Source organism: Methylobacterium platani (assembly GCF_001653715.1).
GTDB classification, from domain to species: domain Bacteria; phylum Pseudomonadota; class Alphaproteobacteria; order Rhizobiales; family Beijerinckiaceae; genus Methylobacterium; species Methylobacterium platani.
In genome coordinates, this window is record NZ_LWHQ01000052.1 from 1 (window position 1) to 43,905 (window position 43,905).

At 73.1% G+C, this 43,905-nt stretch carries 45 protein-coding genes and 1 pseudogene; 27 read left to right on the forward strand and 19 right to left on the reverse strand.

The genetic code is table 11. The features are described 5' to 3' along the window. Positions 1-43: 43 nt before the first annotated feature. From A5481_RS24945 to A5481_RS24960, 4 genes are all read right to left on the reverse strand, one after another. Positions 44-775 carry a phosphodiesterase gene (locus tag A5481_RS24945; protein ID WP_064504398.1) on the reverse strand — a complete coding sequence of 244 codons (732 nt, stop codon included), beginning with the start codon at positions 773-775 and terminating at the stop codon, positions 44-46. Between the two features lie 225 nt (positions 776-1,000). After that, positions 1,001-2,329, reverse strand: coding sequence for an ABC transporter substrate-binding protein (locus tag A5481_RS24950; RefSeq protein ID WP_048437271.1), 1,329 nt, complete (start codon positions 2,327-2,329; stop codon positions 1,001-1,003). Between the two features lie 14 nt (positions 2,330-2,343). Continuing rightward, positions 2,344-3,192, reverse strand: coding sequence for a carbohydrate ABC transporter permease (locus A5481_RS24955; RefSeq protein ID WP_048437272.1), 849 nt, complete (start codon positions 3,190-3,192; stop codon positions 2,344-2,346). Beyond that, the gene (locus A5481_RS24960) at positions 3,189-4,088 is read right to left on the reverse strand and encodes a carbohydrate ABC transporter permease (RefSeq protein ID WP_048437278.1); all 900 of its coding nucleotides are present in this window, start codon (positions 4,086-4,088) and stop codon (positions 3,189-3,191) included. The genes A5481_RS24955 and A5481_RS24960 overlap by 4 nt, the downstream gene beginning before the upstream one ends. A 455-nt stretch (positions 4,089-4,543) precedes the next feature. Here A5481_RS24960 and A5481_RS24965 point away from each other — a divergent pair, with 455 nt between their 5' ends. Together A5481_RS24965 and A5481_RS24970 are read left to right on the forward strand one after the other, a co-directional pair. Next, positions 4,544-4,972 carry a MerR family transcriptional regulator gene (locus A5481_RS24965; protein WP_048437273.1) on the forward strand — a complete coding sequence of 143 codons (429 nt, stop codon included), beginning with the start codon at positions 4,544-4,546 and terminating at the stop codon, positions 4,970-4,972. Then, positions 4,908-5,369, forward strand: a complete 462-nt coding sequence (locus A5481_RS24970; protein ID WP_048437274.1) for a carboxymuconolactone decarboxylase family protein — start codon at positions 4,908-4,910, stop codon at positions 5,367-5,369. Before A5481_RS24965 ends, A5481_RS24970 begins: the two co-directional genes overlap by 65 nt. Here A5481_RS24970 and A5481_RS24975 read toward each other — a convergent pair. Next, on the reverse strand, positions 5,320-6,717 hold the full coding sequence (locus tag A5481_RS24975) for a cytochrome P450 (protein ID WP_048437275.1): 1,398 nt from the start codon (positions 6,715-6,717) through the stop codon (positions 5,320-5,322). The genes A5481_RS24970 and A5481_RS24975 overlap by 50 nt on opposite strands. 132 nt (positions 6,718-6,849) lie before the next feature. Between A5481_RS24975 and A5481_RS24980 the strand changes: the two genes are divergently transcribed. Both A5481_RS24980 and A5481_RS24985 read left to right on the forward strand, forming a co-directional pair. Further along, entirely contained in the window at positions 6,850-7,278 is a 429-nt protein-coding gene (locus A5481_RS24980) for an RNA polymerase sigma factor region1.1 domain-containing protein (protein ID WP_048437276.1), read from the forward strand. 60 nt (positions 7,279-7,338) lie between these two features. Continuing rightward, positions 7,339-8,484: a carboxylate-amine ligase gene (locus A5481_RS24985; protein ID WP_064504399.1), complete on the forward strand. Its 1,146-nt coding sequence runs from the start codon at positions 7,339-7,341 to the stop codon at positions 8,482-8,484. A 46-nt stretch (positions 8,485-8,530) separates the two neighbouring features. Here the strand turns inward: A5481_RS24985 and A5481_RS24990 are convergent, their stop codons facing one another. Further along, positions 8,531-9,448 (reverse strand): LysR family transcriptional regulator, encoded by a 918-nt coding sequence (locus tag A5481_RS24990; RefSeq protein WP_064504400.1) that lies wholly within the window; start codon positions 9,446-9,448, stop codon positions 8,531-8,533. Positions 9,449-9,545: 97 nt separating this feature from the next. Here A5481_RS24990 and A5481_RS24995 point away from each other — a divergent pair, with 97 nt between their 5' ends. Continuing rightward, positions 9,546-10,436: an aldo/keto reductase family oxidoreductase gene (locus tag A5481_RS24995; protein ID WP_048437476.1), complete on the forward strand. Its 891-nt coding sequence runs from the start codon at positions 9,546-9,548 to the stop codon at positions 10,434-10,436. A 493-nt stretch (positions 10,437-10,929) separates the two neighbouring features. After that, positions 10,930-11,268 (forward strand): cupin domain-containing protein, encoded by a 339-nt coding sequence (locus tag A5481_RS25000; protein WP_156312196.1) that lies wholly within the window; start codon positions 10,930-10,932, stop codon positions 11,266-11,268. On the opposite strand, the gene A5481_RS25005 is transcribed toward A5481_RS25000, so the two are convergent. From A5481_RS25005 to A5481_RS25025, 5 genes and pseudogenes are all read right to left on the reverse strand, one after another. Beyond that, complete coding sequence (locus tag A5481_RS25005) at positions 11,235-12,044, reverse strand: MBL fold metallo-hydrolase (protein ID WP_048437475.1); 810 nt, start codon at positions 12,042-12,044, stop codon at positions 11,235-11,237. The two genes, A5481_RS25000 and A5481_RS25005, sit on opposite strands and share 34 nt — an antisense overlap. 12 nt (positions 12,045-12,056) lie before the next feature. Continuing rightward, on the reverse strand, positions 12,057-12,869 hold the full coding sequence (locus A5481_RS25010; RefSeq protein WP_245239244.1) for a TatD family hydrolase: 813 nt from the start codon (positions 12,867-12,869) through the stop codon (positions 12,057-12,059). Continuing rightward, complete coding sequence (gene metG / locus A5481_RS25015) at positions 12,866-14,425, reverse strand: methionine--tRNA ligase (protein WP_048437474.1); 1,560 nt, start codon at positions 14,423-14,425, stop codon at positions 12,866-12,868. The genes A5481_RS25010 and metG overlap by 4 nt, the downstream gene beginning before the upstream one ends. Before the next feature lie 127 nt (positions 14,426-14,552). Beyond that, positions 14,553-16,454 (reverse strand): annotated as a pseudogene (locus tag A5481_RS25020) (glycoside hydrolase family 15 protein); the annotation flags it as partial. A gap of 109 nt (positions 16,455-16,563) precedes the next feature. Beyond that, entirely contained in the window at positions 16,564-16,800 is a 237-nt protein-coding gene (locus tag A5481_RS25025; protein WP_048437472.1) for a DUF6894 family protein, read from the reverse strand. Positions 16,801-17,120: 320 nt separating this feature from the next. On the opposite strand from A5481_RS25025, the gene A5481_RS25030 reads away from it, so the two are divergent. After that, positions 17,121-17,654 carry an RrF2 family transcriptional regulator gene (locus tag A5481_RS25030; RefSeq protein WP_082173616.1) on the forward strand — a complete coding sequence of 178 codons (534 nt, stop codon included), beginning with the start codon at positions 17,121-17,123 and terminating at the stop codon, positions 17,652-17,654. 7 nt (positions 17,655-17,661) lie between these two features. Here A5481_RS25030 and A5481_RS25035 read toward each other — a convergent pair whose 3' ends face one another. Both A5481_RS25035 and A5481_RS25040 read right to left on the reverse strand, forming a co-directional pair. Then, positions 17,662-18,282, reverse strand: coding sequence for a cation efflux transmembrane domain-containing protein (locus A5481_RS25035; protein ID WP_048437471.1), 621 nt, complete (start codon positions 18,280-18,282; stop codon positions 17,662-17,664). 34 nt (positions 18,283-18,316) lie between these two features. Next, positions 18,317-18,655, reverse strand: coding sequence for a hypothetical protein (locus tag A5481_RS25040; RefSeq protein ID WP_064504401.1), 339 nt, complete (start codon positions 18,653-18,655; stop codon positions 18,317-18,319). A gap of 217 nt (positions 18,656-18,872) precedes the next feature. On the opposite strand from A5481_RS25040, the gene A5481_RS25045 reads away from it, so the two are divergent. Beyond that, entirely contained in the window at positions 18,873-19,172 is a 300-nt protein-coding gene (locus tag A5481_RS25045; RefSeq protein ID WP_245238716.1) for an alpha/beta hydrolase, read from the forward strand. 241 nt (positions 19,173-19,413) lie between these two features. On the opposite strand, the gene A5481_RS25050 is transcribed toward A5481_RS25045, so the two are convergent. Continuing rightward, positions 19,414-21,084: a methyl-accepting chemotaxis protein gene (locus tag A5481_RS25050; RefSeq protein WP_064504402.1), complete on the reverse strand. Its 1,671-nt coding sequence runs from the start codon at positions 21,082-21,084 to the stop codon at positions 19,414-19,416. 448 nt (positions 21,085-21,532) lie between these two features. Here A5481_RS25050 and croR point away from each other — a divergent pair, with 448 nt between their 5' ends. From croR to A5481_RS25080, 6 genes are all read left to right on the forward strand, one after another. Further along, positions 21,533-21,994, forward strand: a complete 462-nt coding sequence (croR, locus tag A5481_RS25055) for a 3-hydroxybutyryl-CoA dehydratase (RefSeq protein WP_064504403.1) — start codon at positions 21,533-21,535, stop codon at positions 21,992-21,994. Between the two features lies 1 nt (position 21,995). Beyond that, positions 21,996-22,796 (forward strand): TrmH family RNA methyltransferase, encoded by an 801-nt coding sequence (locus A5481_RS25060; RefSeq protein WP_064504404.1) that lies wholly within the window; start codon positions 21,996-21,998, stop codon positions 22,794-22,796. 178 nt (positions 22,797-22,974) lie between these two features. Further along, positions 22,975-24,543 (forward strand): phytoene desaturase family protein, encoded by a 1,569-nt coding sequence (locus tag A5481_RS25065; protein ID WP_048434501.1) that lies wholly within the window; start codon positions 22,975-22,977, stop codon positions 24,541-24,543. Next, the gene (locus A5481_RS25070; RefSeq protein ID WP_048434500.1) at positions 24,540-24,968 is read left to right on the forward strand and encodes a DUF2141 domain-containing protein; all 429 of its coding nucleotides are present in this window, start codon (positions 24,540-24,542) and stop codon (positions 24,966-24,968) included. The genes A5481_RS25065 and A5481_RS25070 overlap by 4 nt, the downstream gene beginning before the upstream one ends. A 57-nt stretch (positions 24,969-25,025) precedes the next feature. Beyond that, positions 25,026-25,997 carry an ABC transporter ATP-binding protein gene (locus tag A5481_RS25075; protein ID WP_048434499.1) on the forward strand — a complete coding sequence of 324 codons (972 nt, stop codon included), beginning with the start codon at positions 25,026-25,028 and terminating at the stop codon, positions 25,995-25,997. Beyond that, positions 25,994-27,205, forward strand: coding sequence for an ABC transporter permease (locus A5481_RS25080; RefSeq protein ID WP_048434498.1), 1,212 nt, complete (start codon positions 25,994-25,996; stop codon positions 27,203-27,205). The genes A5481_RS25075 and A5481_RS25080 overlap by 4 nt, the downstream gene beginning before the upstream one ends. Before the next feature lie 16 nt (positions 27,206-27,221). Here A5481_RS25080 and A5481_RS25085 read toward each other — a convergent pair whose 3' ends face one another. Next, on the reverse strand, positions 27,222-27,611 hold the full coding sequence (locus tag A5481_RS25085) for a hypothetical protein (RefSeq protein ID WP_048434497.1): 390 nt from the start codon (positions 27,609-27,611) through the stop codon (positions 27,222-27,224). Between the two features lie 269 nt (positions 27,612-27,880). Between A5481_RS25085 and A5481_RS25090 the strand changes: the two genes are divergently transcribed. Beyond that, entirely contained in the window at positions 27,881-29,149 is a 1,269-nt protein-coding gene (locus A5481_RS25090; protein ID WP_053082398.1) for an O-antigen ligase family protein, read from the forward strand. A 115-nt stretch (positions 29,150-29,264) separates the two neighbouring features. On the opposite strand, the gene A5481_RS25095 is transcribed toward A5481_RS25090, so the two are convergent. Beyond that, on the reverse strand, positions 29,265-29,441 hold the full coding sequence (locus A5481_RS25095) for a hypothetical protein (RefSeq protein WP_156311882.1): 177 nt from the start codon (positions 29,439-29,441) through the stop codon (positions 29,265-29,267). Positions 29,442-29,723: 282 nt separating this feature from the next. Between A5481_RS25095 and A5481_RS25100 the strand changes: the two genes are divergently transcribed. The 9 genes from A5481_RS25100 to A5481_RS25140 all read left to right on the forward strand — a co-directional run bounded on the left by A5481_RS25100 (position 29,724) and on the right by A5481_RS25140 (position 38,979). Then, on the forward strand, positions 29,724-30,035 hold the full coding sequence (locus tag A5481_RS25100; protein WP_048434495.1) for a polyhydroxyalkanoic acid system family protein: 312 nt from the start codon (positions 29,724-29,726) through the stop codon (positions 30,033-30,035). Positions 30,036-30,211: 176 nt separating this feature from the next. Next, positions 30,212-30,460, forward strand: a complete 249-nt coding sequence (locus A5481_RS25105) for a hypothetical protein (protein WP_156311881.1) — start codon at positions 30,212-30,214, stop codon at positions 30,458-30,460. Positions 30,461-30,710: 250 nt separating this feature from the next. Further along, positions 30,711-30,800 carry a K(+)-transporting ATPase subunit F gene (locus tag A5481_RS34740; protein ID WP_099905332.1) on the forward strand — a complete coding sequence of 30 codons (90 nt, stop codon included), beginning with the start codon at positions 30,711-30,713 and terminating at the stop codon, positions 30,798-30,800. Between the two features lie 12 nt (positions 30,801-30,812). After that, a complete protein-coding gene (kdpA, locus tag A5481_RS25115; protein ID WP_048434493.1) occupies positions 30,813-32,531 on the forward strand; it encodes a potassium-transporting ATPase subunit KdpA in 1,719 nt (572 codons plus the stop codon). 2 nt (positions 32,532-32,533) lie between these two features. Beyond that, positions 32,534-32,719, forward strand: coding sequence for a hypothetical protein (locus tag A5481_RS25120; RefSeq protein WP_048434492.1), 186 nt, complete (start codon positions 32,534-32,536; stop codon positions 32,717-32,719). 84 nt (positions 32,720-32,803) lie between these two features. Beyond that, positions 32,804-34,933 carry a potassium-transporting ATPase subunit KdpB gene (kdpB, locus tag A5481_RS25125; protein WP_048434491.1) on the forward strand — a complete coding sequence of 710 codons (2,130 nt, stop codon included), beginning with the start codon at positions 32,804-32,806 and terminating at the stop codon, positions 34,931-34,933. A gap of 11 nt (positions 34,934-34,944) precedes the next feature. Next, positions 34,945-35,553: a K(+)-transporting ATPase subunit C gene (locus A5481_RS25130; RefSeq protein ID WP_048434490.1), complete on the forward strand. Its 609-nt coding sequence runs from the start codon at positions 34,945-34,947 to the stop codon at positions 35,551-35,553. Between the two features lie 13 nt (positions 35,554-35,566). Continuing rightward, entirely contained in the window at positions 35,567-38,293 is a 2,727-nt protein-coding gene (locus tag A5481_RS25135) for a sensor histidine kinase (RefSeq protein ID WP_048434489.1), read from the forward strand. After that, entirely contained in the window at positions 38,290-38,979 is a 690-nt protein-coding gene (locus A5481_RS25140; RefSeq protein ID WP_048434488.1) for a response regulator transcription factor, read from the forward strand. The genes A5481_RS25135 and A5481_RS25140 overlap by 4 nt, the downstream gene beginning before the upstream one ends. Here A5481_RS25140 and A5481_RS25145 read toward each other — a convergent pair. Continuing rightward, positions 38,955-39,152, reverse strand: coding sequence for a hypothetical protein (locus A5481_RS25145; protein ID WP_048434487.1), 198 nt, complete (start codon positions 39,150-39,152; stop codon positions 38,955-38,957). The two genes, A5481_RS25140 and A5481_RS25145, sit on opposite strands and share 25 nt — an antisense overlap. A 222-nt stretch (positions 39,153-39,374) precedes the next feature. Continuing rightward, positions 39,375-39,740, reverse strand: a complete 366-nt coding sequence (locus A5481_RS25150; RefSeq protein ID WP_210179221.1) for a hypothetical protein — start codon at positions 39,738-39,740, stop codon at positions 39,375-39,377. Positions 39,741-40,016: 276 nt separating this feature from the next. Here A5481_RS25150 and A5481_RS25155 point away from each other — a divergent pair, with 276 nt between their 5' ends. Both A5481_RS25155 and A5481_RS25160 read left to right on the forward strand, forming a co-directional pair. Then, a complete protein-coding gene (locus tag A5481_RS25155) occupies positions 40,017-40,313 on the forward strand; it encodes a hypothetical protein (RefSeq protein WP_048434485.1) in 297 nt (98 codons plus the stop codon). Between the two features lie 241 nt (positions 40,314-40,554). Further along, positions 40,555-41,517 carry a hypothetical protein gene (locus A5481_RS25160; protein ID WP_048434484.1) on the forward strand — a complete coding sequence of 321 codons (963 nt, stop codon included), beginning with the start codon at positions 40,555-40,557 and terminating at the stop codon, positions 41,515-41,517. Between the two features lie 79 nt (positions 41,518-41,596). Here A5481_RS25160 and A5481_RS25165 read toward each other — a convergent pair whose 3' ends face one another. Next, positions 41,597-43,147: a Do family serine endopeptidase gene (locus A5481_RS25165; protein WP_048434483.1), complete on the reverse strand. Its 1,551-nt coding sequence runs from the start codon at positions 43,145-43,147 to the stop codon at positions 41,597-41,599. Between the two features lie 220 nt (positions 43,148-43,367). Between A5481_RS25165 and A5481_RS25170 the strand changes: the two genes are divergently transcribed. After that, entirely contained in the window at positions 43,368-43,655 is a 288-nt protein-coding gene (locus A5481_RS25170) for a hypothetical protein (RefSeq protein WP_245238882.1), read from the forward strand. Positions 43,656-43,905: the final 250 nt, after the last annotated feature.

Genomic DNA, 43,905 nt, shown 5'->3' on the forward strand with positions numbered 1-43,905 from the left:
AGAGGGGATCCCGCGCCATATTCTTGAATATGATTTTAGCGGCTCAGTGCTGCCCCGGATACGCCGCGTCCAGCACGAACGGATACGGCCCGTCGAACGCCTCGACGTAGACCATGTGGCTCACGAGTCCCGTCTCCGGCGTGTAGCGGTGGAGCAGGTAGGCCGGGGGCTCGAACACCAGCGCCCCCTCGTGCTCCGGCGTCAGATCGAAGGCGACCTGATGGCTCACGCTCGGGGCGATCTGGGCGATCGTGCCGGCGTAGCGGGTCACGATCGGCCGGTGGTGATGGCCGCACAGGATCCGCTCGATGCAGGTCTGAGCCCCGATCAGCCGCCGGAACGGCGCCTCGCCGTCGAGGAGCCGGATCTCGTCCATGTGAACGAGGCCGCATTCGAAGGGCGGGTGGTGCATGAACACCAGGGTCGGGCGGCCGTCGCCGCCGGCGAGCGCCCGCTCGAGGAAGCCGAGGCGCTCGGTGCAGAGCGCGCCGTGGCTCGCGCCCGCCACCAGCGTGTCGAGGGCGATCAGGCGGACCGGGTGATCCTCGACCGTGTACTGGACGAAGCCCTTGGTCGCGCCCGGCATCCAGGCCACCGGCAGGACGTCGCGCATGGTCTTGCGCCGGTCGTGGTTGCCGGGCACGAGGTCGGGCCGGGGATCGAGGGCGACGAGGTGGGCGACCGCGCGGGCGACCATCCGGTTGGTCTCGGAGACCCGGTAGGCCGGCAGCCCGCGGGGGCGCACGTGCAGGTCGGTGATCTGGGCGATGAGCATGGGGCGACGTCCGATTGATTGTAGACGCGACGCCCTTTCCCGGACGACTGGAGCGTCAGCGGAAGGAGATCCGGGATCCAGCGTTAAGACTTGCCGCGAAGCGGCTCCGGCTGCTGCACCGTCGCAAACGCACGGACGCTTCGCGGAGTCTTGCGCTGGATCCCGGGTCCCATTCCGCTGTCGCTGCATGGGCCCGGGAAAGGGGAGGGTGTCAGTGCGGGGCGATCACTCCGCGCCGGGCAGGCGGAGCGCAGTGTCCTCGACGTAGGGACGCATCAGGGCATCCGCGGCCTTCTGGGCGGCGGCGAGCGCCTCCTTCGGCTGGCGCTTGCCCGAGAGCACGGCCTGCAGCTCGTCCTCGATCGCCTTGCGCACCGGCACGGTGCGGTAGGTGGCGAACCACGGCTTGGCGTTGGCGAGCTGATCCACCGCGATCTTGGCGTCCGGGTTCTTCTCCAGGAAGGCCTTCATCTCGGGTAAGTCGTAGGCCGCCTTGTTGGGGGCGAAGTAGCCCGTGGCGCGGCTCCACCAGCCCGACTTCTCGGGCGAGGTCAGCCACTGGATCAGGGTCCAGCCGGCGGCGCGCTTCTCGGGCGAGAGGCCGGTCGGCTGCACCAGGGAGGCGCCGCCGATCGGCACCGCCTGGCGCACGTTCATCGGCACGAAGGCGACCTTGAACGGGAACTTGGCGGTGTCGCGGATGAAGGTGAGCGAGCCCGTCGAGATGATCATCATCGAGGCCTGGCCGGCCAGGAACGCGCCGGTCACCGCCGGGCCCTTCTGCTCGCCGGCCGGGTGCACCTTGGCCTTGTGCACGAGGTCCGACCAGAAGGTGAGGGCGCCGAGCATCGTCGGGGTGTCGTAATAGACCTCGCCGCCGTAATCCTCGTTGTAGTAGCGCCCGCCGTTCGACATCGTCAGGGCTTCGAGGATCCAGCCGCCGTAATCGTAGTTCGAGGGCATCATCAGGCCCCAGCGGGTGGTGCGGTCGCCCTCGCGCTTCGTCAGCGTGCGGGCGGCGTCGTACAGCTCGGCCCAGGTGCGCGGCGGCTTGTCGGGGTCGAGCCCCGCTTCCTTGAAGTGGTCGGCGTTGATGTAGAGCAGCGGCGTCGAGTTGTGGAACGGCACGCCGTAGACCTGGCGGTCGATCACGGCGTTGGGAAGCAGCGCCGGAAAGAACTGGCCCATGAAGGCGTCGGGCGTCTTGCCGTCCTTGGCGATCAGGTCGTCCATCGGGGCGATCTCGCGCTCGATCGACAGGTCGGTGAGGAAGTTCGCCGACATGATGACCGCGGCCGGCGGCTTGCCGGCCTTGATCGCCGCGCGGGTCTTCAGGAGCGTGTCGTCGTAGGAGCCGGTGAAGACCGGGGTCGCCTTGATGTCGGGGTGGGAGTCGTTGAACTCCTTGATCAGCCCCGACATGTTGCGGGCGAGCGCCCCGTCCACCGGGACGGGGAAGAACAGCTCGATGTCGGTCGCATGCGCGGCGCGCGGCGCCGCGAGGCCCGCCGCCGCCACGAGGGCAAAAGCGGCGCCCTTCCACCAGGAAATCATCTGTAGTCGTCCTCTTACTTGATGCCGGAGGCGAGGAAGCTGTTCACGAACCGGCGCTGGAAGATCAGGAAGGCGGCAAGCAGCGGCAGGCTGACCAGGAAGGTGCCGGCCGCGATCAGCCCCCAGGCCTGCATGCCCTCGGCGCTGAGCGTGAAGCTCGCGAGCCCGAGGGTGAGGGGCCGCCGGTCGGGGGAGTTGATGACCATCAGCGGCCACAGAAACTCGTTCCAGTGGCTGGTGACCGAGACGATCGAGAACGCGATCAGCGCCGGCTTCGTCAGCGGCAGGTAGATGAGGCGGATGCGCGCCCACCAGCCGGCGCCGTCGATCATCGCGGCGTCTTCCAGCTCGCGCGGCACTTCGCGAAAACTCTGGCGCATCAGGAAGGTGCCGAAGGCGGTGGCGCAGTAGGGCGCCATCACGCCCGGCAGGGTATCGTAGAGGCCGAGAGCCGCGATCGTCTTCAGGTTCGGCACCAGCAGCACCACCGGCACCAGCATCAGCTGGACCAGGAACAGGGCGAACAGCAGGCCGCGGCCGGGGAATTCGAGCCGCGCGAAGACGTAGCCGGCGAGCGAGGCGGTCACGAGCTGCACCAGGAGGATGCCGGCGCAGATGGCGAGCGAATTGAGGAAGTAGAGCGGGAAATCGGCCGAGGCCCAGGCCTCGGCGAAGTTGGCGAGCGTCGGGGTCAGCGAGGGCAGGAGCGAGGCATCGGCTCCCGATCCTGCCGGCCGGAACGCCGCCACCAGCATCCACCAGAACGGCACCGCCCAGACCAGCGCCAGGCCGGCGACGACGAGGCGGGCGATGCGCGGGGCGATCTCCCGGGTCACCGGGCCGGATTGAACCTGGGCGCTCATCGGGCCGCCTCCGGGCCCTGGCCGCGGGCGAGCGACACGGCGGTCAGCGCGGCGAGCAGGCCCAGCGTCACCACGGTCGCGGCGGCGGCGCGGCCGGCATCGTAGCGCTCGGCGGCCTGCTCGTAGATGTAGAACAGCAGGAGCTTCGTCGCGTCCGAAGGCCCGCCCTTGGTCAGCACGAAGACGTGGTCGACCTGCGTCACCGCGTTGAGGAGCGCGATCACCCCGACGAAGGCGAAGGTCGGGCGGAGCGCCGGCAGCGTGACGAAGCGCAGGCGCTGCCAGGGGCCGGCGCCGTCGAGGAGCGCGGCCTCCCGGGCCTCGTCGGGGATCGCCTGCAGGCCGGCGAGGATGAACAGCATGTAGTAGCCGGCATTCTTCCACACCGTCAGCACCGTGATGGCCGACAGCGCGAGATCGGGGTCGCCGAGCCAGTTGGCGCCGGGAAGCCCGAGCCGGGCGAGGTGATGGTCGATGAGGCCGATCCCGGGCAGGAACAGGAACAGGAACAGCGCCGCTGCCGCGACCAGCGGGATCATCACCGGCAGGAAGAACACCGCCCGCATCAGCGCCCGCACCCGGCCGGCGCCGTTCAACGCCAGCGCGAAGGCGAGCGCCAGGATCAGGCTCGGCACCACCGTGCCCAGCGCGTAGAGCGCGTTGTTGAGGAGCGCGCGCTGGAAGGTCGGGTCGGCGAAGAGGGCAGCGAAGTTGGCCAGCCCCACGAAGCGGGTGCCCCGGCGCGTGACCGCGTGGGTGGCGTCCCACAGCACCTCGACCACCGGCCAGTAGGTGAACAGCGCGAGGAAGACGAGGGAGGGGCTCAGCAGCGCGAGCGGCAGGAGGAGGCCGGCGCGGGGCCGGCGCGCCGCCCGCGCGACGGAAGGCTCGGCCACGGAGGCCGCCGGAATCGAATCGAGGACGTGGGTCAAAGGGGTCCGCCGGGATGTCGTGACCGGCGCGTCATCGGGCGGTTTCGTGACAGGCGGATGAAATCGGAATCGCCCGATGCTGTATTCCGGCCGATACCCGCACCCGGCCTCCGGCCCGGGCTTCGTTTCGGCCCCGTGACGGCAAGTTGCCCGGGGTGGAATTTTATCAGCGCGACGACAACCCTCGCTGGCAGGGACCGGAGCCGGCCTGCAAGATCTTGCAGGATCGGCGCCGCGCGGCGGCGATGACGTCGCGGAACTGGGGCGCCCGGTGCGAGCGCCGCGGCGGACTTCGCACGACGGCCCTGCCGGCGGGACGACGCAGGGCAGGGGACCCGACCGCCTGATTCCGGGCCTTGACTTCGAGTGCGCTCGAACCCGTAGCGTCTCCCCATCCTGGACGAAAGGACGGTCGCCTCATGAAGATCGGCGAGCTCGCGAAGCGTTCCGGGCTCACGGCCCACACCATCCGCTACTACGAGACGATCGGGCTCCTGCCCCAAGCGAGCCGGGACCGGTCGCGCCAGCGCGACTACGACGCCTCGATCCTGACCTGGATCGCCTTCCTGCGGCGCCTCAAGACGACCGGGATGCCGATCCGCGGCATGCTGCGCTACGCGCGGCTGCGCGAGGCCGGCCACGGGACGGAGCCCGAGCGGCGCGCGCTGCTGGAGGCCCACCGCGACCGCGTCCGGGCGCAGGTCGCGGAGCTGCAGGCCTGCCTCCTCGCCCTCGACGACAAGATCGCCGGCTACGCGGCGCCACACGAGAGGACCGACGACGATGACGTCCCAATCCATGAGCGACGGCGAGAGCCGGCTCGCGCGCGGCCGGCGCGCGCTCGCTGAGATCGACGGCGAGGCCGGGCACGCGGTGGTCGCGGCGCTGGCGGATATCGCGCCGGACTTCGCCACCTACCTGTTCGAGTTTCCCTTCGGCGACATCTATTCCCGGCCGGGCCTGACCCTGCGCGACCGCGAGATCGCCACCATCGCGGCGCTGACCGCGATGGGCCATGCCGCGCCGCAGCTGCGGGTCCATATCGAGGCCGGCCTGAATGTCGGGCTCACCCGCGAGGAGATCACCGAGATCATCATGCAGATGGCGGTCTATGCCGGGTTCCCGGCCGCCCTGAACGGCCTCTTCGCGGCCAAGGAGGTGTTCGGGCGCCGGTTCCCGCCGGCGCAGGACGGCGTCAGCGCGGGGTCACCCGCATCGGCATCCCCTCCGCCGGGCGCAACGTGATGCGCTGCTTGAGCTCCGGCCGGTAGCCGGGCCTGAGCGAGAAGCGGAAGGCGCGCACCAGCACCGCCAGGATCGCCACCGCCTCGGCGAGCGCGAAGCCCATGCCGATGCAGATCCGCGGACCTGCCGCGAAGGGCAGGTAGGCGTAGCGGTCGCGGGCCTTGGCGGCCTCGGGGGCGAAGCGGCCGGGGTCGAAGCGCTCAGGGTGGTCCCACAGGGCGGCGTGGCGGTGCACGGCGTAGATCGGCAGGGTGATCGGCGTGCCGGCCTTCACCGGCGTCCCGCCGAGGTCGACGTCGCGGAGTGCCGCCCGCACCACCACCGGCACCGGCGGGTAGAGGCGCATCGCCTCGAGGATCACCTGGCGGGTATAGGGCAGGGCGTCGACGTGGTCGGCCGTCAGCGGACCGCCCCCGGTCGCCGCCTCGACCTCGGCGGCGACCAGCGCCTCGGCCTCCGGGTGGTGGGCGAGCAGGTAGAACGCCCAGGTCAGGGCGAGCGCCGTGGTCTCGTGGCCGGCGGTCACGAAGGTGAGCAGGTTGTCGGCGACGTCGCGGTCGTCCATCGCCTGGCCGGTCTCCGGGTCGCGGGCGGCGAGCAGCAGGCTCATCAGGTCGTTGCGCCCGTCCGTGCCGGTGCGGCGCCCTTCCGCGGCGAGGCGCAGGAGCTCGTCGCGCAGGTACGTCTTGGCCCGCTCGGCCTTGGCCCGGCCGGGATAGGGCATCCAGGCGGGCGCGCGCAAAAGCGTGAGGGCGAAGATCCAGCTCGTCGATTCGAGGTAGTCGGTGATGCCGGTCTCGACCCGGGCGGCGTCGATGGCGCCGTGCCCCGACAGCATCGTCTCGACGATGATCTCGAAGGTGGTGCGCATCATCGTCTGGGCGATGTCGACCTCGGCGCCGGCCTCGGCGGCGAGCGCCTCGCGGGTGCGCTCGGCGGCGGCGATCATCGCCGGCACGAAGCTGCGGATGCGCTCGGCCCGGAAGATCGGCGCCGCCGCCCGGCGCTGCCAGCGCCAGCGCGCGCCGTCGGCGGTCAGGATCGCGTCGCCCAAGGCCGGCGAGAGGGCGCGGCGCAGGACCTCCGACTTCTCGAACGCATCGGCCTCGTCGACCATCACCTGCCGGATCAGGTTCGGGGCCATCACGAACAGGCTGGTATTGCCGAGAAACTCGGAGACGTAGAGCGGCTCGCGGTAGATCGCCTCGGGCCAGGCCTCGAGCGGGTTGCGCACGATGGTCCGGAACAGGCACCACGGCCCGAGCGGCCGCGCCGGCGGGGTGATCCGGGCGAGGTCCGGCCGGGGCCCCTCGGGGGCCGGACGGAAATGGGACGGGTGCGCGTTCATGGCTCGCCTGGGTTCGGTCCCGACCGACCGGGAGCCTCTCTGGCCTTGTCCTACCCCATCTGGGCACGAGCGTGACGGGGAAACGCGCGCGGCCCGGTGCGCGTTGGCACGGACGAGACACGGAGTTCCGTGATGCAGGCCGCCTTCGACCGCGCCACCCTCGACCGCCTGATCGCCCTCGGCAAGGACCGGGGCGGCCTCGGGCCCGACGACCTGCGGCAGGCCCTGCCGATCGACCGGATGAGCGCCGAGGACATCGCCCTGGTGCTGATCGAGCTGGAGGAAGCCGGGATCCCGGTCGATCCGGACGAGATCCTGCTGCAGCACGGCCGCACGCTGCCGCCCGCCGGCGCGGTCCGCCTGCCGGAGCCGCCGGCGCCCGAGGCCGCGGCACCCGCGCCCGAATCGCCGCCCGCCGCGACGCAGGCCGCAAGTCCCGGTCCCCGCGCGGCGCCCGGTCCGGCAGGGGCAGGCGGCGCGCACCGGGCGGTGGTGTGGGCGGGGCTGGCGGCCGTCGTGCTCGCCGTCGTCGTCCTGGCCCTGTGGGCGATGCGGGGCTGACGGCGTGGCCGGCCGGCCGCCGGCCCCTATATCCCCGCGCTCTCGGAGAACCCCGCATCCATGACCGGCCCTGCAACGACCGGCTCCGCCTACCGCTTCGGCATCGAGGAGGAGTTCTTCCTGGCGGATGCCGCGACCCGCGGCACGCCGCGCAGCGGCGTCCAGGGCTTCCACGCCGCCGCCAGGGCCCTGCTGCCGGCGGCCGAGCGCGAGCTGCTGCAGAGCCAGATCGAGATCGCGACGCCGCCGGCCACCGAGGCCGAGGAGGCGCGGGCGGGCCTTTCGGGACTGCGCCGGGGCCTGGCCGAGATCGGCCGGGCGCACGGGATCCTGGTCTTCGGCGCCGGCACCCATCCGGGCGCCGCCTGGGACGCGCAGGCGCCGACCGACGGGGCGCGCTACCACGGCATCCTCGACGAGGTGCGGATGGTCGGGCAGCGCACCCTGGTCAGCGGCATGCACGTCCATGTCGAGGTGGAGCGGCCGGACGACCGGGTCGACCTGATGAACCGGCTGCTGCCGTTCCTGCCGGCGCTGCTCGCGCTCTCGGTCTCCTCGCCGTTCTGGGAAGGGCGCGACACCGGCCTGTGCGGCTACCGCCTCAGCGTGTTCGGCGAGATGCCGCGCACCGGCCTGCCGGACCTGTTCGCGAGCGAGGCCGAGTTCGAGCGCTACGTCGCGGTGATGCAGGCCGCCGGCGCGATCCGGGATGCGAGCTTCCTGTGGTGGCACCTGCGGCCCTCGATCCGCTACCCGACGCTCGAGCTGCGCATCGCCGACAGCTGCACCCGGGTCGACGACGCGGTGGCGATCGCCGGCCTCTACCGCTGCCTCGTGCGCGCCGCCGAGCGCCGGCGCGACCTCCATGCCGGCCTCGACGGGGTCGCCCGGGCGGTGATCCGCGAGAACCTGTGGCGGGCCCAGCGCGACGGCGTGCGCGCCGCGCTGATCGATCCGCAGGCCGGGCGCGCGGTGCCGTTCACCGAGGCCCTGGAGGGGCTGCTGGCGCTCGTCGCCGAGGACGCGGCGGCGCTGGGCTGCACGGACTCCCTCGACGAAGCCCGCCGCATCGCCCGCGACGGCACCAGCGCCGACCGCCAGCGCGCGGCCTACGCCGCGGCGCGGGGCGCGGACGGCGCGGACGAGGCCGGCATCGCCGCGGTGGTCGACGCGCTGGCCCGCGAGACCGAGGGGCGGGCGGCATGAGGCGGAGACATGGGGAGGGGCAGGGGCAGCAGCGGGGGCAGGGCGCTCATCCCCGCCCGGCCCCGATGAAGTCCACGAAGGCCCGCAACGGCGCCGGCAGGTAGCGCCGGCCCGGATAGTACAGGAACGGCCCGGAGAAGCGCGGCCACCACGGCTCCAGGACCGGCTCCAGCGCCCCGCTCTCGAGATGCGGCCGCAGCCAGTCCTCGAACAGAGTGACGACCCCGACACCGGCGAGCGCCGCCTCGACCGCGAGGTCGGTCGCGGTGCCGACCCGCACGGTGAGCGGGCCGCCCGGCTCGATCCGCACGGTCTCGCCGTCGCGCTCGAACGCCCACTCGGTCGCGGCGCCGCTGGCGAAGCGTCCGCGCAGGCAGGCATGGTCGAGGAGGTCGCGCGGATGCGCCGGCCGCCCGCGACGGTCGAGATAGGCCGGCGCCGCGGCGGTGGCGAAGCGCTGCTCGCGCGGGCCGATCGGCACCGCGATCATGTCCGGCTCCAGGCGCTCCTCGTAGCGGATGCCGGCGTCGCAGCCCGCCGCCAGCACGTCGACGAAGCCGTCCTCGGCGACGATGTCGAGGTGGATGTCGGGATAGGCGGCGAGGAAGGGCGGGACGATGGCCGGCAGCACCAGCCGTGCCGCGCTCACCGGCACGTTGAGGCGAAGCGTGCCGGCCGGGCGATCGCGAAAACCGTTGACCACGTCGAGGGCCGCCGCGACCTCGCCGAGCGCGGGTTTGAGCCGCTCCAGGAGCCGCGTCCCGGCCTCGGTCGGCGCGACGCTGCGGGTCGTCCGGTTGAGGAGCCGGACGCCGAACCCCGCCTCAAGCCGGCGCAACGCCTCGCTCAGGGACGAGGCGCTGACGTTGCCGATGCGTGCCGCCTCGCGAAAGCCGCCGGCCTCCGCCACCGCCACGAAGGCGGACAGGTCGCCCAGATCCAGGTCGCTCGACTTCGCCGCCATCGTTCGCGATCCCGCACAGCCCGTTCGGATTGCACCGGCTTATCACGCAGCGCGCCGGCTTCTAGATCCGGATCGTCATCGACGAAGGAGACGGACCATGAGCGGGATCGAGACGGCGGGGACCTACGCCCTGGGTGACCGGCGCGTGACGCGGCTGGGCTACGGCGCGATGCAGCTCGCCGGGCCGGGCGTGTTCGGCCCGCCGAAGGACCGGGACGAGGCCGTCGCGGTCCTGCGCGAGGCGGTGGCGCGGGGCGTCGACCACATCGACACCAGCGACTTCTACGGACCCCACGTCACGAACGCGATCATCCGCGAGGCGCTGCATCCGTATCCGGACGGCCTCGTGATCGTCACCAAGGTCGGGGCGTCCCGCGGCGCCGACGCCTCGTGGAACCCGGCCTTCTCGGCCGAGGCGCTGACCGCGGCGGTGCACGACAACCTGCGCCATCTCGGCCTCGACGTGCTCGAGGTGGTCAACCTGCGGGCGATGTTCAGCGTGCACGGGCCGGCCGAGGGGTCGCTCGCCGCGCCGCTCGAGGTCCTGGCCGACCTCCAGCGCCGGGGGCTGATCCGCCGGATCGGGCTCAGCAACGTCACCGCCGCGCAGGTCGCCGAGGGGCGGACGATCGCCGAGATCGCCTGCGTGCAGAACCACTACAACCTCGTCCACCGCGCCGACGACGCCCTGATCGACGCGCTGGCCGTCGACGGGACCGCCTACGTGCCGTTCTTTCCGCTCGGCGGCTTCAGCCCGATCCAGTCGCAGGGCCTGTCCGAGGTGGCCCGCTCCCTCGGCGCGACGCCGATGCAGGTGGCGCTGGCCTGGCTCCTGCGCCGGTCGCCCAACCTCCTGCTCATCCCCGGCACGTCCTCGCGCGGGCACCTGCGGGAGAACCTGGACGCGGCCGCGCTGGACTTGCCGGACGACGCGCTGCGGGCGCTCGACGGTCTCGCCGCCGCCGGGGCGCCGGCGCCCGGGCATTGACGCGGCCACGGGCGGGGGAGGTCGGCACCGTGCCGATGCCCCGCGCCCATGGTCGTCCGGGGCCCGGGTCAGGTGCGCGATGCGGGGGCCCGGCCCCCGTACACGCGATTCGCATAATGTATCTTATGGAACCGGAAGAGCGATCCGAGCGCCTGGGCGCTGGCCGCGATGGGCCCGAAGCGCCGCGGTTTCCCTTCTGGTCGGCGCCGATCCCGTGCATCATGGCACGATGACCGACCTTGTCGAACTGGTGATCGCACGCCTGCGCGAGCTGCCGCCCGACGCGCAGGACGAGATCGCCGGCGCCATGCTGGCGCTGGTCGATGCCGCCTCGGAGCCGGTCGCCCTCAGCCCCGAGGACCGGCCGTCTCCCGCCGAGTCGCTCGAACAAGCCGCTCGGGGCGAGTTCGCCAGCGACGAGGACATCGAGGCGATCTGGGCGAACCATGCCCCCGATCGCCAGCCGCCATCGACCGCCAGCCTCTTCGCCGGCCTGCCCGCGACGGCCGAGGCCGACGAGCGGATCGATATCCTGATGCAGGCCCCGCAGGCCCGCATCGAGCGGATCGTCTCGACCGGCCAGGCCAGCCCGCCGGGCTTCTGGTACGACCAGCCCTGGGACGAGTGGGTCGTGCTGCTCGCAGGTTGCGCCGGCCTGCGCCTGGACGGCGAGACGGAGTCCCGCCGCCTCGGCCCCGGCGACCACCTCACGATCCCGGCGCATCGGCGCCACCGGGTCGAGTGGACGAGCCCCGACCGAGCGACGGTCTGGCTCGCGGTGCATCTCGCGCCCGTGGATCAGCCGTCGACCGCGACCGACAGCCCGTCATAGGCCGGCACCACGCCCGGCGGCAGGCGCCGGCGCAGGGTCTCGTAGTCGAGGTCGGTGTGGAGGTTGGTCAGGATGGCCCGGCGCGGCGCCACCTCCTCGATCAGCGCCAGGGCGTCCGAGACCGAGAAATGCGTCGGATGGGGCGAGTCGCGCAGCGCGTCGACGATCAGGAGGTCGAGGTTGCGCAGCTGCGCCTTGGCGGCGTCCGGCATGGTGCTGACGTCGGGCGCGTAGGCCGCGTCGGCGAAGCGAAACCCTAAGGCCTTCTCCTCGGGCCCGTGCTCCATCACGAAGGCCGTCGCCGTCACCGGCCCGCCCGGCCCCTCGACCGTCACCGGCGCGCCGGTCTCGAGCGCGTGCAGGTCGAGGATCGGCGGGTAGAGGCTGCCCGGCCGCGAGGTGAAGCAATAGGCGAAGCGGGCCCTGAGCAGCTCGGAGGTCGTGGCGTCGGCATGGACCGCGATGCGCCGGCGCATGTGGATCACCAGCGGGCGCACGTCGTCGATGCCGTGGGTATGGTCGGCGTGCGAGTGCGTGAAGAGGATGCCGTCGAGGCGCGTCAGGCCCGCGTCGAGGAGCTGCTCGCGCAGGTCCGGCGAGGTGTCGACGAGGAGTGTGGTCGCCTCGCTCTCGGCGTCGCGGCGCTCGACCAGGAGCGAGCAGCGCCGGCGCCGGTTCTTGCGCTCGGCCGGGTCGCAGGCGCCCCAGCCGTAGCCGACCCGCGGCACGCCGCCCGAGGAGCCGCAGCCCAGGATGCGAAGGGTCAGGGTCGGCATGCGGGAAAACCCTCAGCGGTGGGCGGCGGCCTTGTCGAACAGGCGGTAGAAATTGGCGGTGGTGAGGGCCGCGAGGTCGTCGGCGCTCACGCCCACGGTCTCGGCCAGCACCCGGGCGGTGTCGGCGACGAAGGCCGGCTCGTTCGGCCGGCCGCGATGGGGCACCGGCGCCAGATAGGGCGCGTCGGTCTCGACGAGCAGGCGCTCGCGCGGCACGGCTCGCGCGATCGACCGGATCTCGTCCGAGTTGCGGAAGGTGACGATGCCGGAGAACGACACGAACAGGCCGAGCTCCACCCCGATCTCGGCGAGGCGCCGGCCCGACGAGAAGCAGTGCAGGACCGCCTTGAACGTCCCGCGCGCCATCTCCTCGGTCAGGATGGTCGCCACGTCCTCGTCGGCCTCGCGGGCGTGGATGACGAGCGGCAGGCCGCTCTCCCGCGCCGCCGCGATGTGGGTGCGGAAGACGCGCTGCTGCACGTCCCGGGGCGCGTAATCGTAATGGTAGTCGAGCCCGGCCTCGCCGATGCCGATGCAGCGCGGATGGCGCGACAGCGCGACGATCTCGTCCGCCGTCACGTCGGGCTCCTCGCCGGCCTGGTGCGGGTGGGTGCCGATCGTGAACAGCACCTCGGGATGGGCCTCGCTTAAGGCCCGGTAGGTCTCGAACCGGGCGACCCGGGTCGAGATCGTCACCATCCGGTCGATCCCGGCGCTCCTTGCGCGGGCCAGGACCTCGGGCAGCCGCTCGGCGAGGCCGGGCGAATCGAGGTGGCAATGGCTGTCGACCAGGCTTGCGCCTCGGGGGCTGTCGACCAGGCTCACGCCTCGGGCTCCACGTAGCGCGGGAAGATCGGGCTCGGCGCCGGCAGGCTCGTGCCCGGCACGAGGCGATGGCCCGGCCCGACATCGGCCAGTTGCCGCGCCTCGGGCGCCACCGCGAGCAGGTCGAGGAGCCGGGCGGCGGCCGTCGGGATGAAGGGCTGGACCAGGATGCCGACCGCCCGCAGCACCTCGGCGGTGGTGTAGAGCACCGCCTCCATCCGGGCCGGGTCGGTCTTGCGCAGGGCCCACGGCTCCTGGCCGGCGAAGTAGCGGTTGGCCTCCGCCACCACGGCCCAGATCTCGGCCAGCACCGCGTGCAGGGCGAGGTCCTGCATCAGCCCCCTCGCCTTCCCGGGCAGCGCGTCGGCGAGGGCGAGCAGCGCCCGGTCGGCGGCGGCCGGCTCGCCGGCTTGCGGGAAGGGTGCGGGGATCTGGCCGCCGCAATTGCGGGCGATCATGGTCAGCGAGCGCTGGGCGAGGTTGCCGAGGTCGTTGGCGAGGTCGGCGTTGAGCCGGTTGACGATCGCCTCGTGCGAGTAGCTGCCGTCCTGGCCGAACGGCACCTCGCGCAGCACGAAGTAGCGCAGGGGATCGACGCCGTAGGTGTCGGCCAAGCCGACCGGATCGACGACGTTGCCGACCGACTTCGACATCTTCTCCCCCTTGTTGAGGAGGAAGCCGTGGCCGAAGACGCGCTTCGGGACCGGGAGGCCGGCCGACATCATGAAGGCCGGCCAGATGATGGCGTGGAAGCGGATGATGTCCTTGCCGATGACGTGGAGGTCGGCCGGCCAGTAGCGCCAGCGCGGATCCGCCTCGTCGGGGAAGCCGCAGGACGTGATGTAGTTCGTCAGCGCGTCGACCCAGACATACATCACATGGCCGGGCTGGCCCGGCACCGGCACGCCCCAGTCGAAGGTGGTGCGGCTGACCGCCAAGTCCTGCAGGCCCGAGCGGACGAAGCTCAGAACCTCGTTGCGGCGCGAATCGGGGCCGATGAAGTCGGGATGGGCCTCGTAATGGGCGAGCAGGCGCTCGGCATAGGCCGAGAGCCGGAAGAAGTAGCTCTCCTCCTCGACCCACTCGACCGGCGTGCCGGTCTTCTCGGCCCGGCGGCTGCCGTCGGGGGCGGTGACCAGCTCGGCTTCGTCGTAATAGGCCTCGTCGCGGACCGAGTACCAGCCGGCATATTTGGCGAGGTAGATGTCGCCGTTCTCCTCCATCCGGCGCCACAGGGCCTGCGCGGAGGCGATGTGGTCGGCATCGGTGGTGCGGATGAAGCGGTCGAAGGAGCAGTCGAGCCGCTCGGCCATGGCGCGGAAGCGCGGCGCCATGTCGTCGACGAAGGCGCGCGGGCTGATCCCGGCCTTGGCGGCGGTCTGCTGGATCTTGAGGCCGTGCTCGTCGGTGCCGGTGGTGAAGAACACGTCGTAGCCGTCGAGGCGCTTGAAGCGCGCGATCGCGTCGGCGGCGATCACCTCGTAGGCGTGCCCGATATGCGGCACCCCGTTGGGGTACGAGATGGCGGTGGTGATGAAGTACGGCTCGCCCGCCACGACAGGTTTCCCGGAATAGGAGGCTTCGGATCGGTCGGGGCGCCCGCGCGGCGGCGCCCTCTCCCGAGCCTTAGAGCAAATTCGGGCAGCGGTGCCCACCCCTTCCGCAGCCGTTTCCGCGTCGCTCTCAGGCCCCCACCGCCCATTGGCACGGCTCGTCGGTGCGGGCAGCGGCGTGACGCGCCGCGCGGTCGAGGCGGACCGCGTGGTTGATGATCGCCATGTGGGTGAAGCCCTGCGGGACGTTGCCGCGCTGCTCGGACGTCGCGGCGTCGATCTCCTCGGCGAACAGGCCGAGGTCGTTGCCGCGGGCCAGCAGGCGGGCGAACAGCGGCTCGGCCTCGTGCGTGCGCCCGGCGAGCGCCAGGCAGCCGACGCGCCAGAAGGCGCAGGCCGCGAAGGTCGCCTCCGGATGGTCGAAGCCGTCGGCGTTGCGGTAGCGGTAGATCAGGTCGCCGTCGCCGAGCCCGGCGCTCACGGCTTGAAGCGTCGCGGCGACCCGGGGCGACTGTGCGTCGAAGGCGCCGAACAGCACCGTGCGCAGGACCGCCGCGTCGAGGTCGTCGGAGCCGTAGGCCTGGGTGTAGGCGCCGACGCGGGCATTCCAGCCCTTCTCGTGGTACTCGGCCCGGATCTCGGCGGCGACACGGCGCCACTCCTCGACCGTGTCGGGGCTCGCCACCTCCACCTCTTGCGCGATCTGCACCGCCCGGTCGAGGGCGACCCAGAGCATGCCCTTGGTGTGCAGGATCTGGCGCGTCTCGTCGCGCAATTCCCAGATGCCGTGGTCGGGCGCGTGGCGGCAGCGGATGACGTGGTCGGTGAGATGCCCCAGCACCTCGGCCAGGTGGTCGTTGACCTTGACCGGCGGGTCGTAGTCGACGGCGTCGAGGAAGGCGTGGAGCGCCACCAGGAACTCGCCGTACATGTCGTACTGGTGCTGGCCCGATGCCGCGTTGCCGATCCGCACCGGCCCGACCCCGCGCCAGCCGCGCAGGTGATCCAGGATCTCCTCCTCCGGGACGGTGCCGTTGATGCCGTACATCAGCTTCAGGTCGCGGCCGCGGGTCCCGTCGGCGTCGCGCAGGAAGCGCAGGAACTCCGCCGCCTCGCGCACGTAGCCGAGATTGACGAAGGCCGTGACGGTGAAGCTCGCATCCCGCATCCAGACGTAGCGGTAATCGAAGTTGCGGGTGCCCGGCACCGCCTCCGGCAGGCTGGTGGTGGCGGCCGCGATGATCCCGCCGGACGGCGCGTGGGTCAGGAGCTTGAGCACGAGCGCGCTGCGCAGCACGTCGTCGCGATGGGCCCCGTCATAGGTGCAGCGGCCGGACCATTCCTCCCAGTAGCTTTCCGTCGCCGACAGGCTCGCGGCGGCGTGGCGGACGTCGCCGTCGTCGTCCTCGCGGTGGGAGAGGACCAGCGACGCGCCCTCCCCGGCCGCCAGGGAGAACGCCGCCTCGACCCGGTCGCCGGCGATGGCGAGCGGCACCGTGGCGGCGATCCGCACGGCCTCCGGCTTCGAGCGGCGCCGGCACAGCACCGTGCCGCCCGCCTCGGGCTCGAGGACCGCGCCGTCGCGGGCGTAGTCGAAGGTCGGGCGCACCCGGAAGCGGCCCGTCACCGTGCCGGCCTCGCAGGCGGCCAGCCGCACGATCCGGCCGTGGGGGGCGCCGTCCGGCCCCTCCTCCGGCACCGCGTCCAGGGGGTGGAGCGGCATGAAGTCGGTGAGCGTCAGGCGGCCGGTCGCGGTGACGAAGGTGGTCTCCAGGATGGTGGTGCCGGGGCGGTAGCGCCGGTGCGTCTCGCGCAAGCCCTCGAGCAGGATCTCGCAGGCGCCGCCCCTGTCCTCGTCGAGCAGGCGCAGGAACACGGCCGGGCTGTCGTGGCAGGGCCAGCACAGCCAGTCGATCGATCCGTCGCGGGCGACGAGCGCCGTCGTGCAGGTATCGCCGATGATGGCGTAGTCCTCGATCGGCCGGTCCGTCACGTCGCCTCGCTGCCAACATGGGTTAAAGCGCGGGGGTAACGAACCGCCGGGAGGCGGGTTTCGGGGCGCGACGGTATGTGCCGCACGGCAGAACGGGGCGCGAGGCTTCCGGCCGGGTCCCGTCCAGCCAAGCCTCATCCAGCGACGTCTAATCCAGCCACGCGCAGGCGACGGCCAGGGACGCGACGGCGAGGACGCTCCGGCCCTGGTCGCGGATGGTGACGAACAGGTTCAGCCGGTCCTGGCGGCGGGCCTCGTCGCGGGCGATGTCGGCCAGGATCCGCAGGGCGTGCGCCCGGGCCGCGTCGCGGCTCGGCCACTCGCTGCCCTCGTCGTCGCGATGGGACAGGTCGTGGTCGTTGATGTCGAAGAAGTAACGCGGCACGGGTTGCCCCAATGATGTGTGAGGGCGTCCGGGCCGAGCACCCGGGGACCCACCGGTCGGCCTTGCCGACCGGGACCTTCGCTCCGATCCTCTAGGGCACGGCGGCAGGTATTGCCCTTGCATTTGTTTACTTGAACCCGATTTCCCCGCACCAACAAACAAGTACTCTTCCTACCAGATTGCAGCTTCGTCTCGCGCCGCTGCTGCCGCGGGGGACGGGCGGCGATCACGGAAGGGCGCGAAACGACGGCGGAGGTCGCGGCGAAAAGCTTGCTCGCGACCGGATGGCGAACGAGGCTTTCTTCCCAGATCCGCCCGCGATGGGCTATAGACGGATCCCGCTGTCGGGGTCGGAGGGCGCCCGGGCGGCTTCTCCTGGGGAGGACGGCGCCCTGCGGCTCTCGCTCTACACCGACCTGTCGCTGCGGCTGCTGCTCTATCTCGGGGCGGCGGAGGCCGGCGCCTGGACGACGACGCCCGCCGTCGCCCGCACCTTCGGGGTGTCGCTGAACCACCTGCAGAAGGTGGCGCGCGGGCTTACCGCCTCGGGCTACATCGAGGCGCGGCAGGGCCGGGCCGGCGGCGTGCGCCTGGCCCGCCCGCCCGCGGAGGTGCGGCTCGGCGCCGTGGTGGCGGAACTCGAAGGATTGGGCTGCCTCACCGAATGCGGGCGCGGCCCCTGCCCGCTCGCCGGGCGCTGCCTGCTGAAGTCCGCCCTCGACGCGGCCGAGCGCGGCTTCATCCGCGAGCTCGACCGCTTCACCCTCGCGGACGTGCTCGCCAGCCCGACCGGGGCGGCCCTGCGCGCGCTGATCGGGCGCGCGCCCGACGACGCCGGGCCTGCGCCCCCCTAGCCCGGCCTCAGGCCGCCTCGCGGGCGGCCCGGCGCTCGGCCGCGGCGGCCTGCCAGATCTCCCGGGCGGCGTCGGCGTTCATCGCCGCGATGCCGAGGCCGACCACCAGGTCGGGCCAGGGAGCGAAGGCCGGCCAGGTCGACAGGGTCGCGGCGGTGACGAGCCCGGCCGCCACGATCGCGACGTTGGCCACCGCGTCGTTGCGGGCCGACAGGAAGGCCGCCCGGGTCAGGCTGCCCTGCCCCTCGCGGTGGCGGGCGAGCATCAGCGCGCAGGCGAGGTTGACCGCGAGCGCGCCGAGCCCCGTCAGGGTCAGCGGCACCGGCGCCGGGGCCGCGAAGGCGCCGAGCTTGTGCCAGGCGGTCCAGAGCGCGGCGAGCCCCGGCAGGAGCAGGATGCCGGCCATCACCGTGCCGAGCCGCGCCCGCGCCGCCGGCCGCCAGCCCAGCCCGGCGACGATCAGCAGGTTGAGCGCCGCATCCTCCAGGAAATCGACGCTGTCGGCGACGAGGGCCACCGAGCCGATCGCCACCGCCACCGCCGCCTCGATCCCGAAATAGCCGAGATTGAGCAGGGCGACGCGGCCCACGGTGGCGCGCAGGCCGGGATCGGTGTCGGAGGAGATCACGGGACGGGCCTCGCGGACGGGAACGACCCGGCGTCTATGCCCCGATCGGCGGGATCGGGCCATCCGGCGCGTCGGACCTGCGGCGTCCCGGGCGGAGCCGGGGCCCCCTTGCATCCCTGCCGTGCCGGCGCCTGGTCATGCCGTGCCGGCGCTTGGCCATGCCGTGCCGGCGCTTGGCCATGCCGTGCCGGCGCTTGGCCATGCCGTGCCGGCGCTTGGCCATGCCGTGCCGGCGCTTGGCCATGCCGTGCCGGCGCTTGGCCATGCCGTGCCGGCGCTTGGCCATGCCGTGCCGGCGCTTGGCCATGCCGTGCCGGCGCTTGGCCATGCCGTGCCGGCGCTTGGCCATGCCGTGCCGGCGCTTGCCCCGCACGGCGGCGCCGGCTTGACTGCCGTCATCCGCCGACGAACAGGCGGCAGGGAGGACACGGCATGACGCATTCGTCACGGATGCCGCGCCGGCTCGTGCTCGGCGGGCTCGCCGGCCTGGCGGCGGCCTCCGCCGCCGGGGACGCCCGCGCCCAGGCGGGAACCGGCGCGCCGGCGGCGCCCTCGCGACCGACGCCGCCGGGGCCGCGCAATCGCCGCCTGTGCTGCGGGCGCCGAACGGCGTCGTCGCCGATGCGCAGGAGTACTGGCAGACCGGCAAGGCGCTCTACGATCCCGGCGAGATCCGGGTGCCGACGCTGGTGATCCACGCCGAGTGGGACGCCGACCTGCCGAGCTACCAGGCCCAGGAGTACTTCGCCCGGCTCACCCGCGCGCCCTACAAGCGCTTCGTCGAGCTCGGCGAGGGCACCCACACGGTGATGATGGAGAAGAACCGGATGCAGTTCTTCCGCGAGGTCGCGGCCTTCCTCACCGAGGCGGAGCCGCAGGCGCTGAACTGATACCGCCGCGCCTTCGAACGGATCCGTTCGCAGGCGCAAGGCAAGCCCGCAAGGTTTCCGTGTCCTCGCGTCGGCGCCGATGCGCCGGACGCTTTGGCATCGACGTGTCGATGCCAAAGCGCGAGGGTATGACGGGGCAGACGGGACGAGCGCCGCCCCGGTGGTCCGGGACGGCGCTGCCGAGGAGCCGGCCCGACAGCCGGGTCGACGCGAGCGCCGGCACCGACCCGGACGCGGCGGATCAGGCCGCCCGGACCCCGTCGAGGAAGCGCGTCACCTCGGCCGAGAGATGCTCGGACTGGCGCGACAGCTCGGAGGCCGAGGCGAGCACCTGGGCGGCCGCCGCACCGGTCTCGCCGGCGGCCCGCGCCACGTCCGCGATGGTCGTCGTCACCTCGCCGGTGCCGGCGGCCGCCTGGGAGACGTTGCGGACGATCTCCTGCGTCGCCGCGCCCTGCTCCTCGACCGCGGCCGCGATCGAGGTCGCCACGCCCGAGATCTCCTCGATCCGCGCGGTGATCCCGCCGATCGCGCCGACCGCCTGGCCGGTGGTGGCCTGGATCGCCGCGATCTGGCTCGTGATCTCCTCGGTCGCGCGGGCCGTCTGGCCGGCGAGTTCCTTGACCTCGGCCGCCACCACCGCGAAGCCGCGGCCGGCCGCCCCGGCGCGGGCCGCCTCGATGGTGGCGTTGAGGGCGAGCAGGTTGGTCTGGCTGGCGATCGACGAGATCAGCCCGACGACGTCGCCGATCCGGGCGGTCGCCTCGGTCAGCGCGTGGACCTGGGCCGCGCTCGCGCCGGCCTCCCGGACGGCGGCGCCGGCCAGGCGCGCCGAGCCGTCGACCTGGCGGCCGATCTCCCGGACCGAGGCGCCCAGCTCCTCGGCCGCCGCCGCGACCGTGCCGACATTCGCGGCGGCCTGCGAGGCGGCGGCGGCGACGCCGCCCGACTGGCCGGCGGTCTCCCGCGCGGTCGCGGTCATGACCTGGGCGGTGGCCTGGAGCTCGGTCGCCGCCGCCGTGACGGCGCCGACGATGCCGCCGACCGCCCGCTCGAAGCCGTCCGCCATCTCGCGCATCGCCTGCCGGCGCTGCGCCTCGGCCCCGGACCGGGCGAGCACGGTCTCCTCCTCCAGGCGCCGGGTGCGGATCAGGTTGTCGCGGAACACCGCGAGCGCGCCCGCCATCGCGCCGAGCTCGTCCCGGCGCCCGGCGCCCGGCACGGCGGCCTCGGCGTCGCCCGCGGCGAGGCGGCGCATCGCGCCGGTCATGCGGCCGAGGGGCCGGACGATGCCGAAGAGGCAGAACAGCACGGCGCCGAGGGTGACGAGGATCGAGACGCCGAACATCGCCACGGTGACGCGGGTGGCCTCCGCCCGCTCGGCCCGGGCCGCCTCGCCCGCCGCCTTGCCGGCGGCGACGTTGAGGCCGACGAGCTTGGTCGCCGTGTCGACCGTCGCCCGATAGGTCTTGTTCATCGGCCCGCGGAAGAAGGCGTCGACCTCGGCCCGGTTCGGGAGCGCCTTGAGGCGGGCCCAGTCGGCCCGGAACGCGGCGAGCTTCGCCGTCACCTCGTCGAAGATCTCCCGCTCGGCGGCGGAGCTGATCAGCGTCCGGTAACGTGCCGCGCCATCGTCGAGCGCGGCGTCCATCTCGGCGAAGCTCTTGGCCGAGAGCGCCTTCTCGGCCTCGCTCTCCGCCGTGATGAAGCGGAACTGCCAGAGCCGGGCGCGCATCACCAGGGTGTTGAGGGCGTGCGCCTCGGTGATCGACGGCACCGCGTCGTCGGCGAGCGTGGCGATGCGGGTCTCGATCGCGTCGAGCTTCCACAGGGAGACGGCGCCCTGCGCCAGGGACAGCAGCAGGAGGATCCCGAACAGGCCGCTCAGGCTGCTCTTCAGGGACATACGCATGACGAGGACCGCTGGTAATCGCTTCGGAAGACGTCACATCCTTCCGTCCGACATCGCTAAAATTCAATTAAAAGGCCCAAAACTTTCAATTCTGCTGCCGTGAAGATGAATTCAAGTCGTAGCAGTGCCGGATCGGCAGGTGAGATGGATCGACACGCACTGACGCTGCGGCATGAAAAAGTCCGGATGACGATCCCGGTGATCAGATGGACTGCGCACGACGCCGCGCTCCCGACGATGTGATCCGTCGTGGCGCCCCGGGGCCGCCGTGCGGGCCAAATCCGCGGCGCCTCATCCCGCGGCGCCTCATCCTTTGGGCTTTCCGACCTTTCGCCACTGGATTTCCGCCCCCGTCCCGTGCGACCCCGAGGACCCCGGCCGGGGCGGCGGCGCCGCGCGCGCCCGGTCTCCGCGGCCGCGCAACCATGTCTGACCGGGAGCGACGCCGATGATGCCCGAACTGCGCGTGCTGTACTTCGAGGACCTGAGCGTCGGGCTGTCCGAGACGCTCTCGAAGACCATCGCGGCCTCCGACGTGGTCGGGTTCGCGGAGATCACCGGCGACCGCAACCCGATCCACCTCTCCGAGCACTTCGCCGCCCGCACGCCGTTCGGCACCCGCATCGCCCACGGCCTCTACACCGCCGGGCTGATCTCGGCGGTGCTCGGCACCCGCCTGCCCGGCCCCGGCGCGATCTACATCAGCCAGAGCCTCAACTTCCGCGCCCCCGTGCGCATCGGCGACACGGTCGACGTCACCGTCGAGGTGGCCGAGCTGGTGCCGGAGCGCCGGCGCGCCCGCCTGACCTGCACCTGCTCCGTCAACGGCGAGACGGTGCTCGACGGCGAGGCCCTGGTGAAGGTGCCGACGAAGGCCGAATCCGATCCGCTGGCCGCCCGCAAGGGCTGAGATGACGCCGATCCCGATCGACGACCCCGACGACCCGCGCCTTCACGCCTATACGCGGATGCGCGAGCGCGACCTCGTCGGGCGCGAGGGCCGGTTCATCGCCGAGGGCGAGGTGGTGCTGCGGGTGCTGCTGTCGCCCCGGGCGCGGTTCCGGGTCGAGTCGGTGCTCGTCTCGCCCGAGCGTCTGCCCGGCCTCGCCCCGGTGCTCGCCGGCCTCGACGCCCCGGTCTACCTCGCATCGAAGACCGTGATGGGGGCGGTGGCGGGCTTCCCGATCCATCGCGGCGTGCTGGCGGTGGGCTCCCGCGGGCCGGATCCCGCCCCCGACGCCCTGGTGCCGGCGGGCCCGGCCCTGCTCCTCGGCCTCGTCGGGCTTTCCAACCACGACAACGTCGGCGGGCTCTTCCGCAACGCCGCCGCCTTCGGGGCCGACGCGGTGCTGCTCGATGCCGAGACCTGCGATCCGCTCTACCGCAAGGCGATCCGGGTCTCGGCCGGCACGAGCCTGACCGTGCCCTTCGCCCGGCTGCCCGCCGGCGACGACCTCCTCGCCCTCTGCGAGCGCCAGTCCCTCACCCCCGTCGCCCTCTCGCCCCGGGGCGAGGACATCGGGGGGCTGCCGCCCCTGCCCCGCGCGCTCCTCATGCTCGGCACCGAGGGCCCCGGCCTGCCCGAGGCGCTGATGGCCCGCGCCCGCCGGGTGGCGATCCCGATGGCGCCGGGGGTCGATTCGCTCAACGTCGCGGTGGCGGGCGCGGTGGCGCTGCACCGGCTCGGGGGCAAGCGGCTGGCGGGGCCTTGAGCGCGTCCTCGTGAGCGGCCGGGCCTTCGTCCGGTAGCCCACCACCCCGCCACACCCGGCGGAAAACACTCCTCCCGCCCCCACCGCGACAATGCGCAGCCATTGCCGGCTCACCGCCGCGCGCCACAACTAGACCATACGCACGGGTGACCGTTTCGGTCTGGCAGGAGGTGGAACGTTGTTGCAGCCGCGGGATGGGTACCGCACCCTGTCGGGGCGCCGGGCGGTGGTGGTCGGGGCGGGGCCGGGCGGCCTCGCGGTGGCCTTGATGCTCGCCCGCGACGGCGTGCAGGTGACGGTGATCGAGAAGGAGGAGAGCGTCGGCGGACGCACCCGCACGGTCACGGCGCCCGGCGGCTACAGGTTCGACATCGGGCCGACCTTCTTCCTCTACCCGCGCATCCTGGCCGACATCTTCGAATCCTGCGGCGAGCGGCTGGAGGACCACCTCACCCTCGAGCGGCTCGATCCGCAATACCATCTCGTCTTCGAGGGCGGCGGCGAGATCCGGGCGACGCCGGACGTCGCGCGGCTCGAGGCCGAGATCGCCCGCATCGCGCCGGACGACGCGAAGAACGTGCGCCGCTTCCTCGACGACAACCGCCGCAAGCTCGCGGCCTTCATCCCGGTCTTGCAGCAGGCCTGCGATTCGCTCCGCAGCTTCGTCTCGCCTGCGATGCTGGCGGCCCTGCCGCTGTTGCGCCCCCACGCCACCGTCGACCGCGACCTGACGCGCTACTTCAAGGACCCGCGGGTCCGCCTCGCCTTCTCGTTCCAGACCAAATATCTCGGGATGTCGCCGTTCCGGTGCCCGAGCCTGTTCACCATCCTGAGCTTCCTCGAATACGAGCACGGGGTGTACCACCCGGTCGGCGGCTGCGGCGCGGTCTCGGAGGCGATGGCCGGCCTCGCCCGACGCCTCGGCGTCGAGATCAAGCTCGGCACATCCGTCGACCGGGTGCTGTTCGAGGGCAAGCGCGCCGTCGGCGTCGAGGCCGGGGGCGAGCGCATCGGTGCCGACGCGGTCGTCATCAACGGCGACTTCGCCAAGGTCGTGCCCGAACTGGTGCCGGAAGCTCGCCGGCCGCGCTGGCGGAACGCCAAGGTGGCGAAGGCGCGGCTCTCCTGCTCGACCTACATGCTCTATCTCGGCATCGACGGACCGATGCCGGAGAGCCTCGGCCACCACACCATCCTGCTGTCGGAGGATTACGCCCGCAACATCCGCGAGGTCTCCGACGGGGTGCTGCCGATGCAGCCCTCGATCTACGTCCAGCATGCCGGCTACACCGACGGCGGCATGGCGCCTCCCGGCCAGACCAGCCTCTACGTGCTGGTGCCGGTGCCGAACCTGCGCGCCGGGATCGACTGGGCGAGCGTCGGCCCGTCCTACCGGGCGCTGGTGCTCAAGCGCCTGGAGAAGCTCGGGCTGACCGACATCGAATCGCGCATCCGCTACGAGCGCGTGGTCGATCCGACCCAGTGGCGCGACGAGTTCGCGGTGCACGAGGGCGCGACCTTCAACCTCTCGCACGATCTCGGGCAGATGCTCTACTTCCGGCCCCACAACCGCTTCGGGCCCGGGCTCTACCTCGTCGGCGGCGGCACCCATCCGGGCTCCGGCCTGCCGGTGATCTACGAGGGCGCCCGCATCACCGCGCGGCTGATGGCCGAGGACCTGGCGCTCCAGCCCGCCCCGGCCCGCGGGATGCCGCTCGCGGCGGCGAGCCTCGGGGAAGCCTCGTGAGGCGCACCCTCCCGGCGCTCGCGGCCGTCGTCCTGCTCCTGGCGGGTCCTGCCGCCGCGGCGGACCTCGCGGTCGAGGTCGACGGGGTCGAGCCGGGGGCCGGCCGGGTCTTCGTCGCGCTCTGCACCGGGTCGCTCGCCGAGGAGGCCTGCCGCATCGGCCAGAGCGGGCCGGCGGCGGCCCCGAGCCTGCGCTTCGGCTTCACCGAGGTGCCGCCGGGCACCTACGCGGTCGCGGCGTTCCAGGACCTCGACGGCGACGGGCGGCTCGGCCGCACGGGCCTGGGCCTGCCGACCGAGCCCTACGGCTTCTCGAACGGCGCCGGCCGCCGCGGCCGCCCGGATTTCTCCGCCGCCGCCCTGCGCCTCGCCGAGCCGGGGTCGAGCGTGCGGGTGCGCCTCACCCGCGCCCTGCCGGCGCGGTAGCGCGTGCCGCGGTCGGTGATCCTTTCGAAAGCCGCAAAGCCCTGCTGTCGTGACGGGATGACGCCCGACCCCGCGGCGGAGGTCCGCGACCTCGCCTTCTCGTACCGCAGCCACCGGATCCTCGACGGGATCGACCTCGCCCTGGCCCGGGGCGAGACCGCGGCCCTGCTCGGCCCCAACGGCGCCGGCAAGACCTCGCTGATGCGTCTGCTCGCCGGGCGCCTCGTCCCGCAGGCCGGCCGCGTGCGCGTGGCGGGGGGCGATCCGGCGCGCGAGCCCGGCATTCGCCGCGCCATCGCCTGGGTGCCGCAGGAGATCGCCCTCTATCCGCGCCTGACCGCGCGGGAGAACCTCGAGGTGTTCGCCCGCCTCCTCGGCCTGCCCCGGGCGGCGCGGGCGCCGGCGGTGGCCCGCGCCCTGGCGCGGGCCGGGCTCGAGGCGGCGGCGGACCGGCTCGTCGGCGTGCTCTCCGGCGGCTACCAGCGCCGGGCCAACATCGCGGCCTCGCTCCTCGGCGAGCCCGCCCTGGTGCTCCTCGACGAGCCGACGCAGGGGGTCGACCAGGCCGCCCGGGCGGCGATCCACGCGGTGCTCGAGCGCCTGCCCGAATCCGGGGCGGCCGTGCTGATCGCCACCCACGACTTCGCCGAGGCCGAGCGCCTGGCCGACCGGGTCCTGGTGCTCCAGGACGGCGCCCTGCGCCTCGACGGGCGCCTCGCCGACCTGCTCGCCGGCCTGCGGGCCGGCCCGCCCGAGCACGAGGTGGCGCTCGCCGAGGCCGCCGGCCCGGCGGCGGCCGCCGCCCTGCGCCAGGCCGGCTTCCATCCGGCCTCGCCCCTCACCTGGAGGGCCGGGAGCACCGTGGCGGGCGGGCGCGACGGCGCCGCCCTGCTGGCGCACCTGCGCCGCCACGGCGTGCCGGTGCGGGAGATCCGGGTGCGCGAACCGGGCCTCGACGGGCTCTACCGCGACGTGACCGAGGCGGCCCCGCCCGATCCGGTCGGCGCGGATCTGGAGATCCCGGCATGATCGTGGCGTCGTTCCGGGTGATGTGGCTCACGCTCTGGCGCGACCGGGCCGCCCTGGTGATGGCCTTCGTGCTGCCGACGGTGATCTTCTGCGTCTTCGCGGCGATCTTCTCCGGCGCCGTCGGCGAGCGCATCCGCATCCAGGTCGGGCTCCAGGACCGGGCCCGGACCGCCACCACGGGGCGCCTCGTCGCGGCGTTGCGGGCCGATCCGGCCCTGCGCACGACGGAGCTGCACGGCGATCCCGTCACGGCGGTGCGCCGGGGCGAGGTCGACGTCGCCCTGGTGCTGCGCGGCGACCTCGCGGCCGGAAGCACGGCCGCGGACGCGCCGATCCTCGTCGTCGAGAGCCCGGCGCGGGCGCTCGCCACCCCGATCGCCCTCGGCCAGGTGCAGCGGGTGCTCAACGAGGCCCTGCCCGACGTGGTGCTGTCGCGGGTCGTCGCCGACGTCGAGCGCACCGGCAAGATCGGCCCGGACGAGCGCGCCTTCCTGGATCGCGCCTTCGCCGAGAGCCGCGAGAAGCGCGAGGCCTTCTCCTTCGCGGCCCTGGTGGCGCGGCGCTCGACGGCGGAGGGCCGGGACGGCCAGGACGGCGGCAACGCCCGCGTCGCCTACTATGCCGGGGCGATCGCCGCCGTGTTCCTGCTCTTCGCCGCCATGCAGGGCGCCCTGTCCCTGGTCGAGGAGCGCCAGTCCGGCATCGCCGACCGCCTCGCCGCCGCCCCGGGCGGCCTGCCGGTGGTGGTGCTCGGCAAGTTCCTGTTCCTGGTGCTCCAGGGCACCGCGCAAGGGGCGCTGATCTTCGCGGCCGCCGCCTTGGTCTACGGCGTCTCGGTCGGGGCGCATTTCGCGGCCTGGCTCGTCACCGGGGTGCTGGTCGCCGCCATGGCGGCGGGCCTCGGCCTCGCCGCCTGCGCGGCGGCGCGCTCCCGCCAGCAGGCCCACCTCGTCTCGACCTTCGGGGTGCTGCTGCTCTCGGCGGTCGGCGGCAGCATGGTGCCGCGCTTCCTGATGCCGCCCTGGCTCCAGAGCCTCGGCTGGCTCACCCCGAACGCCTGGGCGATCGAGGCCTACCAGGCGGCCCTGGCGGAGGGGGCCGGCGCCGCCTGGCCGGCCTGGGCGGTGCTGGCGGGGCTCGCCGCCGCGGGCCTCGGGCTGGCGCTGGCGCTCACGGCGCGGCCGGCCCCGGGGCCGGCGCGGGCGTGAGCGATCGCCTCGCGGCTCAGCCCTTCAGCCGCTTGTTGCACTCCGAGTAGTAGCCGCCGCCCTTCGCGATCCAGTTCAGGCCGCCGTTGCCGGCCCCGCCGGCCGCCTTGTTGGCGTTGTACTGGTCGAGGCAGGTGTGCTGGCGGGCGGTGCCGGGCGATTCCTTGGCGTATTTCGGCGCGATCGCCGTGGGGTAGATCGCGCCGGCGGCCGGGGCCGTCGCAGCCGGGGCTGCCGGCTTGGCGGGCACCGCGGGCGGGTTCGGCGGCAGGCCCTGATTCGGAAGGCCCTGACTCGGCTTGGCGGCGCCGGGGCCGAACGGGTTCGGGGCCGGGGCGGTCGTCTGGGCGAAGGCCGGGGCGGCGAGCGCGCCGACGAGCAGCAGGGAGGCGAGGGAGAGGCGCATCGGTGGTGTCCGGACTCGGGTGGCGCGAGCTTAGCAGCCCCGGGGCGCAAGGGCGACATATGACGCAGCGACATATGACGCAGCGACATATGACGCCGCGGGACCCGAGGCCGCTGGATCCGGCGCGGCCTCGGCCTTGCGCTTACGCCTTGCGGAGGAGCCCACTCCCTTTTGCGACGCTCCGCCCGGGCCGGGGCGCGGGTTAAGCAGGGCGCCTGCGAAGGCTGGGCCGGGCGTCCGGCCCCGCGATCCCGGGAGTGTGAAGGCCGATGCTGATCGCCACCAGCGCCCTGCTGATCCTCCTCGCCTGGCATTACGGCCCGCGGCGCTTCATCGAGGGGGTGGTGGTGGCGCGCGCCTCCCTCGATCCGGTCTTCACCCTGACGAAGTTCGGCGGCCTCGACGAGATGGGCGTCGGGGCGTCGGTCAACCTCGCGGTGCTGGTGGTGGCGGCGGCCTGCGTGGCGACCCGGCCGCGGGTGAGCCCGGTGCCGGCCTTCGTCCTGTGGCTGCCGCTCCTCCTGGTCTGCTTGGTGTCGACGCGCGTCACGCCCGACCCGGCCAACGCGATGCGGCTGCTGATGCTGCTGGCGACGCATGCCGCCTTCTGCCTGCTCGCCTTCTACGTCGTGCGCGACCTCGCCGACCTGCGCCGCATCCTGCTGCTCATCGTCGCGAGCTCGATCGCGCCGACGCTCTATGCCGGGCTGCAGCTCGCCATGGGCTGGGCGGTGTTCGGCGACGACGGCATCCGGGTCTTCGGCACCTTCACGCACCCCAACATCTACGCCTTCTACCTGATGACGATCCTGGCGGTGGTCCTGACGCTGCTCGCCGGCCCCGCCTTCGGCCTGAGCCCGCGGCTGCGCCGGACGCTGGTGCTCTACGTCCCGGTCCTGCTCGGGCTGATCCTGCTGACCAAGACCCGCAGCGCCTGGGCGGGCGCCGCCCTGATCCTGCTCACCCACGGGCTGTTCTTCGACCGGCGCACCCTGCTCTACTTCCTCGGCGTGCCGGCGGCCCTGGTGGCGATGCCGGAACTCGCCGAGCGCTTCGCCGACCTGCAGCAGGGCAACACCGCGGGTGCCTACGAGACGCTGAACTCCTACGCCTTCCGGTTGATCCTGTGGCAGAGCGCCCTGGTCTGGTTCTGGGAGCGCCCGATCTTCGGTTGGGGCCTGTCGAGCTTCGGCCACTACGTCACGCAGTTCTTCCCGCTGCCGATCGAGGGCGACACCTTCGAGTCGCACAGCGTCTACGTGCAGCTGCTGTTCGAGACCGGGGTGATCGGGCTGTGCGCCTATCTCTGGCTCTACGTGCGGGTCATCGCCAGGATGGCGACGCTGATCCTGCGCGGCGAACGCTGGGCCGGGATGCTGCTGGCGATGATCGCCGCCTACCTGCTGATGGCCTATTCGGACAACATGCTCTACTACCTGGTTCCGACCTGGTACATGTGGTTCGTCCTCGGCGGCGCCTGCGCGGTGCTGCGGCAGCGCCGGGCGGTCCGCCGGCGGCCGGTCCCGCTCCCGGCCTGAGATGCGCGCCCGTCAGCGCAGGTGGACGGCGATCCAGAGCACCGCGAGGGCGACGAGCCCGGCGACGAGCCAGCGCAGGACGCGGGATCCGGGAACCGGCCGCAAAGGCCCGCCCTCACTCGGCCGAGCGCCTGACGGCCGCGCCCGCGATGATGGTGGCGAGCGCCGCGGCGCCGAGCCCGTCCTGCAACGCCCGCACCGGCTCGTCCGGCATCGCCAGCCACCACAGGCCGGCCGTGGCCGCGATGCACACGGCGACGGCCCCGAGGATTCCCCGCCCGATCACGCTCAAGACCCGCCTCCGCCCGAAGCCCGACATTGCCCAGGGGGGCGAACGTCCCCCCTGGGCCTTGGTCTCGCTTAAGCCAAGCGGGCCGGCTTGGACAGCGCGGGGCCGCAACGGTCCCGCGCCCCGGGGCCCGTTCCCGGTTCCGATCCTTGACCCTCCGCACCCGCTGCCGATTGAATTCCCCCGCGGCATGACGAATCTCAGCCGCAGATGATTCGGCGTTCGCCGGGGCATCGTGCCCGGAGCCGGCCCGACGCGGGGTCCCGGCGGGCGGCGGAGACGGTGATGGCGAAGCCCCTGGTCGTCGTGATTCCCCACCAGCTCGGCCGGGCCGAGGCGCGGCGGCGCATCGAGGCCCGCCTCGGCCAGGGTCGCGACCTCGTGCAGAAGGCCGGCCTCACCATGCAGGACCCGGTCTGGGAGGGCGACACCCTCGCCTTCGTGCTCGGCGCCATGGGCCAGACGGTCGGCGGCACCATCGCGGTCGAGGACGAGGCCGCCCGCGTCGAGGTCCGCCTGCCGCTGCTGCTCGGGATGTTCTCGGCCAAGGTGCGGCAGGTCATCGCCGAGAAGGGCGGCGAGCTGCTGGCGGCCTGAGCCCCGCTCCCGGGCGGCGCGCATCCGCCGCCGGGCGCCGCGCCTCTATGAGATCTTGATACCGCGTCCCGGCCGGCCGCATCGTTTCCCCCTGCCCGCGATCGCAAGACCCCCCGGTCGAGCCGCACGCGGGGGGATGCCGGATGGAGGGGGGGCACGGCCGGCGCGCGCGCGCCATGGCGACCGGACACGCGCGCCGCGGCGCGCCGGGCGACCTGCGGCGGGCGCCCCTGTGCCCCGTGCGCGCCGCCTGCCGGCTCTGCGGCTTCCCCGTCCGCGGCTTCCTCGCCGGCACCACCTGCGTGCTGCAGGTCGACGACCGGGCGCTGCGCGCCGCGTGCCGCGAGGCCGCGGACGGCGCCGGCCGCGGGGAGCACGCCTGCGCCGGCCTGCAGGAGGCGGTCCGGGCCGCGAGACGCCCCTGACGCCGAGGGCCCGCCCCGGTCTTTATGCCGCCTTTATGGCGCGGCGCTCCGGCCCCTCTCGAATCCCTATGCGTTCGGGAGGATGTCCCCGTGGTCGGGGCCGCGACGCGGCCCGATCCGATGCGGCGCCGGCCCGGCGCCCGATGGGGACACCCATGTTCGATTTCCTGATGCTGGCGGCGGGCCTGGGCTTCTTCGCCCTGTCGCTCGGCTACGTCTCCTTGTGCGAACGCCTGTGAGGAGGCCCGCGATGACCCTCGATTACGGGCTCGGCGGCCTGATGACCCTCGGGCTGCTCGCCTACCTCGCCTACGCCCTCGTGCGGCCCGAGCGGTTCTAGAGGAGCGCCGACATGACACTCGCCGGCTGGATCCAGATCGCGCTGTTCTGCGCGATCGTCCTCGCCCTGGTGAAGCCGCTCGGTCTCTACATGACCCGGGTCTTCACCGGCGCCTCCACCCCGCTCTCTCCCCTGCTGCGCCCGGTCGAGCGCGGCCTCTACCGCCTCGCCGGCATCGACGAGCGCCACGAGCAGCACTGGCTGACTTACGCGGGCGCCATGCTGGTCTTCCACGCCGCCGGGTTCGTGCTGCTCTACGCTATCCTGCGGCTGCAGGGCCTCCTGCCCCTCAACCCCGCCGAACAGGGCGCGGTGGCGCCGGACCTCGCCTTCAACACCGCGGTCAGCTTCGTCACCAACACCAACTGGCAGAATTACGGCGGCGAGAGCACCCTCTCCTACCTGTCGCAGATGCTGGGGCTGACGCACCAGAACTTCCTCTCGGCGGCGACCGGCATCGCGCTCGCCGTGGCGCTGATCCGGGGCTTTGCCCGGGCGTCGGCCCGCACGGTCGGCTCGTTCTGGGTCGACCTGACCCGCTGCACCCTCTACGTGCTGCTGCCGCTCTGCATCGTCTACACCCTGTTCCTGGTCTGGCAGGGCGTGCCGCAGACGCTCGCGCCCTACGCCGAGGCCACCACCCTCGAGGGGGGAAAGCAGACCATCGCGCTCGGCCCGGTGGCGAGCCAGGTGGCGATCAAGATGCTCGGCACCAACGGCGGCGGCTTCTTCAACGCCAACGCCGCCCACCCGTTCGAGAACCCGACCGCCTGGTCGAACCTGATCCAGATGGTATCGATCTTCGGCTTAGGTGCCGCGCTCACCAACGTGTTCGGCCGCATGGTCGGGGACGAGCGCCAGGGCTGGGCGATCCTCGGCGCGATGGGCGTGCTGTTCCTCGCCGGCACCGCCGTCACCTACTGGGCCGAAGGCGCCGGCAACCCGCTGCTCAACGCACTGGGCCTCCAAGGCGGCAACCTCGAGGGCAAGGAGATCCGCTTCGGCATCCCCGGCTCGGCCCTGTTCGCGGTGGTGACGACGGCCGCCTCCTGCGGCGCGGTCAACGCCATGCACGACGCCTTCACGGCGCTCGGCGGCCTGATCCCGCTCGTCAACATGCAGCTCGGCGAGATCATCGTCGGCGGCGTCGGCGCCGGCCTCTACGGCATGCTGGTCTTCGTGGTGGTGGCGATCTTCGTCGCCGGCCTGATGGTCGGGCGCACGCCCGAATATCTCGGCAAGAAGATCGAGGCCCGGGAGGTCAAGATGGCGATGCTCGCCATCCTGTGCCTGCCGCTGATGATGCTCGGCTTCACGGCGCTCGCCACCGTGCTGCCGGCGGGTCTCGCGGGACCTGCCAACGCAGGGCCGCACGGCTTCACCGAGATCCTCTACGCCTTCACGTCGGCGGCGGCGAACAACGGCTCGGCCTTCGCGGGCCTGTCGGGCAATACCCCGTTCTACAACCTGACGCTGGGGGCCGGCATGCTGGTCGGCCGGTTCTTCGTCATCATCCCGGCGCTCGCCATCGCCGGCTCGCTCGCGGCGAAGAAGACGGTGCCGGCCTCCGCCGGGACCTTCCCGACCCATGGCGGCCTGTTCGTCGGCCTGCTCGTCGGGGTGATCCTGATCCTCGGCGGCCTGACCTTCCTGCCCTCGCTGGCGCTCGGACCCATCGTCGAGCACCTCGCGGGCTCGGCCGGCCAGACCTTCGCGGCGGCGGGGGGCTGACCATGACCACCCACGCCGACCGCCTGCGCCGGGGCCTGTCCCGGCACCGGCCGCGCTCCGCCCCGCTCGCCGACCGCTCCGCCTTGCGGCCCTGCGACATCGTCCTGGCGCTCACCGGCCTCGCGCTGCTCGGCTCCGGCGCGCTCTGGGCGGCGATCATGCTCGGGAGCGCGGCGCTGGCGCCGTGACGGCGTACGCTCCCCGACCCAGTCCGACGATCCCGGCGGCGCCCGCGCGCCGCCGCCCTCCCGGCTCATCCGGATCCCAAGGTCATGGCCCACACCCCGAAATCCTCCCTCCCGAAATCCTCCCTGCTGAGCGCCGGCCTGATCGGGCCGGCCTGCCTCGGCGCGGTCACCAAGCTCGACCCGCGCCAGATGGTGAAGAACCCCGTGATGTTCGTGGTCGAGGTCGTGGCGGCCTTCACCACCCTGCTGTTCGTCCGCGACCTCGTCACCGGCGGCCAGGACCTCGGCTTCACCGGCCAGATCATCCTCTGGCTGTGGTTCACCGTGCTGTTCGCCAACTTCGCCGAGGCGGTGGCGGAAGGGCGCGGCAAGGCGCAGGCCGATTCGCTGCGCCGCACCCGCACCGAGACGACGGCGAAGCTCCTCGCCGGCCCCGCCGCCGCGCCCGGCGGCCCGCGGACTCCTTACGAGACCGTGCCGGGTGCCGGGCTCAAGGTCGGCGACGTGGTGCTGGTCGAGGCCGGCGACGTGATCCCGTCGGACGGCGAGGTGATCGAGGGCATCGCCTCGGTCAACGAGGCGGCGATCACCGGCGAATCCGCCCCCGTGATCCGCGAATCCGGCGGCGACCGCTCGGCGGTGACCGGCGGCACGCAGGTGCTCTCCGACTGGATCCGGGTGCGGATCACGGCCGCCGCCGGCTCGACCTTCATCGACCGGATGATCGCGCTCGTCGAAGGCGCCTCCCGGCAGAAGACCCCCAACGAGATCGCGCTGAACATCCTGCTGTCCGGCCTGACCATCGTGTTCGTGTTCGCGGTGGCCTCGATCCCGAGCTTCGCGGCTTATGCCGGCGGCGCGATCCCGCTGGCCGTCCTGGTGGCGCTGTTCGTCACCCTGATCCCGACCACGATCGGGGCGCTGCTCTCGGCGATCGGCATCGCCGGCATGGACCGGCTGGTGCGCTTCAACGTGCTGGCGATGTCGGGCCGGGCCGTCGAGGCGGCGGGCGACGTCGACACGCTGCTCCTCGACAAGACCGGCACGATCACGCTCGGCAACCGCCAGGCGACGGAGTTCCGCCCGGTGCGCGGCGTCACCCCGGGCACGCTGGCGGATGCGGCCCAGCTCGCCTCGCTCGCCGACGAGACGCCGGAGGGCCGCTCGATCGTGGTGCTCGCCAAGGAGGCGCACGGCATCCGCGCCCGCGACATGGGAAGCCTCGCCGCCACCTTCGTGCCGTTCACCGCGCAGTCGCGGATGTCGGGGATCGACCTCGACGGGTCGTCGATCCGGAAAGGCGCGGTCGAGGCGGTGATCGCCAGCCTGGAGGCCGCCCCGGCCCTGGTCGGAACCGGCGCCGCCGCCCGGGTGCTGCAGCCCCGCCTCGACCCGGCGGCGGCGGCGGAGGTCCGGGCCATCGCCGAGGAGATCGCCAAGGCCGGCGGCACGCCGCTCGCGGTCGCCCGCGACGGCCGGCTCCTCGGCGTCGTCCACCTCAAGGACATCGTCAAGGGCGGCATCCGGGAGCGCTTCGCGGAGCTGCGCCGGATGGGCATCCGCACGGTGATGATCACCGGCGACAACCCGATGACCGCCGCCGCCATCGCGGCGGAAGCCGGCGTCGACGACTTCCTCGCGCAAGCCACGCCGGAGGACAAGCTGGCGCTGATCCGGCGTGAGCAGGCGCAAGGCAAGCTCGTGGCGATGTGCGGCGACGGCACCAACGACGCGCCCGCGCTCGCCCAGGCCGATGTCGGCGTGGCGATGAACACCGGCACGGTGGCGGCCCGCGAGGCCGGCAACATGGTCGACCTCGATTCCGACCCGACCAAGCTCATCGAGATCGTCGAGATCGGCAAGCAGCTGCTGATGACCCGCGGCGCGCTCACCACCTTCTCGATCGCCAACGACGTGGCGAAGTACTTCGCCATCATCCCGGCGATGTTCGTCGGGCTCTACCCGCAGCTCCAGGCCCTCAACGTGATGGGGCTCGCTTCGCCCCAGAGCGCGATCCTGTCGGCGATCATCTTCAACGCGCTGATCATCGTGGCGCTGATTCCGCTGGCTTTGCGCGGCGTCAGCTACCGCGCCGTCGGCGCCGCCGCGTTGCTGCGGCGCAACCTCCTGATCTATGGTCTCGGCGGGATCGTGGTGCCGTTCGCCGGCATCAAAGTGATCGACCTCGCCGTGAGCGCCCTCCATCTGGCTTGAGAGACCCCGCCATGCTCCGGCACCTCCGCCCCGCCCTCGTGCTCCTCACCGGCCTGACCCTCGTCACCGGCCTCGCCTACCCGCTCGCCATGACGGGAGTCGCCGAACGGCTCTTCCCGGCGCAAGCCCAAGGCAGCCTCGTCCGCAACGCCGACGGGACGCTCGTCGGCTCCGCCCTCATCGGCCAGGCCTTCACCAGCGAGCGCTACTTCCACGGCCGCCCCTCGGCGACCGTGGCGCCCGATCCGGCCGACGCCGCGAAGACGGTGGCCGCCCCCTACAACGCCGCCAATTCCGGCGGTGCCAACCTGGGGCCGACCAACCCGGCGCTGATCGACCGGGTGAAGGCCGACCTCGCGGCGCTGAAGGCCGAGAACCCCCACGACCCGGTGCCGCAGGACCTCGTCACCACCTCGGGGTCGGGCCTCGACCCCGACGTCTCGCCCGAGGCCGCCCTGTTCCAGGTGCCCCGGGTGGCAGGTGCCCGCGGCATCTCCGAGGACGCCCTGCGCGCCCTCGTCGCCGGGCAGGTGCAGGAGCCGAGCCTCGGCTTCCTCGGCGAGCGCCGGGTCAACGTGCTCGCCCTCAACCGCGCCCTCGACGCGCAAGCGGCCCGATGAGGCGAGCGGCCCGATGAGGCAAGACAGGCCGCGCGAAGGCCTGCGGCCCTCGCCCGACGCGCTCCTGGCGCAGGCGCGCCGGGAGGCGCCCGGGCGCGGGCGCCTCAAGATCTTCCTCGGCGCCGCGCCGGGGGTCGGCAAGACCTACGAGATGCTGACGAGCGCCCATGCCCGCCGGCGCGAGGGCGTCGACGTGGTGGTGGGCGTCGTCGAGACCCACGGCCGGCCCGAGACCGAGGCCCTGGTCGCCGGGCTCGACGTGCTGGCGCGCCGCATCGTGCCGTATGGCGGCGGCACGTTCGACGAGATGGATCTCGACGGGCTGCTGGCCCGGAAACCCCAGCTGGCGCTCGTCGACGAGCTCGCCCACACCAACGCCCCGGGCTCGCGCCACCCGAAGCGCTACCTCGACGTCGAGGAGCTGCTCCAGGCCGGCATCGACGTCCACACCACCCTCAACATCCAGCACGTCGAGAGCCTGAACGACGTGGTGGCGCAGATCACCCGGATCCGGGTGCGCGAGACGGTGCCGGATTCGATCCTCGACCGGGCCGACGACATCGAGGTCATCGACCTCTCCCCCGGCGACCTGATCCAGCGCCTGCGCGAGGGCAAGGTCTACCTGCCGCGCCAGGCCGAGCGGGCGCTCAGGCACTACTTCTCCCCCGGCAACCTGACGGCGCTCCGCGAGCTCGCGCTCCGCCGCACCGCCCAGCAGGTCGACGACCAGCTCGTCACCCACATGCGGGCCCACGCGATCCCGGGCCCCTGGGCGGCGGGCGAGCGGGTGCTGGTCTGCATCAGCGAGGACCCGCGCTCGGCGAGCCTCGTGCGCACCGCCAAGCGCCTCGCCGACCGGCTGCGGGCGCCGTTCACCGCGCTCACCATCGAGAGCCGGCGCAGCGCAAGCTTGAGCGAGGCCGAGCGCGACCGCATCGCCGACACCCTGCGGCTCGCCGAGCGCCTAGGGGCCGAGACCGCGACCCTGCCGAGCCAGGGCCGGATCGCCGACGACGTGGTGGCCTTCGCCCGCGAGCACAACGTCACCCACGTGGTGATCGGCAAGTCGACCCGCTCGCGCTGGTTCGAGCTCCTCAACGGCTCGGTGGTGCACGACCTCCTGCGCCGCTCCGGCCCGATCAGCGTCCACGTCGTGGCCGGCGAGGAGATCGCAGGCGCACCCGCCCCCCACAAGGGCGTGCGCACCGCCGCCCCGCCGACGCCGAGCGCCCTGCCCTACGCCGCCGCGCTCGCCGCGGTCGCGGGCGCGCTGGGCCTCGGGCTCGTGCTGCAATCCTCGCTCGGGCACGAGAGCACCGACCTCGTCTTCCTCACCGCCGTGGTGGCGGTGGCGGTGCGCTTCGGGCTCTACCCGTCGCTCGCCGCGGTGCTGGCCTCCTCGCTCGCCTACAACTTCTTCTTCCTGCCGCCGCTCTACACCTTCACCATCGCCGACCCGACCAACGTCGTCGCGCTGTTCTTCTTCACCCTGGTGGCGGTGGTGGTCTCGAACCTCGCCGGCCGGGTGCGGGCCGAGGCGACGATCTCGCGGGCGCGCAGCCGAGCGACCGAGGCGCTCTACGGCTTCTCGCGCAAGCTCGCGAGCTGCGGCACCCTCGACGACGTGCTGTGGGCCACCGCCTACCAGATCGCCCTGATGCTGCGCCTGCGGGTGGTGCTGCTCCTGCCGGAGACGGGTGGCGTGAATGCAGGCACCGTCACCGTGATGGCGGGCTACCCGCCGGAGGACTTCCTCGACGAGGCCGACCTCGCGGCGGCGAAATGGACCTTCGACCACGGCCGCCCGGCGGGACGCGGCGCCGACACCCTGCCGGGGGCCAAGCGCCTGTTCCTGCCCCTGCGCACCGGCCGCGGCATGGTCGGGGTGGTCGGGCTCGACGGCGACAAGCCGGGGCCGCTCCTCACCCCCGACCAGCGCCGGCTCCTCGACGCGCTCGCCGACCAGGGGGCGCTCGCCATCGAGCGGGTCCACCTCGTCGAGGACCTCGACCGCGCCCGGCGCTCGGCCGAGACCGACCGGCTGCGCCAGGCGCTGCTGTCGTCGCTCTCGCACGACCTCAAGACGCCGCTCGCCGCGGTGCTCGGCGCGGCCACGACCCTGCGCGACCTCGGGGACGCCCTCGACCGGGAGGCGCAGGGCGACCTGCTCGCGACCATCGTCGACGAGGCCGAGCGGCTGAACCGCTTCATCGCCAACCTGCTCGACATGACGAAGCTCGAATCCGGCGCGGTGGCGCCGAACCTCGCCCCCCACGACCTCGCCGAGATCGTCGGCACGGCGCTCGAGCGCACGGCCAAGATCCTGGCCCATCACCGCGTCGCGCTGGCCCTGGATGCCGGCCTGCCCGTCCTGAGCCTCGACGCGGTGCTGACGGAGCAGGTGCTGTTCAACCTCCTCGACAACGCCGCCAAGTACGCCCCCGAGGGCAGCCTGGTGCGGATCGAGGGGTGGCGCGAGGGGGACACGGTCTCCTTGACGATCCTCGACGAGGGCGAGGGCCTCCCGGTGGGCGACGAGGAGCGGATCTTCGACACCTTCTACCGGGTGAGGAAGAGCGACCGGGTCCGGGCCGGGACGGGCCTCGGCCTCGCCATCTCCCGCGGCTTCGTCGAGGCGATGGGCGGGCGGATTACCGCCCGCAACCGCCCGGACCGGACCGGGGCCGCCTTCACCCTGACGCTGCCGGTGCCCCGCGCCGCCCTGGAGGACGCCGCGTGACGAACGACCCCCGCATCCTGGTGATCGACGACGAGCCGCCGATCCGCAAGCTCCTGCGGGTAGGCCTCGGCAGCCAGGGCTACGCGGTGGCGGAGGCCCAAAACGGCCGCACCGCCCTCGACCTCCTGGAGCGCGAGGCCTTCGCGCTCGCCATCCTCGATCTCGGCCTGCCCGACATCGCCGGCCACGCGCTCCTGGCGCAGATCCGCGCCCGCCGGCCCGACCTGCCGGTGATCGTGCTGTCGAGTCGCGACGACGAGGCCGGCAAGGTCGAGGCCCTCGATCTCGGGGCGGACGACTACGTCACCAAGCCGTTCGGCATGAACGAGCTTCTGGCCCGGATGCGCAACGCGCTGCGCCACCAGCTCGCGGTCGGCGGCGAGCGCCCGGTCTTCCGGGCCGGCGAGCTGTCGGTCGACCTCGTGCGCCGGATCGTGCGGGTGGGGGAGCGCGAGGTGAAGCTGTCGCCGAAGGAATACGACGTGCTGCGCCTGCTCGTGCTCCATGCCGGCAAGGTGCTGACCCACGCCCACCTGCTGCGCGAGGTCTGGGGCTCGGCGGCCGACCCGCAATACCTGCGGGTCTACGTGCGCCAGCTGCGCCAGAAGCTCGAGCCGGAGCCGGAGCGCCCGCGCATCATCCTGACCGAGACCGGAATCGGCTACCGGCTGCGGGCGCCGGATTGAGGCGGCGGCGCGGGACGCTCCTCCGGCGCGGGCGGCGCACGCCGCACCCAGGCGTCGAGGGCCCAGCCGATGCCGCGACCGGCGGCGGCCACGAAGACCAGCGATCCGGCGAGGTGGAGGAAGAGCGGCGCGTTCGACGCGGGCGCCAGCAGGGCGGGCAAGGTGGCGGGCAAGGCGGCGGGTTCCTGGACTCGCGTGGAGGGGATCTCTCGGGAGAAGCGTCCGGCGGACATCATGACCGCCGCGCCCCGCCCGGCCGCCAGTGCTCCGGCGCCACAGGGCCCCGGGCCGCGACGCCCGCCCGAGGGGAGCGGCGGCGGACGGGGCCGCCGGTGTGGCGGCCGCGCCTCAGGCTGGATGCACCCGCGGCCGGCGCGGAAGGGGGATCTCGCGAATCAGCGCGGGGCGGCCGCCGCGGGCGCCCACGGCGTGAGCGTCGCCGCCAGGATGGCGCAGCAGCGGATCGGCAGCGGGCAGTCCGCCCCGGCGCCGCGGTGGCAGAGCCGGCGGGCGGGTGCGGGCGGTCCCGCGTCCCCGGCCTCGCCGGCCAGGACGGCGAGCAGCCGTTCCTCCTGATGGTACTCGAGGCCGAGGGACACCCGCATGCCGCGCAGGACGTTCCGCTCGGTCTCGGTCGAATGCCCGTCGCGCTCGCGGGTCTCGATCAATGATGCCTGCCGAACCGCCCGGTCGCACGTCGCACCGATATTGGACTGGACTTGGGTCAGCAGCCCCCGCACGTCCATCGCTTCCCCTCGCATTGTCACGTCCGCGGATCTGTGGCCGTCCGCGCTTGTCTCGACTTGATCCCAGTCGATGCGGCCGGGGAAGGGAGATCACGGTTAAATGGGAGCGGGGCCGGCCCCCGATGTGGCGGGTGTGCATCCTCCGAGGGTCGTCGGCGGTGGTGCAACCGGGCACGGATGGCGGGCGCGGTGCGAAAACCCGCCGCCCGCGGTCCCGGCGCCCCACAAAAAGCCATGCTCGGCTGTCTCCATGGCCTGCACGAGTCGCAAGCGCGCGAGAGACCGACGACGATGATGCAGATTGCCGCCTTCCTGGTGTTCCTCGCCATGGGCGTGACCAACCTCCTGGCGGTGCAGGCCGGGCTGACGGCGGTGCTGGGCGTGCCGGTGCTGCTCGCCCTCGTGGTCGCGGTGCCGGTCTTCTACTTCCGCTTCGTCGGCTCGGCGGCGGGCATCGTCGGGGCGATCGTCGGCTGGCAGATGTCGCCGCCGCTGGCGGTGCTGCTGTTCTGCTGGCCGGTGCTGGTCTACGGCTTCCTGCGCGGCGGGGCCGAGGCCCGGACCTTCCTCGCCCGGCGCGCCGCCTGAGCCGCCCGGCCCCGCGCGTCCGGCACGCGCGACTTGTCACGCCCCGGCCGGTCGTCGCCGTCGCGAGGCCCGAGCGGGCCGGCTCCTCCCTGCACGATGCCGCAGGGGCAGAACGCAAGGGCGCTTCGCGGCCATCCCCAGGTTTTTTCATCTAAGTCTTTGTCGCGGATGCACTTTCCACCGGGATGAGGGCATACTGGCTTCGTCGCGCCGAGGGTTGCGCAGAGCGGGGCGGTGGAGCGTGCGGGACGGAAACGGGCGATTCGGCCTCGGCCTGGCGGCACTCGCCGCCGTCGCCATTCCGTTCGCCGTGATCGCGGTCCTCGATCCGCGCATCGGCCTGCTGCGCCCACGCCCGGCGGGCGAGGCGGCCCAGGCTCCCCTCACGGCCCCCGCCGACGCTCCGGCCCGCCGGCCGCCGCGCGAGGCCGGAGCGGACGAAGCCGGATCTGAGGCCAGGACGTCCGAGGCCAAGACGTCCGACACGAAGTCCCCCGACGCCCCAACCTCCGCCATCAGGCCCTCGAACACCTGGACCGAGAGTCCCGGGCGCCCCTGCCCGATCTGCACGGCCACCGAGCCGGCCCCGCCGATCCGGGGCACGCTGCCGGATCCCGACATCCAGATCCCCGACGTGGCGGCCGAACGCGCCGCCCAGCGCGCGCGGCTGATCGGCTGGACCGCCCATCCCGACCGGGTGTCGGGCTCGGCCACCGCCCTCGACCTGATCGGCCTCGTCTTCACCGCGCCGCGGGAGGCCGGGGCCGGCTACCGGCCGCTCGCGATCGATCTCGCCGGGGCGCCCGACCGCGCCGTGGTGGTGGTGACCGAGCAACCGGTGACCCTCGCCGTGACGAGCGTCCCGCCCGACCGCGCCGGGGCGCTCGGCGTCGAGTCGAGCGCCGCCTTCGGGCTGGCGGACGGGCGCTCCGGCCTGCTCGCGGGGTTCCGCGCTCTGCCCTACGGCGCCGCCGCGGTCGCGCCGGTGCTCGATCCGCTGCGCTTCGGCCCCGGGACCCTGCGCGGCTTCTGCGCGGCCCTGCGGCTGTGGGCCCTGCAGTTCGGCCTGCCGACCGGCCGCACCCGCTACACCCTGATCGAGAACCCGACCCGGATCGCGCTCGCCGGCGAGGCGCTGCAGACCGACGGCACCGCCCGCGGCCGGGTCTCCGGCCGGCGGCTCGCCCGGCTGTGCCGGGTGTGACGGCGCCGCTCGACCCCGCCACCGGACGCGAGAACGCCGGCCCCTCGCGGGGCCGGCGCATCGTGTCGCGCTCGAAGGATCAGCCGTTCTTCGTCTGCAGGCCGATCGCCACGAAGCGGGTGCCCTTGTCGTTCTTGATCCGCATCAGCACCGCCTTGCGGCCGTCGCTCTCCGCGGCGCGGATGCGGGTGGCGACGTCGGACAGGGTCGAGACCGGCTGGCCGCCGACGTCGAGGATGACGTCGCCTTCCTGGATGCCCTTGGCCGCCGCCGGGCCGTCGGGATCGACGCCCATCACCGCGACGCCCTCCTGGCCGGCGCCGACCTGGGCCGCCGGGGCGAGGTTCAGACCGAGCCGCGGCTGGCTGTCGCCGCGGCTGCCGCCATTGTCGTTGGCCGCCACCTTGGTGTCGTTCGGCAGCGTGCCGAGGGTCACCTGGGCGTTCTCGGTCTTGTTGCCGCGGACATAGGTGAGGTCCACCTTGGTGCCGGGCTTCAGCGAGGCGATCTTGCGGGACAGCTCGCGGGCGTCGGTCACCGGCTCGCCGTTCACCGCCTGGACCACGTCGCCGGACTTCAGGCCCGCCTTGGCGGCGGGCGTGCCGTCCTGGGCGCTGTTCACCAGCGCGCCCTTGGCCTTGTCGAGGCCGAGGCTGTCGGCGATGTCCTTCGTCACCGGCTGGATCTGCAGGCCGAGATAGCCGCGGGCGACCTTGCCGTCGGCGCGCAGCTGGTCGACCACCGCCTGCACCGTCTCGGACGGGATCGCGAAGGCGAGGCCGACGTTGCCGCCGGACGGCGAGGCGATCGCGGTGTTGACGCCCACCACCTCGCCGGAGACGTTGAAGGTCGGCCCGCCGGAATTGCCCTTGTTGATCGGCGCGTCGATCTGCAGGAAGTCGTCGTAGGGGCCGGCGCCGATGTCGCGGCCGCGGGCCGAGACGATGCCGGCGGTCACCGTCCCGCCGAGGCCGAACGGGTTGCCGATCGCCACCACCCAGTCGCCGACCTGCGGCGCGCCGTGGGCGAGCTTCACGTAGGGGAAGGGCGCGCCGTCGGTGACCTTGAGGAGCGCGAGGTCGGTCTTCGGGTCGGTGCCGATGATCTTCGCCGGCAGGGTGCGGCCGTCGTCGAGGGTGACCTCGACCGACTTGGCGTTGTTCACGACGTGGTTGTTGGTCACCACGTAGCCGTCGGCCGAGATGAAGAAGCCAGACCCTTGCGCCGCGCCGCCGCCGTGGCGCTGCGGGCGCTGCATGCCGCCGCCCGGGCCGCCCTCGCCGAAGCGGCGGAAGAACTCGCGCAGCTGCGGCGGCACGTTCTGCGGGGCCTGCTGGCCGCCGCCCTCCTCGTCGTCCGAGGCGTCGTCCTTCAGCTTCACCTTCACCGAGACGACGCCCGGCTTCACCCGGTTGACGATCGGCGCGAAGCTGCCCGGCGGGTGCTCGGCCGCGGTGATCGGGGTCTGCGGCAGGGCCTGGGCGTAGGCCGGGGTGCTCGGCGGCAGGAAGGCGGTGCCCAGCGCGCCGGTGGCCACCAGGGTGACGGCCGCCACGGAGGTAAGGGCCTTGCGGTGGAAGCGGCGGGTCGCGGAGGCGGTGTCGCGGGAATGGTCGGTGGTCTGGGACATCGGGGTTCTCTGAGGCTCCGTCTCACGATGGCCGCGCCGGCGGCCGTTCGATGGGGCCATTATGGCCGGCGGCCCTGACCGGCCCGTGGCGCGAAGATTACGGTTTCGTCAGGCGCCCCGCGCCCGGCCGCCCCGCCCTTCCCGGAGCGCAATCCACCTCTGCCGCGAACCGGAAGGCCCGGCTGGTGTTGAACGCTTCGGAAAGAGCCGGAGAGGTCGAATGTCGATGCCGTTGACCCGCGCCGCCACCCTGGCGGCAGCGGCCGGAATCCTGGCGTGTCTGGTCCCCGCCGAGGCGGGCGCCCAGGGCACCGAGCGGCAGCGCCTGGCCTGCATGACCGACGCGATGACGCTGTGCTCGCGCGACGTGCCGGACACGCGGCGCATCGAGCGCTGCCTGCGCCGCAACTACGCCCGCATCAGCGCCCCCTGCCAGGGGGAGCTGGACGCGGCCGCCGGGACCGCGCCGAGCCCGGATGCCGGCGGGGCCGTCCCGTCCGGGCGCTAAGCAGATCTCGCCGAAGTGATTACCGGTTCGGCGCCAAGAATCTGCGACAAAACAAGAACCCAAGCGGGCGAAGCGTTGGCCTGCCCACGGTCCACGACACGAGCTCCGTCGCCCTGCGGTCGGCCTCGCGGCCCATCGTTGGCCGACCCCCTTTCCCGGACGACTGGAGCGTCAGCGGAAGGAGATCCGGGATCCAGCCTGAAAAGTCGCGAAGCGTCCGCCTGTCTGCAACGCTGCAGACTATCGAGCC

Bases quoted from the DNA above. Each gene is read 5' to 3' on its own strand.
- A5481_RS24945 (WP_064504398.1), bottom strand. From the start codon at position 775: ATGCTCATCGCCCAGATCACCGACCTGCACGTGCGCCCCCGCGGGCTG.
- A5481_RS24950 (WP_048437271.1), bottom strand. From the start codon at position 2,329: ATGATTTCCTGGTGGAAGGGCGCCGCTTTTGCCCTCGTGGCGGCGGCG.
- A5481_RS24955 (WP_048437272.1), bottom strand. From the start codon at position 3,192: ATGAGCGCCCAGGTTCAATCCGGCCCGGTGACCCGGGAGATCGCCCCG.
- A5481_RS24965 (WP_048437273.1), top strand. From the start codon at position 4,544: ATGAAGATCGGCGAGCTCGCGAAGCGTTCCGGGCTCACGGCCCACACC.
- A5481_RS24970 (WP_048437274.1), top strand. From the start codon at position 4,908: ATGACGTCCCAATCCATGAGCGACGGCGAGAGCCGGCTCGCGCGCGGC.
- A5481_RS24975 (WP_048437275.1), bottom strand. From the start codon at position 6,717: ATGAACGCGCACCCGTCCCATTTCCGTCCGGCCCCCGAGGGGCCCCGG.
- A5481_RS24980 (WP_048437276.1), top strand. From the start codon at position 6,850: ATGCAGGCCGCCTTCGACCGCGCCACCCTCGACCGCCTGATCGCCCTC.
- A5481_RS24985 (WP_064504399.1), top strand. From the start codon at position 7,339: ATGACCGGCCCTGCAACGACCGGCTCCGCCTACCGCTTCGGCATCGAG.
- A5481_RS24990 (WP_064504400.1), bottom strand. From the start codon at position 9,448: ATGGCGGCGAAGTCGAGCGACCTGGATCTGGGCGACCTGTCCGCCTTC.
- A5481_RS24995 (WP_048437476.1), top strand. From the start codon at position 9,546: ATGAGCGGGATCGAGACGGCGGGGACCTACGCCCTGGGTGACCGGCGC.
- A5481_RS25005 (WP_048437475.1), bottom strand. From the start codon at position 12,044: ATGCCGACCCTGACCCTTCGCATCCTGGGCTGCGGCTCCTCGGGCGGC.
- A5481_RS25030 (WP_082173616.1), top strand. From the start codon at position 17,121: ATGGGCTATAGACGGATCCCGCTGTCGGGGTCGGAGGGCGCCCGGGCG.
- A5481_RS25050 (WP_064504402.1), bottom strand. From the start codon at position 21,084: ATGCGTATGTCCCTGAAGAGCAGCCTGAGCGGCCTGTTCGGGATCCTC.
- croR (WP_064504403.1), top strand. From the start codon at position 21,533: ATGATGCCCGAACTGCGCGTGCTGTACTTCGAGGACCTGAGCGTCGGG.
- A5481_RS25060 (WP_064504404.1), top strand. From the start codon at position 21,996: ATGACGCCGATCCCGATCGACGACCCCGACGACCCGCGCCTTCACGCC.
- A5481_RS25075 (WP_048434499.1), top strand. From the start codon at position 25,026: ATGACGCCCGACCCCGCGGCGGAGGTCCGCGACCTCGCCTTCTCGTAC.
- A5481_RS25080 (WP_048434498.1), top strand. From the start codon at position 25,994: ATGATCGTGGCGTCGTTCCGGGTGATGTGGCTCACGCTCTGGCGCGAC.
- A5481_RS25085 (WP_048434497.1), bottom strand. From the start codon at position 27,611: ATGCGCCTCTCCCTCGCCTCCCTGCTGCTCGTCGGCGCGCTCGCCGCC.
- A5481_RS25090 (WP_053082398.1), top strand. From the start codon at position 27,881: ATGCTGATCGCCACCAGCGCCCTGCTGATCCTCCTCGCCTGGCATTAC.
- A5481_RS25100 (WP_048434495.1), top strand. From the start codon at position 29,724: ATGGCGAAGCCCCTGGTCGTCGTGATTCCCCACCAGCTCGGCCGGGCC.
- A5481_RS25105 (WP_156311881.1), top strand. From the start codon at position 30,212: ATGGCGACCGGACACGCGCGCCGCGGCGCGCCGGGCGACCTGCGGCGG.
- A5481_RS34740 (WP_099905332.1), top strand. From the start codon at position 30,711: ATGACCCTCGATTACGGGCTCGGCGGCCTGATGACCCTCGGGCTGCTC.
- kdpA (WP_048434493.1), top strand. From the start codon at position 30,813: ATGACACTCGCCGGCTGGATCCAGATCGCGCTGTTCTGCGCGATCGTC.
- A5481_RS25120 (WP_048434492.1), top strand. From the start codon at position 32,534: ATGACCACCCACGCCGACCGCCTGCGCCGGGGCCTGTCCCGGCACCGG.
- kdpB (WP_048434491.1), top strand. From the start codon at position 32,804: ATGGCCCACACCCCGAAATCCTCCCTCCCGAAATCCTCCCTGCTGAGC.
- A5481_RS25130 (WP_048434490.1), top strand. From the start codon at position 34,945: ATGCTCCGGCACCTCCGCCCCGCCCTCGTGCTCCTCACCGGCCTGACC.
- A5481_RS25135 (WP_048434489.1), top strand. From the start codon at position 35,567: ATGAGGCAAGACAGGCCGCGCGAAGGCCTGCGGCCCTCGCCCGACGCG.
- A5481_RS25150 (WP_210179221.1), bottom strand. From the start codon at position 39,740: ATGCGAGGGGAAGCGATGGACGTGCGGGGGCTGCTGACCCAAGTCCAG.
- A5481_RS25155 (WP_048434485.1), top strand. From the start codon at position 40,017: ATGATGCAGATTGCCGCCTTCCTGGTGTTCCTCGCCATGGGCGTGACC.
- A5481_RS25165 (WP_048434483.1), bottom strand. From the start codon at position 43,147: ATGTCCCAGACCACCGACCATTCCCGCGACACCGCCTCCGCGACCCGC.
- A5481_RS25170 (WP_245238882.1), top strand. From the start codon at position 43,368: ATGTCGATGCCGTTGACCCGCGCCGCCACCCTGGCGGCAGCGGCCGGA.